The organism is Haloferax marinum (assembly GCF_009674625.1).
Classification (GTDB): domain Archaea; phylum Halobacteriota; class Halobacteria; order Halobacteriales; family Haloferacaceae; genus Haloferax; species Haloferax marinum.
Map to the genome: position 1 here is coordinate 2638101 of NZ_WKJQ01000001.1, position 56381 is coordinate 2694481.

General features: G+C 60.8%; 55 protein-coding genes and 2 tRNA genes (2 of these 57 cut by a window edge). 30 read left to right on the plus strand and 27 right to left on the minus strand.

Translation table 11 applies throughout. From position 1 onward, the window contains the following. Positions 1-201: the 3' end of a metal-dependent hydrolase family protein gene (locus tag GJR99_RS13250; RefSeq protein WP_151112920.1), read on the plus strand. The gene continues 972 nt to the left of window position 1, outside the view; only the last 201 of its 1173 coding nucleotides appear in the window; its start codon lies off the left edge, out of view; its stop codon occupies positions 199-201. 9 nt (positions 202-210) lie between these two features. Here GJR99_RS13250 and GJR99_RS13255 read toward each other — a convergent pair whose 3' ends face one another. The 3 genes from GJR99_RS13255 to GJR99_RS13265 all read right to left on the minus strand — a co-directional run bounded on the left by GJR99_RS13255 (position 211) and on the right by GJR99_RS13265 (position 2906). Continuing rightward, positions 211-852 carry a GNAT family N-acetyltransferase gene (locus GJR99_RS13255; RefSeq protein ID WP_151112922.1) on the minus strand — a complete coding sequence of 214 codons (642 nt, stop codon included), beginning with the start codon at positions 850-852 and terminating at the stop codon, positions 211-213. Continuing rightward, positions 845-1504, minus strand: coding sequence for a GNAT family N-acetyltransferase (locus tag GJR99_RS13260; protein ID WP_151112924.1), 660 nt, complete (start codon positions 1502-1504; stop codon positions 845-847). The genes GJR99_RS13255 and GJR99_RS13260 overlap by 8 nt, the downstream gene beginning before the upstream one ends. A 100-nt stretch (positions 1505-1604) precedes the next feature. Then, the gene (locus tag GJR99_RS13265; protein WP_151112926.1) at positions 1605-2906 is read right to left on the minus strand and encodes an MFS transporter; all 1302 of its coding nucleotides are present in this window, start codon (positions 2904-2906) and stop codon (positions 1605-1607) included. Positions 2907-3310: 404 nt separating this feature from the next. On the opposite strand from GJR99_RS13265, the gene GJR99_RS13270 reads away from it, so the two are divergent. Both GJR99_RS13270 and GJR99_RS13275 read left to right on the plus strand, forming a co-directional pair. Beyond that, entirely contained in the window at positions 3311-3703 is a 393-nt protein-coding gene (locus GJR99_RS13270) for a hypothetical protein (RefSeq protein ID WP_151112928.1), read from the plus strand. Between the two features lie 503 nt (positions 3704-4206). Beyond that, positions 4207-5370 (plus strand): hypothetical protein, encoded by a 1164-nt coding sequence (locus tag GJR99_RS13275; protein WP_151112930.1) that lies wholly within the window; start codon positions 4207-4209, stop codon positions 5368-5370. Between the two features lies 1 nt (position 5371). Here GJR99_RS13275 and GJR99_RS13280 read toward each other — a convergent pair whose 3' ends face one another. Continuing rightward, on the minus strand, positions 5372-6520 hold the full coding sequence (locus GJR99_RS13280; protein ID WP_151112932.1) for a DNA cytosine methyltransferase: 1149 nt from the start codon (positions 6518-6520) through the stop codon (positions 5372-5374). 799 nt (positions 6521-7319) lie between these two features. Between GJR99_RS13280 and GJR99_RS13290 the strand changes: the two genes are divergently transcribed. Together GJR99_RS13290 and GJR99_RS13295 are read left to right on the plus strand one after the other, a co-directional pair. Continuing rightward, positions 7320-8768, plus strand: a complete 1449-nt coding sequence (locus GJR99_RS13290; protein WP_151112934.1) for a replication factor C large subunit — start codon at positions 7320-7322, stop codon at positions 8766-8768. A gap of 80 nt (positions 8769-8848) precedes the next feature. After that, on the plus strand, positions 8849-9910 hold the full coding sequence (locus GJR99_RS13295; RefSeq protein ID WP_151112936.1) for a zinc-dependent alcohol dehydrogenase family protein: 1062 nt from the start codon (positions 8849-8851) through the stop codon (positions 9908-9910). 31 nt (positions 9911-9941) lie between these two features. On the opposite strand, the gene GJR99_RS13300 is transcribed toward GJR99_RS13295, so the two are convergent. The 6 genes from GJR99_RS13300 to GJR99_RS13325 all read right to left on the minus strand — a co-directional run bounded on the left by GJR99_RS13300 (position 9942) and on the right by GJR99_RS13325 (position 14036). Then, positions 9942-10175, minus strand: coding sequence for a hypothetical protein (locus tag GJR99_RS13300; RefSeq protein WP_151112938.1), 234 nt, complete (start codon positions 10173-10175; stop codon positions 9942-9944). A 97-nt stretch (positions 10176-10272) separates the two neighbouring features. Continuing rightward, positions 10273-11001 (minus strand): amino acid ABC transporter ATP-binding protein, encoded by a 729-nt coding sequence (locus GJR99_RS13305; protein ID WP_151112940.1) that lies wholly within the window; start codon positions 10999-11001, stop codon positions 10273-10275. Beyond that, a complete protein-coding gene (locus GJR99_RS13310) occupies positions 11001-11831 on the minus strand; it encodes an amino acid ABC transporter permease (protein WP_151112942.1) in 831 nt (276 codons plus the stop codon). Before GJR99_RS13310 ends, GJR99_RS13305 begins: the two co-directional genes overlap by 1 nt. A gap of 48 nt (positions 11832-11879) precedes the next feature. Further along, the gene (locus GJR99_RS13315) at positions 11880-12689 is read right to left on the minus strand and encodes a basic amino acid ABC transporter substrate-binding protein (RefSeq protein ID WP_151112944.1); all 810 of its coding nucleotides are present in this window, start codon (positions 12687-12689) and stop codon (positions 11880-11882) included. 309 nt (positions 12690-12998) lie between these two features. Further along, entirely contained in the window at positions 12999-13790 is a 792-nt protein-coding gene (locus GJR99_RS13320; protein WP_191967153.1) for a COX15/CtaA family protein, read from the minus strand. Positions 13791-13898: 108 nt separating this feature from the next. After that, positions 13899-14036 carry a hypothetical protein gene (locus tag GJR99_RS13325; RefSeq protein WP_154325999.1) on the minus strand — a complete coding sequence of 46 codons (138 nt, stop codon included), beginning with the start codon at positions 14034-14036 and terminating at the stop codon, positions 13899-13901. Between the two features lie 95 nt (positions 14037-14131). On the opposite strand from GJR99_RS13325, the gene GJR99_RS13330 reads away from it, so the two are divergent. The 4 genes from GJR99_RS13330 to GJR99_RS13345 all read left to right on the plus strand — a co-directional run bounded on the left by GJR99_RS13330 (position 14132) and on the right by GJR99_RS13345 (position 18939). After that, positions 14132-14422: a hypothetical protein gene (locus tag GJR99_RS13330; RefSeq protein WP_151112948.1), complete on the plus strand. Its 291-nt coding sequence runs from the start codon at positions 14132-14134 to the stop codon at positions 14420-14422. Positions 14423-14505: 83 nt separating this feature from the next. After that, the gene (locus GJR99_RS13335) at positions 14506-15612 is read left to right on the plus strand and encodes a M24 family metallopeptidase (protein WP_151112950.1); all 1107 of its coding nucleotides are present in this window, start codon (positions 14506-14508) and stop codon (positions 15610-15612) included. Between the two features lie 120 nt (positions 15613-15732). After that, complete coding sequence (locus GJR99_RS13340) at positions 15733-17988, plus strand: NADP-dependent malic enzyme (RefSeq protein WP_151112952.1); 2256 nt, start codon at positions 15733-15735, stop codon at positions 17986-17988. A gap of 174 nt (positions 17989-18162) precedes the next feature. Next, positions 18163-18939, plus strand: a complete 777-nt coding sequence (locus GJR99_RS13345; protein WP_151112954.1) for a sulfite exporter TauE/SafE family protein — start codon at positions 18163-18165, stop codon at positions 18937-18939. 6 nt (positions 18940-18945) lie between these two features. Here the strand turns inward: GJR99_RS13345 and GJR99_RS13350 are convergent, their stop codons facing one another. Then, positions 18946-19584 carry a ribonuclease H gene (locus GJR99_RS13350; RefSeq protein ID WP_151112956.1) on the minus strand — a complete coding sequence of 213 codons (639 nt, stop codon included), beginning with the start codon at positions 19582-19584 and terminating at the stop codon, positions 18946-18948. A 151-nt stretch (positions 19585-19735) separates the two neighbouring features. On the opposite strand from GJR99_RS13350, the gene GJR99_RS13355 reads away from it, so the two are divergent. The 6 genes from GJR99_RS13355 to GJR99_RS13380 all read left to right on the plus strand — a co-directional run bounded on the left by GJR99_RS13355 (position 19736) and on the right by GJR99_RS13380 (position 27068). Next, entirely contained in the window at positions 19736-21373 is a 1638-nt protein-coding gene (locus GJR99_RS13355; RefSeq protein WP_151112958.1) for an ABC transporter substrate-binding protein, read from the plus strand. A gap of 3 nt (positions 21374-21376) precedes the next feature. Then, positions 21377-22375 carry an ABC transporter permease gene (locus tag GJR99_RS13360; RefSeq protein ID WP_151112960.1) on the plus strand — a complete coding sequence of 333 codons (999 nt, stop codon included), beginning with the start codon at positions 21377-21379 and terminating at the stop codon, positions 22373-22375. A 16-nt stretch (positions 22376-22391) separates the two neighbouring features. After that, positions 22392-23456 carry an ABC transporter permease gene (locus GJR99_RS13365; protein ID WP_151112962.1) on the plus strand — a complete coding sequence of 355 codons (1065 nt, stop codon included), beginning with the start codon at positions 22392-22394 and terminating at the stop codon, positions 23454-23456. Between the two features lies 1 nt (position 23457). Continuing rightward, positions 23458-24624 (plus strand): ABC transporter ATP-binding protein, encoded by a 1167-nt coding sequence (locus GJR99_RS13370; RefSeq protein ID WP_151112964.1) that lies wholly within the window; start codon positions 23458-23460, stop codon positions 24622-24624. A 54-nt stretch (positions 24625-24678) separates the two neighbouring features. Continuing rightward, positions 24679-26010: an ABC transporter ATP-binding protein gene (locus tag GJR99_RS13375; RefSeq protein ID WP_151112966.1), complete on the plus strand. Its 1332-nt coding sequence runs from the start codon at positions 24679-24681 to the stop codon at positions 26008-26010. 116 nt (positions 26011-26126) lie between these two features. Continuing rightward, the gene (locus tag GJR99_RS13380) at positions 26127-27068 is read left to right on the plus strand and encodes a DMT family transporter (RefSeq protein ID WP_151112968.1); all 942 of its coding nucleotides are present in this window, start codon (positions 26127-26129) and stop codon (positions 27066-27068) included. A gap of 104 nt (positions 27069-27172) precedes the next feature. On the opposite strand, the gene GJR99_RS13385 is transcribed toward GJR99_RS13380, so the two are convergent. Next, positions 27173-27454 carry a transcriptional regulator gene (locus tag GJR99_RS13385; protein WP_151112970.1) on the minus strand — a complete coding sequence of 94 codons (282 nt, stop codon included), beginning with the start codon at positions 27452-27454 and terminating at the stop codon, positions 27173-27175. Between the two features lie 414 nt (positions 27455-27868). Here GJR99_RS13385 and GJR99_RS13390 point away from each other — a divergent pair, with 414 nt between their 5' ends. The 4 genes from GJR99_RS13390 (at position 27869) to GJR99_RS13405 (ending at position 30104) form a co-directional block, all read left to right on the plus strand. Next, complete coding sequence (locus tag GJR99_RS13390; protein ID WP_151112972.1) at positions 27869-28135, plus strand: hypothetical protein; 267 nt, start codon at positions 27869-27871, stop codon at positions 28133-28135. 132 nt (positions 28136-28267) lie between these two features. Then, positions 28268-29251: an aldo/keto reductase gene (locus GJR99_RS13395; protein ID WP_151112974.1), complete on the plus strand. Its 984-nt coding sequence runs from the start codon at positions 28268-28270 to the stop codon at positions 29249-29251. Between the two features lie 48 nt (positions 29252-29299). Next, positions 29300-29866, plus strand: coding sequence for a DUF1684 domain-containing protein (locus tag GJR99_RS13400; RefSeq protein WP_151112976.1), 567 nt, complete (start codon positions 29300-29302; stop codon positions 29864-29866). Between the two features lie 49 nt (positions 29867-29915). After that, entirely contained in the window at positions 29916-30104 is a 189-nt protein-coding gene (locus tag GJR99_RS13405; RefSeq protein ID WP_151112978.1) for a hypothetical protein, read from the plus strand. 52 nt (positions 30105-30156) lie between these two features. Here GJR99_RS13405 and GJR99_RS13410 read toward each other — a convergent pair whose 3' ends face one another. The 4 genes from GJR99_RS13410 to GJR99_RS13425 all read right to left on the minus strand — a co-directional run bounded on the left by GJR99_RS13410 (position 30157) and on the right by GJR99_RS13425 (position 32212). Then, entirely contained in the window at positions 30157-30639 is a 483-nt protein-coding gene (locus GJR99_RS13410; RefSeq protein WP_151112981.1) for a type IV pilin, read from the minus strand. A gap of 99 nt (positions 30640-30738) precedes the next feature. After that, on the minus strand, positions 30739-31209 hold the full coding sequence (locus GJR99_RS13415) for a type IV pilin (protein WP_151112983.1): 471 nt from the start codon (positions 31207-31209) through the stop codon (positions 30739-30741). A 103-nt stretch (positions 31210-31312) separates the two neighbouring features. Continuing rightward, a complete protein-coding gene (locus GJR99_RS13420; protein ID WP_151112985.1) occupies positions 31313-31795 on the minus strand; it encodes a type IV pilin in 483 nt (160 codons plus the stop codon). Continuing rightward, positions 31796-32212: a type IV pilin gene (locus GJR99_RS13425; RefSeq protein ID WP_151112987.1), complete on the minus strand. Its 417-nt coding sequence runs from the start codon at positions 32210-32212 to the stop codon at positions 31796-31798. A gap of 791 nt (positions 32213-33003) precedes the next feature. Between GJR99_RS13425 and GJR99_RS13430 the strand changes: the two genes are divergently transcribed. Further along, a complete protein-coding gene (locus tag GJR99_RS13430) occupies positions 33004-35793 on the plus strand; it encodes a DUF7827 domain-containing protein (RefSeq protein ID WP_151112989.1) in 2790 nt (929 codons plus the stop codon). 535 nt (positions 35794-36328) lie between these two features. On the opposite strand, the gene GJR99_RS13435 is transcribed toward GJR99_RS13430, so the two are convergent. Next, complete coding sequence (locus tag GJR99_RS13435) at positions 36329-39430, minus strand: adenosylcobalamin-dependent ribonucleoside-diphosphate reductase (protein ID WP_151112991.1); 3102 nt, start codon at positions 39428-39430, stop codon at positions 36329-36331. 534 nt (positions 39431-39964) lie between these two features. On the opposite strand from GJR99_RS13435, the gene GJR99_RS13440 reads away from it, so the two are divergent. Then, positions 39965-40177, plus strand: coding sequence for a hypothetical protein (locus GJR99_RS13440; protein WP_151112993.1), 213 nt, complete (start codon positions 39965-39967; stop codon positions 40175-40177). Between the two features lie 40 nt (positions 40178-40217). On the opposite strand, the gene trpG is transcribed toward GJR99_RS13440, so the two are convergent. The 4 genes from trpG to trpD are packed head-to-tail and all read right to left on the minus strand — an operon-like array spanning position 40218 to position 44080. Further along, positions 40218-40832 (minus strand): anthranilate synthase component II, encoded by a 615-nt coding sequence (gene trpG, locus GJR99_RS13445; RefSeq protein WP_151112995.1) that lies wholly within the window; start codon positions 40830-40832, stop codon positions 40218-40220. Then, on the minus strand, positions 40829-42424 hold the full coding sequence (gene trpE, locus GJR99_RS13450) for an anthranilate synthase component I (protein WP_151112997.1): 1596 nt from the start codon (positions 42422-42424) through the stop codon (positions 40829-40831). Before trpE ends, trpG begins: the two co-directional genes overlap by 4 nt. Further along, positions 42421-43083, minus strand: a complete 663-nt coding sequence (locus GJR99_RS13455; RefSeq protein WP_151112999.1) for a phosphoribosylanthranilate isomerase — start codon at positions 43081-43083, stop codon at positions 42421-42423. The genes trpE and GJR99_RS13455 overlap by 4 nt, the downstream gene beginning before the upstream one ends. A gap of 1 nt (position 43084) precedes the next feature. Beyond that, a complete protein-coding gene (gene trpD / locus GJR99_RS13460) occupies positions 43085-44080 on the minus strand; it encodes an anthranilate phosphoribosyltransferase (protein ID WP_151113001.1) in 996 nt (331 codons plus the stop codon). Positions 44081-44320: 240 nt separating this feature from the next. Between trpD and GJR99_RS13465 the strand changes: the two genes are divergently transcribed. Further along, a tRNA-Val gene (locus tag GJR99_RS13465) sits at positions 44321-44395 on the plus strand. A 45-nt stretch (positions 44396-44440) separates the two neighbouring features. After that, positions 44441-44515: transfer RNA gene (locus tag GJR99_RS13470), tRNA-Val, on the plus strand. Positions 44516-44731: 216 nt separating this feature from the next. Here the strand turns inward: GJR99_RS13470 and GJR99_RS13475 are convergent. The 3 genes from GJR99_RS13475 to GJR99_RS13485 all read right to left on the minus strand — a co-directional run bounded on the left by GJR99_RS13475 (position 44732) and on the right by GJR99_RS13485 (position 46268). Continuing rightward, positions 44732-45181: a hypothetical protein gene (locus GJR99_RS13475; RefSeq protein ID WP_154326000.1), complete on the minus strand. Its 450-nt coding sequence runs from the start codon at positions 45179-45181 to the stop codon at positions 44732-44734. Positions 45182-45274: 93 nt separating this feature from the next. Beyond that, positions 45275-45751 (minus strand): DUF2062 domain-containing protein, encoded by a 477-nt coding sequence (locus GJR99_RS13480; protein ID WP_151113003.1) that lies wholly within the window; start codon positions 45749-45751, stop codon positions 45275-45277. 79 nt (positions 45752-45830) lie between these two features. Next, positions 45831-46268, minus strand: coding sequence for a CBS domain-containing protein (locus GJR99_RS13485; RefSeq protein ID WP_151113005.1), 438 nt, complete (start codon positions 46266-46268; stop codon positions 45831-45833). Between the two features lie 372 nt (positions 46269-46640). Between GJR99_RS13485 and GJR99_RS13490 the strand changes: the two genes are divergently transcribed. After that, complete coding sequence (locus GJR99_RS13490; RefSeq protein ID WP_151113007.1) at positions 46641-46937, plus strand: zinc ribbon domain-containing protein; 297 nt, start codon at positions 46641-46643, stop codon at positions 46935-46937. A 28-nt stretch (positions 46938-46965) separates the two neighbouring features. Here the strand turns inward: GJR99_RS13490 and GJR99_RS13495 are convergent, their stop codons facing one another. The 3 genes from GJR99_RS13495 to sucC form a co-directional block, all read right to left on the minus strand. Continuing rightward, on the minus strand, positions 46966-47340 hold the full coding sequence (locus tag GJR99_RS13495; protein WP_151113009.1) for a DUF6176 family protein: 375 nt from the start codon (positions 47338-47340) through the stop codon (positions 46966-46968). 116 nt (positions 47341-47456) lie between these two features. Continuing rightward, positions 47457-48326: a succinate--CoA ligase subunit alpha gene (gene sucD / locus GJR99_RS13500; RefSeq protein WP_151113011.1), complete on the minus strand. Its 870-nt coding sequence runs from the start codon at positions 48324-48326 to the stop codon at positions 47457-47459. After that, the gene (gene sucC / locus GJR99_RS13505; protein ID WP_151113013.1) at positions 48323-49468 is read right to left on the minus strand and encodes an ADP-forming succinate--CoA ligase subunit beta; all 1146 of its coding nucleotides are present in this window, start codon (positions 49466-49468) and stop codon (positions 48323-48325) included. The genes sucD and sucC overlap by 4 nt, the downstream gene beginning before the upstream one ends. 218 nt (positions 49469-49686) lie before the next feature. Between sucC and GJR99_RS13510 the strand changes: the two genes are divergently transcribed. The 6 genes from GJR99_RS13510 to GJR99_RS13535 all read left to right on the plus strand — a co-directional run. Continuing rightward, the gene (locus GJR99_RS13510; protein ID WP_151113015.1) at positions 49687-49971 is read left to right on the plus strand and encodes a hypothetical protein; all 285 of its coding nucleotides are present in this window, start codon (positions 49687-49689) and stop codon (positions 49969-49971) included. Positions 49972-50049: 78 nt separating this feature from the next. Next, positions 50050-51018, plus strand: a complete 969-nt coding sequence (locus GJR99_RS13515) for an NADPH:quinone reductase (protein ID WP_151113017.1) — start codon at positions 50050-50052, stop codon at positions 51016-51018. Positions 51019-51138: 120 nt separating this feature from the next. Further along, positions 51139-51846 (plus strand): SDR family oxidoreductase, encoded by a 708-nt coding sequence (locus tag GJR99_RS13520; RefSeq protein ID WP_151113019.1) that lies wholly within the window; start codon positions 51139-51141, stop codon positions 51844-51846. 246 nt (positions 51847-52092) lie between these two features. Further along, positions 52093-53430: a sodium-dependent transporter gene (locus tag GJR99_RS13525; RefSeq protein WP_151113021.1), complete on the plus strand. Its 1338-nt coding sequence runs from the start codon at positions 52093-52095 to the stop codon at positions 53428-53430. A 192-nt stretch (positions 53431-53622) separates the two neighbouring features. After that, on the plus strand, positions 53623-55041 hold the full coding sequence (locus tag GJR99_RS13530; protein WP_151113023.1) for a sodium-dependent transporter: 1419 nt from the start codon (positions 53623-53625) through the stop codon (positions 55039-55041). Positions 55042-55217: 176 nt separating this feature from the next. After that, on the plus strand, positions 55218-56381 hold the 5' portion of the coding sequence (locus GJR99_RS13535) for an acyl-CoA carboxylase subunit beta (RefSeq protein WP_151113967.1). 381 nt of this gene lie beyond the right edge of the window; only the first 1164 of its 1545 coding nucleotides appear in the window; it begins with the start codon at positions 55218-55220; its stop codon lies beyond the right edge, outside the window.

A 56381-nucleotide genomic window follows, 5' to 3' on the forward strand; every position in this document is an offset into this window, starting at 1 on the left:
CCCATCGACGCCATCCGCGCGATGACCGAGACGGCCGCAGAAGCCATCGGGTTAGCAGACTGTGGCGTCGTCGAATCCGGTGCCTACGCCGACTTGCTCGTCTTCGACGACGACCCCCTCTCCGACCTCACCGTCCTCAACGACCCCGAAGCCGTGGTGAAAGGCGGACGGGTCGTCGCCGGGTCGTTGCCGGCGAACTGAGGCCCATTCTCAGAGTCCGTCGCTGGCGTCCCAGGTGAACTCGGCGTCGTACTCGCCGCCAGTCGCGTCTCGCCACTCCTCTCGGGAGACGCTGTAGACGTACTGGTCTGCAATCTCGTCGCCAGTCGGCAGACTGTTCGGCTTTCGCCCATCTCGCCTGCCGCCGAGTGCGCCCACGTACTTCTCGATTGCACGCTGTGAGTTCTCGTTCGCCACTGCGTGTTTGACTTCGACGAGTTCCAGGTCGAGTACGTCGAAGGCCAACGCGACGAGCGCGCTCGCTCGTTCGCCGGAGTAACCTCGGCCCCAGAACTTCGGCTGTAACCAGACACCGAGCGTCGCGACTCGACGGTCCCACTCCGTGTGGATGCCGCCGAATCCGGCGAGTTCACCTGCACCGTCTTCACCCTCGCGCGGGAACAACCCGAACTGGGCACTCTCGGCCTCACTCCACGACGAGGCACATCGTTCGAGGAAGTCGCTCGTCACCTTCGGCGTCTCGTGGCGCGACCACGGCATGAACTCTGTCACCTCGTCCATGTACGGTTGCGAGCAGAGTTCGTAGGCGTCGAACGTGTCGATGTAGTCGGGTGTGGCCGCAACGAGTCGAAGACGTTCGGTTTCGACGACGTCCGGGAAGAGGTCACTCATCGCCACTCTCCAATCGGCCGTCGCCTTCCCAGGAGAACTCGGCGTCGTACTCGCCGCCAGTGGCTTCGAGCCATTGCTCACGGGTCACAGACCAGCCTCGAACGTCCCGAGGAGTGCCATCGGCATCGACGGCGTCGTTGCGGAACAGTCCGTCTTCTTGCCCGCCGAATCGCTCGGTGTACTTCGAGATTGCCCGACAGGAGGGTTCGTTCTCGGGCATGGCGTACGCGAGTGCGACTTCGAGGTCCAGGACGTCGAAGATAGTCGCGAAGAACGCGGCGGCGCGTTCACCGGAGTAGCCTCGGCCCCAGTACTTCTTTCTGAGCCACATACCGAAGACGGCGCGGCGGAGGTCCCACTCGGGTTTGAACCCGGCCGTGCCGACGAACTCGCCAGCACCGGGTTCGCCCTCGCGCGGAAAAATCGCGTAGATGGCGTTTTCGCCCTTCTCGTGAGCCTCTTCGGCGTCACGGAAGAAGTCGAACGCCTCCTTCGGCGTCTGGTGCGGATTCCACGTGACGAACTTCGTCTCCTCTTCGATGGTGTCCGACCGCGACGCGGCGAAGTAGTCGTACGCCTCCAACGGGTCGACTCCCTCCCGCGACAACGCACGAAGGCGGAGTCGCGGGGTGACTATTTCGTCGGGAAACATAGGACGAAACGAACTCGGAGTGGGTTAATAAGTTTTCTGAACGCTGACACATGTGAACACAGCACATTTGGGCACGAAACGGTGTTTGGCCGTGCTTCTATTAGTCGTCTATCAGTAGGTTGTCCCGTTCGATTCCACCTGTCGACTGGTAGTCTCCGAACTCGGGGTGTGTCTCACGCATCCAGACGAGTGCGACGCCGCCGGAGACGAACATCGCCGCGGCGGTGACGTAGAACGCCATCTGGACCGAGACGAAGTCGGCCGCGAGGCCGATGAGAATCGCACCGAATCCGTAGCCAGCGTCTCGCCACATCCGGTACACACCGAGTCCGGTCGCGCGCCACGTCGGGTGGGCGGCGTCGCCGACGACGGTGATGAGGTTCGGATACAACAGCGCCATCCCGACGCCAGTGACACCGGCAGTGACCATCCACGGGAGATATCCGGAGACGAACGTCGTCGCGAGGACGCCCGCGCCCGCGACGAACATGCCGACGACGACTGGCGGCCGGCGGCCGATGTCGTCGGCGAGTTTTCCAGTGTAGAGTTGGAAGACGCCCCAGACACCGCCGTAGACGCCGACGACACCGCCGACTTCGACGACGGAGAGTCCCGACGAGGTGAGATACAACGGATAGGCAATCCAGACGAGGGCGTCTACGAACTTCTCGACGCTGCCGGCCTGTGCGGCCGCGAACAGTGTCTTGTCGCCCCACGTCGCTCGCTTCAACACGGCGACGAACGGGAGATTCGCTTCCGAGTCGTCGTCGCTGTTCGACGCGTCGGCTTCCGCTTCGGCCTCTGCTTCGGCGTACGGCAACGTCTCCTCGACGAAGAAGACGGCGACGAGGAGGCCGAGGAGGACGACACCGACGAGGAAGACGAACGGTGCGGGTCGAAGGCCGTACTGCCCGGCGATGATGCCAGTCACCCACGACCCGACGGCGACGCCGCCGTATCCGAAGGCTTCGTCGAGGCCGACGGCGAGTCCTCGGCGCTCACCCCCAGCGAGATCTATCTTGGCGTTGACGCTCATGCTCCACGCGAGGCCCTGATTGACGCCAAGGAGGACGTTTCCAATCGTGACCCACCACCAGTTAGGGGCGTAGATGAGGACGACCGGAATCGGAAGGGCGACCAACCATCCCGCGACGAGAATCGGCTTTCGACCGTACGTCTCGGCCCACTTCCCGCCGTAGAGGTTGAGGAGTGCCTTGACGAACCCGAAACTGACGACGAACGACCCGATGACGAGGACGGATTCGACCCCGAGGACGTCGCGTCCGAGGATGGGAACGACGTTTCGTTCCGACCCGATAGTCAACCCGACGGCGAACACCGTCAGTAACTGGAGCACGAACTGTTGCCAGTTCTCGCGAATCCCTTGCGTGTAGCTGACCATTCAGTGTGAACGACTCCGGGATTCGAGTATTAATAGTGCTCGGTATTCACATTACTCTGTACAGGTGGACCAGCGTTGGGGCACTGACTCAGGATAGCACCGACTGACGCGGTTCGATTTGTGCTCGGAGTGCGATTATGCGGGCTTTTGTGGCGAAGTTAGGCGACTTGAGGGATGTGACGATGGTCGTCTCTGTGTGTGAGACGACGCCCACACATCCGCTATGCCCGTGGATCGAGTGGGATGTGAGCTCAGACAGAATTGTATCGCCGAAACTAAATCGACGATGTCGTCCGTCGGTGGGTGTGTCGGGCGTGGCTCAGATACTGCGAGACACTCTCACGCTCTGAGAATGGCGTGTGGAGTATTTGTCTATTCGTCGCGTCTTACTACGGAGTAGGACGATGAACTGGCATAGGGTCGTCGCAGTGTACGCACTCGCCGCCGGGGCAGCGATACTGGGACTGTGGACGGTGCTCGTGATGACAGAACAAGTGACCGAGTTGCGGACAGAACCATTTTCGATGTTCACTCACCTGGTCGCAGAGGGATTCACAGCGGTGACGCTTCTCAGTGCAGGTCTCGGACTGCTCCGGCGAAAAGAGTGGGCGCAACCGCTCTGTCTCGTCGGGTTCGGGATGTTGCTCTACTCGGTCATCAACAGTGCAGGTTACTACGCACAGTTGGGTCAAGTCGGCGCGATGGCGGTGTTTTCGGCGTTGGCGCTCACGACGGTCGTCGCCCTCGGTTGGGTGTTGGTAGACGCCCGGCAGCGTCGGAGACGGGCGTCGTGGTGAGCGTCTACACCGAGTAGTGTCCGTGTAGTCGAGTACTCACGCGGTGCTGAATCAGTCAGCGCAGTATCTGTTCGGCCGAGCAGTGAGGGCGGTAATTGAGTGAGGAACCCTCCACGACAGCCACGTCGACCGAAACACCAGACGCGATTCGAGACCTCGAATCTGAGGTGTGCGAAGTTTACAAAGAGTATTTTAAAATCCACTAGACAATTTCCGCCATTTCCAATGTACTCTGACAGTTGGACGACGGATTTGATGGACTCGAAGACGACTTGTACGAGTGGTGGACACGACGCTGAGAGGCGATTCGTACTCCTGGGTCGAACGAGATTAGAACCCACCGTGCATGGGGCCACGCAGAGACACGTCTGAAAGTCACTGATTTGGAACTAGTATCGTCGTGTGGCGTCTAGTCGAGTTCTTCGTTTAATAGCACTATTTTCATCTACTAGTTTAATTAGTCTGGCAGTTTTTATCCGACGGTCCAGCAAAATATTCGCCAGATGGAACCGGTTTGGAGTCGTTCCGATTTAGGGAGGTATTTGGAATCGATTGTCAACGAAGACGACATCGAAGAACAACTCATTCAGGAGTCGAGATGGAAAATCTCCTACCGCGAGTCGCAACTGGAACGGCGAGGGCTTCTCAGGATGCACCGAGAGGCCATGTCGCTGGAGGAAAAGAAGTTGGACTGGGCCGACTTGGGATTGACCGACCAAGCGAAAGAAACACTCGACAAAAGCGGTGTCGAGGAGACAGAATTACATCGGTTCTTTGCCCACCCCGGAGTTCTCGTCGAGTCCCCAGGACTGTTCCACTATTACCGCACTCTAGCTGGCGTGTCAGAAAACCGTCTGCGAGATATGAAAACCGTGAGACCAGCGGTTCGAAATCTGACCGGTTCGACTAAATCGCCAGAAGTCGACGACCCGACGAGGCGACTCTGTCGGTATTTCAACTCACTAATTAGTACGTGGGCGTCTGGTATTACAGACGGAGAGCCGAAACAGCGTGCTCTAACTAGTGCACTCCTCACCGAGGGTGCCGCCATAGAAGGTTCCTCACGGAATGCTGGAGGGAAAAAAGCGGTCGTCAACGTTGCCTCTGTGATCGTAGCGGACCTACACGAACACGACCGCCTGGATGCGTTCGTAGTGAAGCAGACCTCGAGTGATGATTTCGACCGAGTCTCTGCAGCAGAGCTTGGCGAGTCGTATCCATTGTCAGACCTCTCGGGTGCGTACGATGTCGATGCCATCTACGCCAAAAATGGAGGGAAGGTGAGCTTCTCTGAACCGGATATGATCGTAGAATCACCGAGTGGTGTAACCGGCTATGGGGAGATCAAAGACCGCAAAGACATCAGTAATCAGTGGGAAGGCTGGTTACCTCTCATAAGGAGTAAACTGGTCGATTTCAAATCACGGAACTCCTCAGCCAAGCGCATGGTTCTCCAACCTGTGTTCACTGAGCGAATGATTGATGGTGAGCGTGGGAGCGACGCAGAAGACGTAGGTGTGAGAGGCTTCATCGACGAAGACTTGCTTGACGTCCCATTTAACATCAGCAAAATTCTCGCTGATGAGGATTCTCGTGAGTTCTTCGGCGACTATATCAGGTCACTTCTGGGCTACTCAGTCGAGGTTCTAACTGTACCAAGCACGTAGCCTATAGCGACTCAAACGTCATTTGACGTGTTCCTTTCTCGCGGTTTGGGGCGAGTTCACGGAGTTTACTCGCGATAGCCTCGGCCAATTTTGGGGGCACTGCATTTCCGTTTTGTTCGTACCAGCTCACGAATGGACCCTCAAAGTTCCACCAATCCGGGAACGATTGAAGACGTGCAGCCTCTCGAACGGTGATATTCCGGTCCTGTTCGGGGTGAACGTACCTACCACACGACGGAGTACTGGACTTCCTCGTGATTGTGCCAGATGGTCGGTCCCAATGCATTCGACCATAGGTGTCACAGAAGGAACCCATATTGTCGTTTCTCGCTCGCTTCTTCATCGAATCGAGCCAATACTCTTCTTGATGGGGTTCAGGAATGTCCATCCACGACCCACCGTCGTTAGGGATATGGCCTAACATATTGATGATTCTTTGAGTGTGGTTTGGTGCGCGGTGCATCGGGTCTGACGGGTGAGTCTCGCCTGCCTCCACCGGCGGAAGGTCGACGATCGCGTCACGAACGGTTTGGTGGTTCTCGACCGTTGGAGCGGGAAGTTCGACTTTTCGTCCTTCTTTTCTCGCAACGATAATCGCCCGATTCCGTCGCTGGGGAACCCCGAAATCTGCGGCGTTGAGAACGTCGAACCTCACTAAGTATCCCGCACGCTTCAAAATCTCGTATGTGCGGTCCCAGTATTTCTCCTTGGAGCCACGAACCAACTCTGGAACGTTTTCCATGACGAAAAACTCCGGTTCCATCTCCACCATCAACTCCGCACTTAGCGACACCAACGTGTTTCGCTCATCGTGTTCGATGTTGTGCTTGTTACGGTGCTGACTGAACCCTTGGCAAGGGGCACAAGAAATCAGTACGTCGAGTTCACCCCGTTCGACACCGAACTCGTCGAGCAGATCTTCGGCATCGAATTCAGTGATGTCACCAACGACCGGTTCGATACCGATGTTACTCTCGTATGTCTTGGCCGCTTTCTTATTCTTGTCTAGCGCACCGACGCACTGGAAACCCGCCTCTTCGAATCCCAAACTCATCCCTCCTGCACCCGAGAAGAGGTCTGCGTACAACAAGTCTTCAGTAGATTCGGTGTCCCGTTCCATCGTATCCTTGGCAGAATCTACGTGCGTCATCGCTTATAAGACTCGGTAACGTTTCTTCCCGGTCGTTTTGAAGCCATGGTACTTTTCAAACGCATTAGTCTACAAAGACTTTCAAGTTCTTCAACTGTAGAATCACGTCGTATAAACCATATCCTATCGCAGAGTCCATCATGAGCAAATACGTCCTGAACGTGACTACTGTCCAACAGGGACACAAAATGCAACTAGTAAAAGAAGTACGAGAGATATGGGGTGAAGAGCGGACTAAACCGGGGGAGAAAATTGTGTTTTACGAAGATGACGATGGCAATATCATTATCGAGCCAGCAGGTAGACCGGAAGACTAGGTATCTCCTGTCTCCCCCACTCACGAGTACGATTACTATCGAACGTCTCGGGACGTCTAAGATGAATACAGAGCACGTCTGGCTCGATCAACGCGGCTCTGGAGGAGGGTACAATATGACTGTCGCGCACGAACTCGACCGAGATATTTCGAGACAGTTTCTCAACATCAAGCGGTGGCGGAGAGTTTCGAACGAAACATTCGAGAAGTTCAACTGAGCCTCCAAGCGTTCAAATGGACCTCCACACCCGCAAGACGCTCTTCGAGTCGTTCAGGGGGAGTTCGGCGCCAGAACCAACATCCGCGATGCATCTTTTCGACGACTGTACGCACTAAATCTGAGCGGTCGTCGATTTCGGGTCTTCTCTGCAAAGCCATCCCAATCTTCTTTTTGTCCCTCAGAAACTACGACGTGTATGCGCACAATCGTCGAACAGTCGTTGAACAAGTACGATAATCCCATCCACATGGTATGCACACGATATGACTGATTGGACGGAGAAGTACCGCCCATCGACGCTCTCGGAGGTGCGCGGGAACGACAAGGCCCGTGACGCCCTCGCAAAGTGGGCCAAGACGTGGGACGACCACCGCGAGGCAGTCGTCGTCTACGGGAGTCCGGGCATCGGAAAGACCTCCGCCGCCCACGCACTCGCCGCAGACATGGGGTGGGAGACGGTCGAGTTGAACGCCTCGGACCAGCGGACCGGTGACGTCATCGAGCGGTTCGCCGGCCGCGCGGCGAAGAACGCCACGCTTTCTGGGTCTTCGACTGGAACCTCGACCCGGCAGTTGGTCATCCTCGACGAAGCGGACAACATCCACGGCAACTACGACCGCGGCGGGTCGAGCGCCGTGACGAAACTCGTCAAGTCGTCGAGCCAACCCATCGTCCTCATCGCCAACGACTTCTACGACATGAGCCGTGGCCTGCGGAACGCCTGCCGCGAAATCGAGTTCAGAGACGTCTCCTCACGCTCTATCGTACCCGTCCTCCGCGACATCTGTCGGAAGGAGGGACTGGAGTTCGAATCGGACGCGCTCAAACAGATCGCCGACATGAACAGCGGCGACCTTCGGTCGGCCGTCAACGACCTGCAGGCCATCGCCGAAGGCCGAGACCGTATCACCAAAGAAGACGTGGTCATGGGCGACCGCGACCGCTCTGTCGGGCTCTTCGAGTTCCTCGACGCCGTCCTCAAAGAGAAGTCGGCCCAGGAGTCGCTCTACACCGCCTACGACGTCGACGAGACACCCGACGACCTCACCAAGTGGATAGAGGACAAGGTGTCGCTCGTCTACGAACCGGACGAACTCGCTCGTGCCTACGAGTTCCTCGCCAACGCCGACAAGTGGCTCGGTCGGGTTCGCGCCACGCAGAACTACTCCTACTGGCGCTACGCGACAGACAACCTCGCTGCCGGTGTCGCTGCCTCCCGTGACCGGACACGCGGCGGTTGGACACGCTACGGTGGCGCACCGTACCGGTCGACGCGGAACAAGACGCGCGACACCGTGGTTCGAAAGATTGCAGAGAACGGCGGGTTCAGCATGGCGACGGCCCGGCGCGAAGTCCTCCCGTATCTCTCGGCGCTGACGCACCACTGTAAACCGCGCGAACTGACCGTCGCGATGACGGCCTACTACGAGTTCGACGAATCGCACGTCTCCTTCGTCACCGGAAGCGGCGAGACGACGAACAAGGTCCAGTCTATCGTCGAAGACGCGGACGAACTTCGCGAGGAACTCGTCGAAGAACACGCTGGCGGCGCGTTCGCCGGGATGGAGAACGTCGAGATGGCCGACGGCGACGTGAGCGACGGCGCGTCCGACGACGTTCTCGACAGAGACACCGACGCCGACGACGCCACTCCGACCGAAGACGAGTCGGAGACCGACGACGGGCAAGCCGGGCTGTCTGACTTCTTCTGAACGACGACCGAGTTTCACATCCGGTTTCGACTTCTGCGTCCGGGTGAGGTTTTTATACGATACCGACCCCACCCCTGCGTATGCGTGCCGCAGTCCTCCGCGAACACGGTGAACCACTCGACGTAACTGACGTGCCTGCACCGACACTCGACAGCGAGGGCGTCGTCGTCGACGTCGAGGCATGTGGCATCTGTCGGAGCGACTGGCACGCGTGGATGGGCCACGGCGAGTGGGCGGACGACAATGTGGAACCGGGCCAGATTCTCGGCCACGAACCCGCCGGCCGCGTCGTCGAAGTCGGCGACCGCGTCGAGACGATTCGAGAAGGTGACCGAGTCGCGCTCCCGTTCAACCTCGCGTGCGGGTCGTGTGGCTACTGCCGAACTGGTCACGGGAACGTCTGTACTGGTGCCCATCCGCACGCGCTCGGCTTCGAGCAGACGGCACAGGGCGCATTCGCCGAACAGGTCCACCTCCCGTCGGCGGATTACAACGCCATCCGACTACCAGCGGGTGTGACCTCCCGCGACGTCGCCGCACTCGGCTGTCGGTTCATGACCGCATACAACGCACTGGAGGCACGGGCCGGCCTCCGCGCTGGCGAGTGGGTCGCCATCCACGGATGCGGTGGGGTCGGGCTCTCGGCGATACAGGTGGCGAACGCTCTCGGTGCCCGTGTCGTCGCCGTGGACGTCCGCGAGTCGGCGCTCGACGTAGCCGACGAACTCGGCGCGGACGTGCTCGTCGACGCGGCCGACGCAGACGTCGTCGAGTCGGTTCGCGACGCGACAGACGGCGGTGCACACGTCTCGGTGGACGCACTCGGCGTCGCCGAGACCTGTCGGAACTCGGTGCGGTGTGTCAGACCCCGTGGGACCCACGTACAGGTCGGACTCACGACAGCGGCGGAGCGCGGCGAGGTGTCGCTTCCAACCGACTGGATGACTCGCCACGAAGTGTCGTTCGTCGGTGCGCGTGGAATGCCGCCGACGAGCGCTCCCGACCTGCTGTCGCTCCTCGCGTCCGACACAGTCGACCCTGGGTCACTCGTGACGAAGGAAGTGTCTCTCGACGAGGTTCCCGAGCGATTGGCGGCGATGACCGACTACGACACCGTCGGCGTGGAAGTCATGACGATGTAAAAACCTGGGTAGAGGGGGGACCGGTGTCGCGTCAGGCAGTCGGCGTGAGAACGCGCTTCTGTTCGTCCGAGTCGTCTGCGTCGAGTCCGCTCCAGACGGTGGTTCCGCAGTCGGGGCAGTCGATGCGGTGGACGCGTTCACCGTCCATCTGTGTCGGCCAGTCGTCGATACCAGCGGCGCGACCGCAGGTCTGGCAGAACAGGACTGTCTTCAGTCTCGTGGTGTCGGGCGGGTCGGCGCTGAACGTGTGTGGAGGGCAGTTCATGCCGCAGAAAGCGGTGCTCCGGGGTATAAGGCTGTTGGATAGCTGTCGGGTGTGTGCCCGACTAACCCGTCTCAGAGAGGGGAGCGAGACGACTCCCTCAGAGGAGTTTCGAGAGGAACTGCTTGCCGCGGTCGGTCGTCGGGTTCTCGAAGAACACTTCCGGTGGCGAGTCCTCGACGACACGGCCGTCGGCCATGAGGACGATACGGTCACCGACTTCGCGGGCGAAGCCCATCTCGTGGGTGACGACGAGCATCGTCATCCCTTCCTCGGCGAGTCCTTGCATGACGTCGAGCACTTCCCCGACGAGTTCGGGGTCGAGTGCGCTCGTCACTTCGTCGAAGAGCATCACGCGTGGGTCCATCGCGAGTGCGCGGGCGATGGCGACACGCTGTTGTTGTCCACCCGAGAGTTGGTTCGGGTAGGAGTTGGACTGCGCGCTGAGACCGACACGGTCCAAGAGCGACTCTGCCCGCTTTTCGGCGGTCGATTCGTCGAGGCCCTTGACCTTCGTCGGAGCGAGCGTCACGTTCTCCAACGCCGTCTTGTGCGGGAAGAGGTTGAAGCTCTGGAACACCATCCCGATGCGCTGTCGCAGTCGGTTGATGTCCGCGTTCGGGTCCGAGATAGATTGGTTGTCGAGACGAATCTCTCCGTCTTGAATCTCTTCGAGACGGTTCGCACAGCGAAGGAGCGTCGACTTCCCCGACCCGGATGGGCCGATGATGACGCACACTTCGCCTTCTTCGACGTTCAGGTCGACGTCCTTGAGGACGTGCGTGTCGCCGAAGAACTTGTCCACCTTGTCGAACTCGAGGAGACTCATCAGCGGTCACCTCCCCAGTCGGAGCGGGCTTCGAGGTAGCGAACCACCTTGCCGAGCGGCAACGTGATACCGAGGTACGCGATTGCGACGAGCAGAATCGGCGTCCACGGGTCGAACGTCGCGGAGTTGATCTGGCGGAACGCGCTGATGAGTTCGGGGACGGCGATGACCGTCAGGAGCGAGGTGTCCTTCACGAGGATGACCTGGTCGTTCCCGATGGCGGCGAGTGCGTTACGCCACGCTTGTGGGAGGACGACTTCGCGCATCGACTGCACGTAGGACATTCCGAGCGACCGAGCGGCCTCCATCTGGCCTTCCGGGACGGCGTTGATACCGCCACGGACGGCCTCACCGACGTACGCAGCGTGGTTGAGGGTTAGCCCGATGATGGCTGCTGGAATCGCCCAGTTCTGAATCGGGAACTCACCCGGTGGCCAGAACGCTGGAATCCCGAAGAAGATGACGATGAGCTGGAACAAAAGCGGCGTCCCACGGAAGAATTCGACGTACCCACTTGCCACCGTGTTGGTGACGCGGGTCTTCGAGACACGCCCGAGGCCGACGAAGATGCCGGCGATGATAGAGAGGACGCTCCCGGCGAGGAAGATGCCGAGGACGAGTAGGTAGGCGTTGACGAACTGCGGATAGATGATCTCGACGAACAGGCCGAAATCCACTTGCGTGAAAATGATCGCCCCGATGAACAGCCCCACGACGAGTGTGAACAGTGTGGCGACAGCAGCGCCTGCAAACTTGAGCGTCTTGTCGTTCAAAAACTGCTCTTGGAACTCGTCGTCGGCGGTTCGTCCGTCTGAGTATGATTCAGCCATTGATAATGGTTAACACAGTGTTTGTATAAAAACGGGTGGTGCGTCGGTTCAGCCCGAGAAGTAGTTCGAGTAGATCTCGTCGTACGTCCCGTTGTCTTTGATGGTCGCGAGGGCGCCGTTGACCTCTTCGCGGAGGTCGTCGTCGTCCTGGCGGAAGCCGATACCGTACTCTTCGACGGTGAGAGTGAGGTACGGCGGTGCCTCTTTACCGGCCTCTGATGCAGCGCCTTCGCCTTCGAGGAACACAGCGCTCTCGCTCTGGTTGACGAACTCGGCGTTGACGGTGTTGTCGTTGACGACTGCGACGACCTGGTTGTTTCTGAGCGCGTCGAACGCGCCGGTAATCTGGTCGTAGCGCTGGATAGTCAGGTCGCCACCGAACTCTTCTTTGAGTTGGTCGGCGGCACCTGCGCCGGTGGTCCCCTTCTGGACACCGACTGTCTTGCCTTTGAGGTCCTCTTTCGCGGAGATGTCGCCGTTCTCGAGGACGACGATGGTCTGGTACGCGGTGAAGTACGGGTCGGAGAAGTCGATCTTCTCTGCGCGTTCTTCGGTGATGGTCATCGCGGACATGATGACACGGAAGTTCCCGTTGTTGAGCGACGGGATGATACCGTCGAAGCTGGTCTTCTGGAACTCGTGCTCGTAGCCTAGTTCGTCGCTGAAGACTGCCTGTGCGATGTCGACGTCGAAGCCGGTGAGTTCGCCATCGGTGGTCTCCCACTCGAATGGACGGTACGGAATGTCCGAACCGATGGTAATCGTCTCACTGCCGCCACCGCCGCCGCCGAGACAGCCAGCCAACGTAAACGCGGCCGCTGCCCCTGCAGAGCCCTTCAGATAGGTACGACGTTTCATAACAAACCACGGTAGCACACCCCCATATAACACTTCTTCGGTCTGAGACTCGATTCACGTCGATTTTGGTGAAAATTGCCAACAAACGAGCTGAATGAATAGAAATACCCCCCATACTCAGAAGATATCCAATATTTAGAATTAGTCTGGTATAATTCTCTAATCATCTCTCCAATTTCTGATTCCTATAAAATTGTGTTGTCACTAGTGGCTAGAAGTCAGATACCGAGTCAGTGTTCGACGGTCGTGCTCCAGTCGGCGTCGTTGGTGATGTGGTGAGTCAGTCGGCGTCGTTGATGATGTGGCGAGTCAGTCGGCGTCGTTGGTGATGGTATCTCGCGGACGGGGGAGACCACCGCGGACCAAGAACGCGGCGGCGACGACGAGTACGAGGGCGACGACAGTCCCACCGAGGTGGGCCAGTTGGAGCGCCGGGCCGTACACCTGTCTTCCGACGATGAGTAAGGTGACGACGACGACACTCGCGGGAGCAGTGACCAGTCGGAGTCGGCCGTAGACGTCCGCGCGAGACCCGTGGGCGGCGTTCGCCCAGAGCGTCGCGGCGACGAGTGCGGCGTAGGTCGTGAGGCCGACGACGTAGTACGTCGCTTGCGTCAGCGGGCCGAACGAGACGAACGCGTGCGGTGCGAGGATGAGCATGATGGGTGCGCCGACGAGCGCAACTCGGATGGCGTCTGCGACACGTGGAATCCCACGCTCAGAGAGCCCCCACGCGGCGGCGGCGACGACGGCGGTGAAGATGGAGGTTGCGACGACGTAGTGCGCGGTGAGGATGACCCACTCGTACTCGGTGACGGTGAGCGCACCGAGGACGATTTGGAACGGGAGAATCGCGGTGGCGACGACGAGCGCCCAGCGAACGCGTGCTGCGACGCCTTCGCGCCACGCTTTCACCGTCGTTCCGAGGATGAGGAAGCCAGTGAGCATGGCGACGAGGCGGTGGAACCACTCGATGAAGCTGCCCCAGTTGGCGGGGAACAGTCCGAGGAATCCGTCACAGAACGGCCAGCGACCGTCACACGTCAGTCCGGCACCCGAGGCGGCGGTGTAGACCCCGAGAACCATCAGGATGCCAGTCATCGCGGCGGCACCCGCGAGGAGGCGGCGAAGCCGAGGTGTCATACGCGGGGGTCAGGCCTGCGCAAACTTATATCACTCAGGTTCGGGCGTCGAAGCTGCCTCGGGTGGTCACGCACGCTCGACGTCCACGAATCGTCCATCTCCGTCGAGCGTCTCGGTCTCGACTCTGTGCCAGTCGTATCTCCGCAACTCGTAGCCGTGTTCGTGGGAGAACGCGGTGGCAGTCGGGGCAGACGTGACACCCACCGGACGTATATCGATTTCAGTCCGAAATCCAATAGAAATGTATTTCAGCGAACATATTTTGGCTCAGAGCGCCTCCTCGATATCGGGGGAGAAAGATGAACCAACTGTGGCCCAAGCGGGGGTTTGTGGCACTCTGTGTGCTGCTGGGACTCCTCGTCACTGGTGTCGGAGCGGTGGCGGCAGACGAACTGTTCGACGAACACGACACCGACGGTGAAGAGTGTGACCTTCTGTACGCCGACGCGTACGCAGAAATCGACACGCTCGCGGAGCGACTTCCGGTCGACCACGTGTTAGAAGCGGACGTGCTCGGACCGATTCAGGCAGTCGTCTCGCAACTCGACTACGACGTGAAGACGCGTGGCTGTGCGGTCGAATCGGCCTGAGCGGCTATCTTTTTTGGGTGTCCTTCGACCGAGTCCGAGAGACGAGTCGTCCCATTCAAGTCAATTCAGTTGGACGCCGGGATATGAACGAGCGACTCGCATCTCGGGCCGACCGTCTCGACGCGTACCTCGACGAGACCGGCCTCGAGGCAGTCTGGTTCGCCCGCCCGAACTCGTTTGCGTGGCTCCTCGGCGGCGACAACGTCGTCGACCGCGACTCGTCCGTCGGCGTCGCGGCCGCCGGGTACGACGGCGACGAGTTCCACGTCGTGACCGACAACATCGAAGCGACTCGACTTCTCCACGAGGAAGTGCCGCACGAAGACGTGCGAATCCACCAGTACCAGTGGTACGAAGGCTCCCTCGAATCCGGCGTCGCAGCGGTCTCACCCACGCCAGCGGCCGCCGACTTCGACGTCCCCGAGTTCGACGCTGTCGACGCGGGGGAACTCCGCCAACCACTCACCGAAGACGACGTCGACGCGTTCCGAGAACTCGGCCGTGACGTGGCGAGCGCCGTCGAACGCGTCTGCCGACAACTCGAACCGCAGGACATGGAGACCGAAGTCGCCTCGGGACTCCGGGTCACCCTCGGTGCGATGGGCATCGAGACGCCCGTCGTCCTCGTCGGTGGAAGCCGACGCGCCCAAAAATATCGTCACTACACACCGACCCAAGAGCGTATCGGCGACTACACACTCGTCTCTGTGACGGCACAACGAGACGGCCTCTACGCGAGTTGTACGCGCACCGTCGCCTTCGACGCTCCCGATTGGCTCGAGTCGCGTCACCAAAAGACGATGCAGGTCGAGACGAACGCGCTGGCGGCGACGCAACGAGTGGCCGCAGACGGTGGAACTGCTGGTGACGTGTTCGACGTCATCCGCGACTCGTACGACGAGGTTGGCAACTCCGACGAGTGGTTGAACCACCACCAGGGAGGGGCCGCAGGCTACGCCGGACGCGAGTGGTTCGCACGTCCCGGTGGTGACGACCCAGTCTCCGTCCCGATGGCGTACGCCTACAACCCGACCATCGAGGGCGCAAAGAGCGAAGACACCGTCCTCGTCACCGACGAGACTATCGAGGTGTTGACGACGACCGGTCAGTGGCCGACGGAGACGGTCACAGATACCACTGGCGAGGTGGAACTCGAACGCCACGGAATTCTTCACATCAATTTAGAGTAATTTTTTGGCGGAGAATCGGCCCAACACTGGCCGACGCCCGTCGGCGGTTCGACTATCGTCGAAGTTCTCGTTCGACGGCGTTGGATAGTTTTTTGCCTCCAGCGCGTGCAGGTCTAAATCATGGGACTGGACGACGATTCACGGGAATATCACCGGCGTGACCCGCCTGGTAAAATCGAGATTGCGACGACAAAGCCGACGAACACACAACGGGACCTGAGTCTCGCGTACTCACCGGGCGTGGCGGCACCGTGCCGTGACATCGCCGACGACGAGGACGCGGCCTACGAGTACACCTCGAAGGGGAACCTCGTGGGTGTCGTCTCGAACGGGACGGCCGTCCTCGGACTCGGAGACATCGGCGCATCGGCGTCGAAACCCGTCATGGAGGGGAAGGGCGTCTTGTTCAAGCGCTTCGCCGACATCGACGTGTTCGACATCGAACTCGACATCACCGACGTCGACGACTTCGTCGCCGCGACGAAGGCGATGGAACCGACGTTCGGTGGCATCAATCTGGAGGACATCAAGGCTCCGGAGTGTTTCGAGATCGAACAACAACTCCGCGAGCAGATGGACATCCCCGTCTTCCACGACGACCAGCACGGGACGGCCATCATCTCCGGTGCGGCCCTCCTCAACGCGGCAGACATCCTCGACAAGGAACTCGACGAACTCGACATCGTCTTCTCCGGTGCGGGTGCGTCCGCACTCGCCACGGCACGGTTCTACGTCTCGCTCGGCGCGAAGAAAGAGAACATCACGATGTGCGACTCCTCTGGCATCATCACCGAGTCGCGCGTCGAAGCAGGCGACGTCAACAAGTACAAAGCCGAGTTCGCCCAGCCAGTCGAAGAGGGCGACCTCGCCGACGCCATGGCGGGTGCGGACGTCTTCGCCGGCCTGTCTATCGGCGGTATCGTCTCCCAAGAGATGGTCCAGTCGATGGCCGAAGACCCCATCATCTTCGCGATGGCGAACCCGGACCCCGAAATCACCTACGAGGACGCCAAGAGCGCCCGTGACGACACGGTCATCATGGCCACGGGGCGCTCCGACTACCCGAACCAGGTGAACAACGTCCTCGGATTCCCGTTCATCTTCCGCGGCGCACTCGACGTGCGGGCGACCGAAATCAACGAGGCGATGAAGCGCGCGGCCGCCGAGGCACTCGCAGAACTCGCCCGACAGGACGTGCCCGACGCCGTCGTCAAAGCCTACGGCGACCACCCGCTGCAGTTCGGTCCCGACTACCTCATCCCCAAGCCGCTCGACCCCCGCGTGCTGTTCGAAGTCGCGCCGGCGGTCGCACAGGCGGCACAGACCTCTGGTGCGGCCCGCAAGCGTCTCGACATGAACGAGTACCGCGAGCGCCTCGAGGCACGCCTCGGGAAATCTCGCGAGATGATGCGCGTCGTCCTCAACAAGGCGAAGTCCAATCCGAAGCGGGTCGCACTCGCCGAGGGAACCAACGAGAAGATGATTCGGGCGGCCTACCAGATGCAAGAAGAAGGCATCGCCCAGCCCATCCTCATCGGCAACACCAAACGCATCCTCCGGAAGGCCGAAGAGTTGGGCCTCGATTTCGACCCCACCATCGCCAACCCGCGTGACGGCGAGTGGGACCACTACGCCGACCGACTGTACGAACTCCGCCAGCGAAAGGGCATCACGGAGTCCGAGGCGAGCGAACTCATCCGCCGCGACTCCAACTACTTCGCCAGCATCATGGTCGAGACGGGCGACGCCGACGCGATGCTCACGGGGCTTACCCACCACTATCCCGCTGGGCTTCGGCCACCGCTGCAGGTCGTCGGCACTGCCGAGGACGCGAACTACGCGGCCGGTGTCTACATGATGACGTTCAAGAACCGCGTGGTCTTCTGTGCCGACACGACGGTCAACCTCGACCCCGACGAGGAGATTCTCGCGGAGATTACGAAACACACCGCGAAACTCGCCCGCCGGTTCAACATCGAACCGCGTGCGGCGCTCCTCTCGTACTCTAACTTCGGCAGCGTCAACAACGAAGGGACGGCAAAGCCCCGTAACGCGGCCAAGTTGCTGCAGGACGACCCAGAAGTCGACTTCCCCGTCGACGGCGAGATGCAGGCCGACACGGCACTCGTCGAGGACATCCTCGAAGGGACCTACGACTTCGCAGAACTCGAAGAACCGGCGAACGTGCTCATCTTCCCGAACCTCGAAGCGGGGAACATCGGTTACAAACTCCTCCAGCGCCTCGGCGGTGCAGAGGCCATCGGCCCGATGCTCGTCGGCATGGACAAACCGGTCCACGTCCTCCAGCGCGGCGACGAAGTGAAAGACATCGTCAACCTCGCGGCGACGGCAGTCGTGGACGCGCAAGAAGAGTAAGGCGGTAACCGCACGGAACCGAACCGAGCGTAGCGAGGTTCGGATTTTTCCCTCCAGATTTTTGCGGTGACGGTGAGCGAAGCGAACCCGAACCGGAAAGAGGTGGTGCGACGCCCCTGCGCCGACAGCGCAATCGGGGCATGTGTTCAAGAACATACGTGCGAGAATCGTTCCATGGAGGTTACACTCGCCGCCGCGGCACTCGTCTTCGGTATCGTCGCGCTCGGCGGTTTCGTCACTGGCGTCAACGGATTCGGATTCTCTGTCGTCGGCACCGCGCTTCTCGCGGCCACGATTGGGCCGCAGACGGCCGTCGTCGTGATGATTCTCCCAATTCTCGCAGGAAACGTCTCGCTCGTCCGTGAACTCGACCGGACGAGTATGCAATCGTGTGTTCGTCGGTTCTGGCCCTACGTCGCCGGGGCACTCGTCGGGACCGTCGTCGGCATGCTTTTGTTGTCGGTGATTCCGACCCAACCACTGACGCTCGCACTCGGGGTGTTCGTCCTCGTCTACGTCGCCTTTTCCCAACCGTGGGTGTCGATTCCCGGTGAGCGACGACTCCGAACACTCTGTTTCACCGATGGAACCGGGATGAAAGCGGCCCTCGGCCTCGTCTCCGGTCTCGTCTTCGGCGCGAGTAACGTCGGCGTGCAGGTCATCGCCTACCTCCAGTCGCTGGAGTTAGACCGACAAACGTTCGTCGGCGTCGTCGCGATGATTTTCCTCGGTATCTCGACGGTCCGGGTCGTGATGGCGTCCGCTCTCGGCCTGTTCGGTGGGGGCGACGTCTTGCTGTTGTCTGCTGTCGCGGCCGTGCCTGGACTCCTCGGTGTGAGCGCTGGAAAGTGGGTCCGGCCACGACTACCTGTGTCGTACCAGCAGGTCGGCACGATGGGGCTCCTGTTCGTCATCGGTCTCCGACTAACGAGTCGGGGAATCGGATTTTGAGGAGGGTCAGTCGCCCGCCCGGCCTTCGAACCGAGACGGTGGGAGGTAACTCACGTCGGTGTCGCTCTCGGTGTCGAAGTCGAGCGGTTCGGGGAGGACACAGCGGTCGGCCTGCCTGTTGACGTGTTCGTACTCCGCGGGTGAGTTGGCGAGTGGGTGTGCCGGGTTGTCCCTGCTGTCGATGCGGGCGGCGCGCACCTCGTCGAAGCCGGCGATTCGGGCCTGAATCCCGCGCCAGTGGTGTTCGCTACCTGGTGGGACGACGATTCGCTTCGGTGACTTCCAGTCGGGGTGGTTGCCGGCGAGAACGGCGTTGTTCACGTTCGCGGCGAGGTCGTCGTGGTCGACGAGGACACCGACGCGGGAACCCGGCGGTGCACGGTGAGCGAGGACGTCCAATCCGAGGTGGAGCGCCCGATACTCCGAGATGTTGTTGTTCGGAGCAGCGTCGGAGAATGCGATACGGGCGACTCGCTCACCGTCACGGGTTTCTATTACGGCACCGAGTCCGCCGCCGTTCGGTCGGTACGACCCGTCTGTCGCCACGTAGAAGTGACGGTGATGGGTCCGCGGTGGGTGCGCGATGTGGGGCGTTGGCGAGTCGTCGAACAAGTCCCTGAGGGTGGGACGGCCGGTCACGGCCATACGAATCGTTCGGAGATGGTCGATAATAAACATACCCCGTCCCTGCGGGCGAATATTGCTATATTATATAACTAGAATATATATAGCCAAATCGGGGAAACGACTAGGGAAAGACAATGGATATAAGAACGGCCGACGCAATCTTTCTCCGATGACTGATAGCAATTCTCACATCGGACGTCGGTCCTACTTGAAGCTCGCTGGAGGCGCTGCGGCCTCCGCTGCACTCGCCGGTTGTACCGGTGGCGGTGACGAAGAGGAGACGACGACGGCAGCAGAAGAGACGACGACGGAAACTGGCGGCGAAGAGACGACGACCTCGACGCCAGAAGAATCGACCGAACCGTTCAACGTGACGATTACGCAAGGCCAGATGCCTTCGGGTCTCGACCCGCAGGACCACCGTGAGACGCCGACAGACATCGTCGTTCTGCACGCGTACGATGGTGTACTGACCCGTGACGCAACCGGTGCGATGCAGACTGCACTCGCGACGAACTACGAGCGAATCGAGGGCGAAAACGCCGTTCGGTTCGACATCCGTGAGGGCGTCACGTTCCACAACGGCGAGGAACTCACGCCCGAAGACGTCGCGTTCAGTATCAACCGCGTCGTCGACGAGGACGTCAGCTTCGCGAGCCCACAGTCCGACCAGCTCGCTGGCGTCGCCAGCGCAGAGGTCATCGAGGGCGAGAACGCCGTGAAGGTGAACAACTCGTCGCTCAACCCCATCGTCTTCTCCGAATTTGCGACCTATCTCGACGTGATGCAGCAGTCGTGGGTCGAAGGGAACAGCAAGGCGTTCATCAGCCAGAACATGAACGGAACGGGTCCGTTCAAACTCGACTCCTACACCGAAGACGAGGAAGTCGTCCTCTCGCGCTACGAGGATTACTGGAAGGAACCTGCAGCGGTCGAGACGCTCACCTTCCGCGCCGCATCCGAAGCGAGTACGCGTGTGAACCAACTCCTGCAGGGCGAGACGGACGTCATCGTCAACGTCCCGCCGCAGGAAGTCCAGCGTGTCAACAACAACGAGAACACCCGTGTCGCCGCGGCACCATCGACGCGTATCATCTACAACGCGATGCGCTACGACGTCGAACCGTTCGACTCCGTGAAGTTCCGCCAGGCGATGAACTACGCCATCGACCTCGAGAGCATCGTCCAGAACGTTCTCGGTGGCTTCGGTGCGCAGACGAGTCAACCGACGCTTCCCGAGTTCGTCGGCCACAACGAAGACCTCGACCCGTACCCGTACGACCCCGAGATGGCCGAACAACTCGTCGAAGAGTCCGGCTACGCCGGCGCAGAAATCGAACTCAACACGCCGGTCGGCCGCTACCTGAAAGACCTCGAAATCTCGCAGGCAGTCGCAGGATACATCGACGAACTCCCGAACGTGTCGGCGTCGGTCCGCCAGCGCGACTTCGGTTCGCTCGTCGACGAACTCCTCGCCGGGTCCATCGAAGAACGCCCGCACTGGTTCCTCATTGGCTGGGGCGAAGCGACGTTCGACGGCGGTCTCGTCATGACGGCACTGCTGTCGTCTGAGGGACTGCTCACGACGTGGCAGAACGAAGAGTTCGACTCGCTCCTCGAACAGGCTGGCAACCAGTCCGGAGACGAACGCGACGCGACGCTCCAGGAAGCAAACACGCTGGCACACGAAGAGTGTCCGTGGATCTTCCTGAACCAGCAGTTCAGTGTCTACGGCGTCAACGACTCCATCGCGTGGGAAGCCCGCTCCGACGAGCGTATCGATGCGTACGACATGAGCCTGAAGTAGTCGATGTCACTGTCGAGGTTCCTCATCAAACGCTCGCTCCAGGGGCTGTTCGTCATCTGGGGGGTCATCACGGTCGTCTTCGGTCTCCGGTTTATCTCACCGGGGGACCCGGCGAACGTGCTGTTACCGCCCGACGTCGACCCGGAGGTCAGAGCGCAGGTCATCGCGGAACTCGGGCTCAACGAACCCCTGTACGTCCAGTACTGGGAGTTCATCTCGGGCATCCCGTTCGGTGACCTCGGGCTCTCACTCGTGACGAGAACGCCAGTCGCGTCTCGCGTCGTCACGAAACTCCCGGCCACACTCGAACTGGCGATTGCAGCGACTATCGTCGCAGTCATCATCGCGATTCCGCTGGGCGTCGTCTCAGCGACGCGACGACACGAACCCGCCGACTACGGCGCGACGGTGTTCTCGCTGGTCGGCATCAGTACGCCGAACTTCTGGCTGGGCGTGATGCTCATCCTGGTGCTCGCGGTGCAACTGAACCTGTTTCCGACGAGTCAGCGTCCCATCGGTATCGATGGCATCCTCTTGCTCGTCCTCGATGGGGACCTCGGCGCGGCAGCAGATGGACTCGGCACGTGGTTGTGGCACATCACACTGCCCGCGATTACTCTGGGGACCTACTTCACCGCGCTCATCACGCGTCTCACTCGCAGCGGTATGCTCGACCAGTTAGGTCGAACGTACGTCAGAGCATCGCGAGCGAAGGGCCTTCCCGAGACACTCGTCCGCTACAAGCACGTGCTTCGAAACACACTCATCCCGGTTATCACCGTCATCGGCCTGCAACTCGGTACGCTCATCGGTGGTGCTGTCATCACCGAGGCCGTCTTCGCGTGGCCGGGACTGGGGACGTTAATCATCAACAGCATCAACGCACGCGACTGGCCGGTCCTTCAGGGGTCGCTCATCGTCGTCGCAGTTGGTTTCGTCCTCGTGAACATCCTCGTAGACGCGCTGTACGCCTACGTCAACCCACAGGTGGCCTACGATTGAACCAGGCCGTTAATCGATGATATCGGAACGAACAATCAGAAACCTTCGCCGGGAACTAAACCGAAGTTTTCTCGCGAAGATTGGCATCGCCGTCGTCGTCCTCATAGTAGCGATGGCCATCTTCGCGCCGTTTATCTCGCCGTATAGTCCGGGACAACAGAATCTCGAAAATGCACGCCAACCACCCCTCGGATTCAGCACGAAAGAGACCAAGGAGGTGACGAAGATGGACAACGGAAGTGTCGTCATCGAAGATGGCCAAGTCGTCACCGAAACACAAACGGTGTACACGAACGCCTCGGTGGCACACCCCCTCGGGACCGACGGTAACGGGCGAGACATCCTCTCCCGTATCATCTACGGTGCCAGAACGTCCATCCTCGTCGGTCTGTTCGGCACGTCGCTCGCTGCACTCATCGGTGTCCTCGTCGGTCTCTCGGCGGGGTTCTACCGTGGGCGCGTCGACGACTTGCTGATGCGCGGAGCGGACATCATGCTCGCGTTCCCGTCGCTCGTCCTCGCAATCGCCCTCGTGGGCGTCTGGGGGCAAGCACAGGCACCGATACCCGACCCGTTCGTCGTCTCCGGAATCGCACCAGCGTTCCGGTCCGCCATCGGGTTGTCGACAGGGATGCCCGACACAATCGTCCTTCCGGGGACGGTTATCGTGGTCGTCGCCCTCGTCAACTGGGTGTGGTTCGCCCGTGTCGCACGCGGCGAAGCGCTCTCTATCCGCGAAGAGGAGTACGTGAAAGCCGCGCGCGCACTCGGTGCGAGCGACGGTCGGACGGTGCTTCGGCACGTCCTCCCCAACGCAATCACGCCAATTCTCGTGCTCGCGACGATTCAGGTCGCCGCGATTATCTTGCTGGAATCCGCACTGTCGTTCCTCGGCTTTTCCGGGGCCGACGTGTCGTGGGGCTTCGACATCGCACTCGGCCGGCAGTATCAGTCCACTGCGTGGTGGATTTCGACGATGCCCGGTCTCGCCATCGTGGTGACGGTCATCGGATTGAACCTCGTCGGCGATTGGCTCAGAGACGCACTCGACCCCGGTATCGAAGGGGAGGGAGGTGTCTGAGATGGCAAATCCCATCCTCAAGATTCGGAACCTGACGACCCGCTTTTTCACCGAAGAAGGGCAGGTCAACGCAGTCGAATCCGTCTCGTTCGACGTCGAAGACGGGGAAATCTTCGGTATCGTCGGCGAATCCGGGTCCGGAAAGTCGGTCACCGCGTTGTCGGTCATCGACCTCATCGAGTCACCCGGCCGCGTGACCGAAGGCGAAATCTGGTATCGCAACGAAGCGCTCGCAGAGGAGTTCCGTGGGTCGCGTCCAGCGGCCGTCGACGGCGACTTCGTCGACGTCCGACAACTCCCCGAAGGCGTCCGTCGGTCGCTTCGCGGTCCGTCGTTCAGCATGGTGTTTCAGGACCCGATGAGCAGTTTCAACCCGTCTCTCACCGTCGGCGAGCAGATCGCCGAAGCGGTAGAGGTCCAACGCCGTGCCCGGTCGAACCCGCGCAGCACTCGCTCGCGGACGCAAGGCTACGGCCTCGGGTCGCTCATCGCCGATACACTGCTCCCCTCGCAGAGTTACGTCTCCGAAGAGAGCATGGAGCGAGCAGTCGAACTGCTCGACCAGGTCGGAATTCCAGACCCGGAAGACCGGGCCGACGAGTACCCACACCAGTTCTCTGGTGGGATGCTCCAGCGAGCGATGATTGCACAGGCGCTCGCCGGCGAACCCGACATCCTCGTCGCGGACGAACCGACGACGGCACTCGACGTGACGATTCAAGCGCAGATTCTCAACTTGCTCCGCGACCTGCAAGAACGCGAAGGCATGAGCATCCTGATGATTACTCACGACCTGGGCGTCATCGCTCGGATGTGTGACCGCGTCGGCGTCATGTACGCGGGAGAAATCGTCGAACGAGGCCCGCTCGGGGAGATATTCGACGCACCCGTTCACCCGTACACCCAAGGGTTGCTCGGGTCGATTCCGGACGTGGACGACCCTTCGACACGCCTCGAACCCATCTCGGGGAACGTCCCGAGTCTCATCGACTCGGAGATGCCAGACGCGTGTTACTTCGCAGACCGGTGTCCCAAAGCTATGAACGACTGTCTGACTCGCATTCCGGAGTACGAACTCGACGGCCGACACAGTGTCCGCTGTGTACTCGCAGAGCGCGAGTACGACCCGACGGAGGCTATCGACTCGGAGGTGTTGGCCGATGATTGAACGACGTGAATCGTCGGCGTGCTCACCGGAACGGAGTTCTGGAGGTGTTGGCCGATGACTGAGCCACTCCTCGAAGTCCGTGACCTCCAGAAGTACTACTTCGAACGGGACACGTTCATCGACACGCTGCTCGGCCGCGAGCGGCAGAGCGTCAAAGCAGTAGACGGAATCTCGTTCGAAATCGAACCCGGTGAGACCCTGGGACTCGTCGGCGAGTCCGGCTGTGGGAAGTCGACGACCGGTGAGACGCTGCTTCGCCTCCGAGAGGCGACCGGAGGGTCGGTCCGTTTCGACGGGCAAGACGTCTTCGAGATGGACTCAGAGGAACTCAAGGCGTTCCGCAAGGACGTCCAAATCGTCTTCCAGGACCCGTTCTCGAGTCTCGACCCGCGGATGACTATCGGAGACATCATCGTCGAACCGCTGAAGATACACGACATCCCCGAGGACCCTGGCGACCAGTCGAAGCGTGAGTGGCGGCGCACCAAAGCGGGCGAGTTACTGAAGCGCGTCGGCCTCTCGGCCACGCAACTCGACCGGTACCCACACGAGTTCTCCGGTGGGCAGCGCCAGCGTATCGGCATCGCCCGTGCACTCGCGCTCGAACCCGACTTCATCGTGCTCGACGAACCGGTGTCCGCGCTCGACGTGAGTGTCCAAGCACAGGTGCTGAACCTACTCGGCGACCTGCAAGAGGAGTTCGGTCTCACCTACCTCTTTATCGCTCACGACCTCTCGGTCGTCCGCCACATCTGTGACCGCGTCGCGGTGATGTATCTCGGCAACATCGTCGAGTTCGGGCCGACCGACGAACTGTTCGAGTCGCCGAAACACCCCTACACGAAGGCACTCTTGGAGAGCGTCCCACGACCATCGACGTCCGAACACGGCCGCCGCGTGGACGCACTCTCCGGCGACGTTCCGTCGCCGCGGAACCCACCGTCCGGATGTCGCTTCCGAACCCGTTGTCCGCAGGTCATCCCCCCGTCCGACCTCGACATCGACCAGGAGACGTACCGCGCCGTGATGGACCTCCGTGACGCACTCGTCGTCGGCGACGTCAACCCAGACCACATCTGGGACGCCGCCGACCCCGAACGCGTCGACGAAGAAGCGTTCATCGACGAAGCACGGTCCCGCCACGTCGACGCCGAACTTCGCGGTGAAGTCGCCGGCGTGGTCGACACTGCGCTCGGATATCTCGCAGAGGGCGACGACGCACGGGCCGAAGAGACGCTCCGAAACCGATTCGAGAGTCCGTGTGAGACGCGACGCCCAGGCGTTGGCGACGCTACGCACCCTGCTGCGTGCCACCTCTACGAGGGTTCAGACGAGGTGACCGTCATCGAGACGAACGCGAGCGAACCGCTCGAAGCGGACGACTGAGCGAACTTCAGTCGGTCGTTTTTCTCCACTGCTCTCCGTTCGGTGAGTCACACGTCTGTTCCGGCGAAACCGCCACACATCGAAACGTTCAGGCCCCCACCGAGCACATCACCGCTGTGACACGGTATCGCAACCTCGTGCTGTTCGTCGTCCTCGCCGCTGTCTGGGGGTCGGCGTTTATGGCTATCAAAGCCGGATTGGAGTTCTTCCCACCGGTGCTCTTCGCCGCCCTCCGTTACGACATCGCCGGGGTGATAATGCTCGTCTACGCACTCTACGTGACAGACTCGCCACTCCCCCGTGGTCGAACAGAGTGGACCGAAATCGCTATCGGCGCAATCTTCCTCATCGCGGCCTACCACGCGCTGTTGTTCATCGGTGAGACGGACCCGGCCGTCACGAGTGCCGCTGCGGCCGTCATCGTGAGTCTCAGTCCGGTTCTCACGTCTGGGTTCGCACGCGTGCTCCTCCCGAGCGAGCGACTGACCAAACTCGGTATCGTCGGACTCCTCCTCGGACTCGTCGGCGTGGCCGTCCTCTCGGAACTCGACCCGCAGAATCTACTCGCCGGTGGCACCGTCGCAAAGCTTCTCATCCTCGGTGCAGCGGCGTCGTTCGCTCTCGGGTCGGTCCTCACCCGCCGCCTCGAATCAGAGATGCCGATAGAGACGATGGAAGCGTGGTCGATGCTCGGCGGAGCGCTGTTGATGCACATCGTCTCGGTGGGACTCGGAGAGTCGTTCACCGAGGTCGTCGTGAACACGGAGTCGCTTCTCGCACTCGGCTATCTGTCCATCGCCGCGAGTGCAATCGGCTTCCTCATCTACTTCGACTTGCTCGAACAGTTGGGTCCCATCGAAATCAATCTCGTCTCCTACGTGGCACCGATATTCGCCGCACTCGCTGGGTGGGCGTTCTTGAGCGAAGTGCCGAACGTCGCTACTGCGAGCGGATTCGGCCTCATCTTCCTCGGCTTCGTCCTCCTGAAACGCGGGGCGATTCGGCGTGAACTCCGCCACCGGTTCGGCAGTGCGTCCTCACCGAGCGACTCAGACTGAGGTAGTGACCGAGGCCGAGGCGGAGACTGAGCGTCTGTTTTCAGTTCTATCGTCGGTTCTGCGTTCGGTTCTGCGTTCGGTTCGACCTTCGATTCTATCTTCAGTTACTCGTCGATTCGTTCGACTGCTGTGACCTCACCAACCATCGACCAGCCGTCTTCACCCGGTGCTCGACGACCGACGATGACCGACTCGTTGTCGTCAGTCGTCGCGAATCGATACAGTGCGTCGTCGCCGGTTCGTGTCCCTTCTGCCTGAAACTCCGTCTGGAAGAACTCTGCGCTCTTTAGCGAAAACGTGTCTTCGATGTCGTCGCCGACGACGAGACGCATCGCCTTCGGGTGGATGTTGTACATACGCTTGGCGACTCGGTTGAGATCCGACATGGTTCGCCAGTCGTTCCCCTGAAGTAAATCGATACGGGAACGCCGTCGGCTCCGACACCGGGTCTTGCAGGCACAACCCACCTTTTCCCTCCGTTAGGATGGCAGACTGTCTCACAGGGGGTCATATTTCGTTATTCCTAACTAGCAACTTGATGGGGGTCGTGTGTGTCGATTTGTGTGCGCATAACGTCACGTTCGGTCGGCATATTCAACTGACCGTTACAGTTCAATATTACAGATGGTAATTCAGAAGAAAAACGTTAGAAGCGTCTATAAACGGTTAAATGACTTCTCAGGCGCGCATGAAATTTCATATTTACCAGAATATCTCCGATAAATGAGGGTGAAACGAAGTGAATCCTCGCACGTAATTATGACCCCTCGTGTCGTTATAGAAGATGCAGGTTCCCCGCTATGTCGAATTCATCAACCAACCTCCCCCGCGAACGCATCTCCAGACTCCGGGAGATGGTCGCAGACGAACAGCAACTACCGACCGGTGTGAGACTCGTCGCAGCACCCCTCCGCTTCGTCGGGTTTTGGGCCGCAGTCGCCCTCCCCTTCCTGTACGTGCCACTCTTGTTCGGTGGCCTGCAGGCGAGCGAACTTACGGTCTTCGTGGCGCTCGTCGCCCTCAACGCTCTCGCACTCGTTATCGGTCACAACTACGCCCGTTCGTAATCACCGGGTCGCCCCTCCTCCACTCCGACTTTTTACGGATATCCCGACTGCGATAGTGTTCTGTTAATCCACGATATTCCGCTGTGAACGGAAATCGGGGTTCTTTATTCTCGGCCAGTCGTCGATTCGGGTATGTCGCTCGAGATGGTCCCGTTGGGACGAACCGGAACGAAGGTTTCGGAACTCGCGTTCGGTACGTGGCGATTTGGCCGACAGAACGACACCGGCGACGTCGAAGTCGGTGCCGCACAGGCACACTCACTTCTCGACGCCTACGCCGCTGCAGGTGGGAACTTCATCGACACTGCAGACATGTACGGAGACGGTGCGAGCGAGACGTACATCGGCGAGTGGCTTTCGAGTCGCGACCGAGAGGACTTCGTCGTCGCGTCGAAGATATTCTGGCCAACTCGCGACGACGCCAACGGCCGCGGCCTCAACCGCAAACATCTCCGCCGACAGATCGACCGCATCCTCGACCGACTCCGGACCGACTACGTGGACCTGCTGTACATCCACCGCTGGGACGACGACACCCCCGTCGAGGAGTTCATGCGCACGCTCGACCAGTTCGTCCGCGACGGGAAGGTGAACTACCTCGGAACCTCCACGCTCGACCCGAACGCCTGGAAGGTCGTCAAGGCGAACGAGTTAGCCGACCGCCGGGGGTACGAACCCTTCCGAATCGCACAACCGCGGTACAACGTCGTCAACCGAGAAGTCGAGGGCAACTATCTCGAGATGTGTGCGGACTACGACATCGGCGTCATCCCGTGGTCACCGCTCGCGGGTGGCTTTCTCACCGGCAAGTACGCTCGCGACGAGACCCCGCCGCCGGACTCCCGCGCCGCGAACGACCAGCGGTTCGCGGATTCGTATCTCACCTCGGAGAACTTCGACGCGCTCGACGCCGTCGAGTCAGTCGCTGCAGCGGTCGGTGCGTCGCCCGCACAGGTGAGTCTCGCGTGGCTCATGCACCACCCACAGGTGACGGCACCGGTCATCGGTGCGCGGACCGTTGACCAACTCCAAGAGAACGTCGTCGCCGCCAACATCGACCTCTCTGCCGACCAGTTCGAGCGTCTCTCGGCCGCCAAACGTCACCTCTCGGTGTAGAGCGTCCAAACCGTCAGGTGTAGGTGTCGCGGGCGGGAACTACCGACTATGACCGACGACTCGTTCGACTCCGAGGCGTACGTCGACGAACTCCGAGCGAAGCGGCGTGAGAAAGACGACTTCTTCGACACCCACCCGCAGTCGCCGATTCCACCGGCAGAGCGCGACGCGTTCGACGGCCTGGACTACTTCGACCCGGACCCGGAGTACCGCGTCTCTGCGACCGTCGAGACCCACGCCGACCCCGAACCCGTCGTGATGGACACCTCGGCCGGCCGCGAAGTTCGGTATCTTCGCGTCGCGACCTTCCACTTCGAACTGCGTGGCACCGACCTCGAACTCGGTGCGTACCAACAGGAACACGAAGACACGCCCACGCTCTTCGTCCCGTTCCGCGACAAGACCACCGGGCAGCAGACGTACGACGGTGGCCGGTACATGGAACTCACGCCGGACGTCCCGCTCGACGAACTCGACGACATCGTCGTGGACTTCAACATCGCCTACAACCCGTTTTGCGCCTTTACCGAGACGTTCGACTGTCCGCTTCCGCCGGAAGAAAACTGGCTCCCCGTCGTCGTCCCCGCGGGCGAGAAGAAATACGAGTCTCACTAGCGGCCGAAAGCGCAAGTTCCATATCAACTGCTTCCGGAGAAGATACCATATGGGACTCCTCAGTTCGCGCAACGCAGTCATCGGTATCGTCCTGATGGTCGTCGGGACGCTCGCGATGCTTCCGGCCACGCTTCCGAACGCTGACCAGTTCATGTCGTACGTGCTCGTCGTCGGCGCGGCGGCAGTCGTCGTCGGCACCTGGCTGGTCGGCACGTCTGAAAGCGGCCGCCCGGTCTAAGGCCCACGCTCTGCGAGGAATCGGCGTCGAAAAAAGCGGATTGTAGCGGATTTTAGGCGTCCGGTCCGGACCACTTCTGGAGCGTCGCCGAGGTGGACCCGGATTCGTCGGTCCAGACGAGGCGGACGGTTTGGTTGTTGAGGCTGCTTCCCGTAGTGTTTGGTCGGATTGTCACAGAGGTTCCTGCTTTGACATCGTTGCTGTTCCCTTGGAGTATCTCCCAAGAGACACTCTTACCGACGTTAGTTGGGTCGACCATGTCTGACTTGTTGTTCAGGTCGATTCCTGCGACCACATCTAGTTGACTGGAGCTAATCGCATCGCCGCTTTCGTGCGTAATCGTGAGGTTGCCGTCGAGACTCGAATTGTAGTCGAAGCTGAAACTCGCCTGCGGTGCGGTCGCCGTGTTTTCGCCGAGTCCGAGGACGAACGTCCCGATGACTGCCGCGAGGATGACCGTAATCGCGACCATCAGGATGACCCCGATGACCGGTGATACTGCGTCGTCGTCTGTGAATAGGTCAGTGAATTTCATAATTTCTGACAGTGTGTTCTGTTGAACATTATCGATATTTGAACCTAAAGCTGTCGGGGCGTCAGACGTTGAAGAAAACGATGAAAAGAACGTTACTGCTTAGGCGTTCGGTCCAGACCACTTCTGGAGCGTCGCCGAGGTGGAACCAGATTCGTCAGTCCAGACGATGCGGACAGTTTGGTCGTCGAGGGTTTCAGTGTCACCGAAAATTGTGATTTGTGATCCAGCCTTGACATCCACAGTCGATCCGCCTAAATCTGTCCACGTGTAACTCGACTCGGAACCTAGAGCAACATCTGTCGAACTAATATTCACACCGGTGGTCACCTCTAGCCGGTCAGAGTTTATCGCGTCACCACTCTCGTGGGTGATGTTCAGGTAGTCTGCTGAACTATCGTTGTAGTCGAAGCTGAAACTCGCCTGCGGTGCAGTGTTCCCGACTTGGTCGCCGAGCCCGAGGACGAATGTCCCGATGACGGCCGCGAGAATGACCGTAATTGCGACCATCAGGATGACTCCGATGACCGGCGATACCGCGTCGTCGTCTGTGAGTAGGTCAGTGAATTTCATAATTTCTGACTGTGTGTTCTGTTGAACAGTAACGACATTTGAACCTAAAGCTGTCGGGGCGTCAGACGCTGAAGAAAACGGAGGACGGAAAGTTGGTTACTGCTTAGGCGTCAGGTCCAGACCACTTCTGGAGCGTGGCCGAGTTGGAACCACTGTCAGAGGTCCAGACGATGCGGAACGTTGCGTCGTTGAAGTTGCTGCCACCAACTTTGATGGATGTTCCTGCAGAGACGTCTCCGCCGACGCCCATGTCGGCGAAGCTTCTGGAGTCGGTGGTACCAGCAAGCGAAAGTTCATCAGTACTGTTGTAGTGGTTGAACTGCCCGGTCGCAGTCAGGTTGATGCGGTCAGCACCAATTGCAGTCCCACTGTCGTGCGTCACAGTGAGGTTGTCGCTAGTATCGTCGACATCGGTGAAGTCGAAACTAAAGCTTGCCTGCGGAGCAGTGTCACCTACTTGGTCACCGAGACCAAGGACGAACGTCCCGATGACGGCAGCGAGGATGACGGTAATCGCGACCATCAGGATAACGCCGATAACCGGCGACACTGCGTCGTCGTCAGCGAGGAGGTCTTTGAAGTTCATCTATGCGTTGTAGGTCCACTTCTGGAGCGTAGACGAGGTGCTGCCACTTTCGGATGTCCAGACGATGCGGACGCTGTCGCCGTCACTGGGCGAAATAGTGAGGGTCGTACTGTCACCTGCACTGATTTTACCATCTGCTTCTACCCAGTTGTTCGATGCGCCGGCTGGGTTGATGACGCTAACACTGGAGTTCTCGATGGATTCGCCACTCTCGTGCGTGATGACCAAATTATCGCTCGTGCTGTTGTAGTCGAAACTAAAACTCGCCTGCGGTGCCGTTTCGCTCACTTGGTCACCGAGTCCGAGGACGAAGGTCCCGATGACGGCCGCCAAAATGACGGTAATCGCAACCATCAGGATGACCCCGATGACTGGGCTGACTGCGCGGTCTTCTGTGAAGAGATGTTTGAGTTGCATGGTATGTCCAACACCCGGACGGTGGTGTTGTTCCCGGACGACCTGGGTGCGCTGAACGCACGGGAGTGTGGGTGTCGCCCACGCTCCGTGCCCGGATTTCCGTCGCGGTGTGTGTAATCGTTGGTTACTCTCGGGTTACTTAAAGGTAGGTGCCAAATTAATGGTCGATTACCACCCTACAATCATCGTTTAATATACTATTTATAAGATGTTTAAATACTGAATGTCCTAGCTTCTTTCACAGTCAATCAATCAATTTGACATATACAGTGTATTTTTGCTGATATTCGTCGGTCGAGGCGGGGCGAGCGCGGTGTGCGACGTGGGAATTGGTGGGTCGAGCTGGTCCGTACGCTCGGGGGCCGCTCGCGCACACGTGAAAGTAATGTAAAAAATTCGAGTCACACAATTCGGCTGCCGAGAATCGGGGACGTCAGCAGAAGGCAGTCGCTCAGGAGTTAGTGTTCATCGAGAACGGTTCGTCCCCGGAGAACCGAGGACACCGTTCCTACCCAAGGTGCGTGCACACGCGTTACTGTTGATGTATTGAAGGCTTAAATGCTTTCTGGGCTACATTGCTTAGAGGGGCCCCCTGTCGCCCGATTATGGGAGGCTCAGAACGGGTCAATCACACAAAGTATTTACCGCGATAGGTCAAGTTGACAAACTGTACCCCTGCCCATGGAGGCATCTGTGAGTACCCCGCCTCGGCCCGGGTTCCCGCCCGGCTTGGTTATGCCCGAGGGTCGACGAAAACGATGTCCCCGACTGCAACACCCATCAAAACAACAATGACACGTAATAAACAAATTCGCGCTGTACTGCTCGCGGCGCTGATGGTCTTCTCGGTTTTCGCCGGGTCCATCGCGTTCTCGGGCAGTGCTGCCGCTGCCGCCGACGAAATCCTCACGGATGAAATTGGCGACACAAGCACGGAAACAATCGAAGTGAACGTCACTCCCGAATCTGTCGGGGATAGTGGCCAGGAAGACGCTGTCACCGTCTGGCTCGATACCGACGAAGACGGTCTTCTTGAAGACGGCGAACGGAACGTAACAACTTCCTTCACCGGCGATGTTGGCGACCAGCAGACCGTCTCGGTCACGTTCGACGCCGACGGCCTCACTGACGGCGAATACGAGTTCGCTGCCGCCGCTGTCGAAGGCGGACCTACGATCGGCACCACGACGGCTGAAACCAACAAGACGCTCACCCTCGCTACCGCACCGCAGGAAGCCGAGGACGTCGAAGGCGCACCTGAGCTCATCTCTGCTGTCCACTACTCGACGACCGCAGACGGCAACAGCCCAGTGCTCGAACTGTCCTTCGACGAAGCAATCGACAGCACCGACTACGAGAACATCACCGTCTACCGTGACGAAGAAGATGTGACCGAGGATGTTGTCGATTCGAGCGGAACGATTACCCAGACCCCGTCTGGTCAGGTTGTCATCCCGACGAACGACCTCTTCACGGGTGACCTCGAAGTCAACCTCGAAGGCGTCACCGACAACGGCGGTAACCAGGTCGACGAAGGCCTCGACAGCGACTTCAACGCGACCATCACCGTCGCGACGGTCACGATCGTGGACGGAAACACCGAGACGGTCAACGCCTACCGTGGTGAAGTCGTCGCACTGACCGACAATAGCCCAGACACCGCTATCGAAATCGAGTCTGACGACGACCAGGACGACAACGAGGCATTCTTCCGTGCCGGTAACACGGGAGACACCTCCTCTGTCTACACGTTCGACACCTCGAACCGCGAACTCGAGCGCTACAACGTCTCGATCGCTGGCGGCTCTGACGGCAAGATCCAGGTCCGTGACCTCGGCCTCGATGTCACCGTCGACGACCTCACCATCACCGACGAGGATACCCTCGAAGGGACGGTCTCCGCGAACGCGGGCGGCCGCCCCATCGACGTGAACCTCCTCGACGATGACGGAGACGAAGAGTTCGAAATCAACGACGTCACCCTCGACGGTCAGGGTGAGTACGACTTCGAAATCGACATCTCTGCTGAAGACATCGACACCGGCGACTACACGGTCGAAGCTGTCGACAAAGGCTCCGGTGTCAGCGTCGAATCCGACACGGTCACCATCTCGGAGGCCGCTGAAGGCGACGCAGACTTCGCACAGAACGTCGTCACCGACCAGCGTGGTGACGTCGTCGCGATCCCGATCACTCTCTCGAACACCGACGTGGCAACTGTCACGATCGGTTCGGAAGACCAGGGTTACGCCGCTAACGTCACCGTCGAAGACGGTAACGACGACGGCGAGGTCATCCTGCTCTGGGACAGTTCGAAATCGACCACCGACACCAACGTCGGAACTGCGGTCTTCGACGTCGACGATAGCGACGACGACATCCTGACCGGCTCTGACGGTCAGACCGAGGTCACGACGCCGACGAGCGATCTCATCGACGCCGGCGACTACGACCTCGAAGTCCGCACTGGTGACACTGCAACCGATGACAACGCCGACAACGTCGGCACGCTCGTCCTCGAAGAGGGCGGCGTCCAGACGGTTGCAACCTGGACCGCACCTAACAGTGAGAGCTTCGGTGACCTCGACGACGTCACCGAGGCACTCGAGGACGGTAACATCACCCAGGACGACCAGATCGCCTTCGGCGACAAGGTCGTCGTCCAGATCGTCGCGTCGGGCCTCGAAGGCTCGACCGGCGCACAGGGTGACGAGACGCCGAACTTCTTCGGCAGCAGCTACGGCGACTCCTACCAGCTCGTCATCAACCAGACCAACCCCGGTCCGAACCGCGACCCCAAGACGCTCAACGTGACGGACGCTGACGTCATCGCGGACGGAGACAACGACACCTACTTCGTCGTCTTCAACTCCGAAGACATCGACGCACAGCGTGAGGCCGACGATACTGGCGTCTACGACCTCGGCGACGGTGCCGACTCCGAAGCCGCGCCTGAGGACGACGACGCATACCAGATCGAGTTCAAGATGGTCGGTGAGGACGACGTCGACTCCGCAACCGCACTCGTCGAAGACAACTCGTCCATGACGGCCGAGTACTCGAACGTCGAGGCGACGCACGACTTCGACGCTGACCCGGCCAACGTCACGAACGCTGAGGCTCAAGCCATCTCGGGTTCGTCCACCGTTGCACCCGGTTCGGAACTCACCGTCCGTGTGAAGTCCGACGGCGACACCCAGCCGCGCTTCCTCAAGACGGGGACGGCCTACGTCCAGAACGACGGCACGTGGTCTGCTGAGTTCGACTTCTCCGAACAGAGCGTCGGCGACACGTTCACCGTGACCGTGTCCGGCGGCGTCGCTGACGAAGAGGAGATCGACGGTAACGTCGGCGAACCGGTCGAAGAGACGACCGAGACGACGACGACCGAAGAGACCACCACGACGACCGAGGAAACCACGACTGAGGAAACCACCACCGAAGAGACAACCACCGAAGAAACCACGACTGAAGCCACGACTGAGGAGACCACCACGGAATCCCAGACGCCCGGCTTCGGCGTTGTTGTCGCCCTCGTGGCCCTCGTCGCCGCGGCACTCCTCGCGATCCGTCGCGACTAACGACCGCTAACTAACCACCGGGACCACTCCCGGCCCGTTTCCATTCTTTCGACGCTCACACAGTGAGCGACTGCTCACGTCCGACAGACACCGCGCTCTGAACACGGACGGGTTGGACGCCGTCAGTCTCCTGTGACAGCGCATTGTCGCTCTGCACCTGTAGACGACAGCTACGACTTCGCAACTCCTGAGCGGACGGTCTACCCCGGAGAAATACGAAAGACGACCGTCGCGTCGATGACGTGGAGTAGAACGCTGTAGTTCACCTGAACTGAGTCAGTCGGGACACATTGCGCTCGAACGGCGATACGAGAGACGCAGGGAGATACAAGAGACGCAGTTCTCGTTGGTTTGTCGTCCGAAGAGCGACTCGTCGAGCCATCCGTCTGGTCAGGGCCGATAGTCGGGACCGATGTAACTACACGAAGTCGGCTGAGCCAGCCGCTCGACTCGACAGGACGTCGAACGGTCGAAACGAAAAGAGCGGAACGGTCGAACTGCCGGTCAGTAGACCGGCGTGCTGTTCACGTCGCGGTCAGCACTCGGACCAGCCACAGTTCTGGCAGGTCTTACAGCCCTCGGAGTAGTAGAGGTTCATCTCTCCACACTCGGGACACTCGGGGCTCTCACCGGCGGCCAGCAGGTCTGCCGTGGCGTCGGCCTTCTCACTGGCCCCATCGTCGACGGCGACGCCGCCGTCCGTGTCGGTTCCCTCGGACTCTGCGGCCTCGGCTTCGACTTCGGTCAGGTTCTTCTGCCGTGGGTAGCCCTTGTCGATGTCACCGTTGAGGTAGCGGCGCATCGCGGTGCCGATCGCGTCCGGGATGGAGTTGATCTGCTCGCCTTTGTCCCAGGCGACTTTCGGACTGCGGATGCCCTTCAGTTCGTTCGCGATCTCCTCTGGGTCGACGCCAGAGCGCAGCGACGTGGAGACGGTCTTCGCGAGTGCTTCGGTGAACGAGGCGGTGAAGCCACCGGAGTTGCCGATGTTGGCGAACAGTTCGAACGGTTCACCGTTCTCGTCTTCGTTGATGTTGACGTAGAGTTTCCCGTAGCCCGTGTCGATGCGCTGGGTGACGCCGTAGAGCACGTCGGGGCGGGGGCGCTTCTTGCCAACCTCGCTGGGCGACGTTGCGAAGGCGAGTTCGAGTTCGTCGCCGATGAGGTCGGCCGCTTCCTCGGATTCGAGGAAGGCTTCGACGTCGCCGAACACGTCGCGAATCTGCGAGACGATGGCCTCGGCGGCCTCCTCGTCGTCGGAGAACTCGGTGTTCTTCGCACGCGTGGTGAGGACCTGCTTCGAGCGCGTGCCGTCGCGATAGACGGTGACGCCCTTGCCGCCGTGGTCGTAGATGTAGCGGTAGACCTCGTCCATGTCCTCCTTACTGGCCGAGTTCGGGAAGTTACAGGTCTTCGAGATTGCGGAGTCGACACCCTCTTGCAGGGCGCACTGGACACCGGCGTGTTCGAGACCCGTCAGGTCCGCCGTGACGACGAACAGTTCGGAGATAGCGTCCGGAACCGACGAGAGCGAGGAGACGCCGTCGAACTCGTTGTTCGCCATCTGTTCTTGTGCCTCGCGCTTGACGGCCTCGACGTCGATGTCGTTGGCCTCCAGCACGCGGAGGAAGTAGTCGTCGAACTCGACGAGCATCTCGTCGCCCTGCACGTCGTCGGAGACGTTCTTGTAGTAGGCGACGTTGTAGATCGGCTCACAGCCACCCGTGGTGTTCGACACCATCGACGTCGTCCCCGTCGGGGCAATCGTCGTCGTGTTGTGGTTGCGGATGGGGAAGCCATCTTCCCAGTCGTCGGCGGATTCGCCGGTGTGGTGTTCGAACCACTCGCGGTATTCGAGCGGGTTCGCGTACTTGGAGTCGTCCCACGACTCGAACGACCCGCGTTCTTCGGCGAGTTCGTGCGAGGCCCACTTGGACTGGTGGTTGATGTGGGTCATGAGCTGGCGCGCCATCTCGTTGCCCTCGTCGGAGCCGTAGCGGACGCCGAGTTGGATGTAGAGTTGCGCGAGGCCCATGATGCCGAGGCCGATCTTCCGGAGTTCGCGGACCTTCTGTTCGATCTTCTCGACCGGGAAGTCCGACATCGTGACGACGTTCTCGAGGAAGCGCGTCCCGTTTTCGATACGGTAGTCGAACTCGTCCCAGTCGATGGCGTCTTCGAGGAAGGCGTCGATGGCGGCCGAGCGGTCGTCGTACTCGTCGCCGTGTTGGTCGTACCAGACGCGCCAGTCGGGTGCGTCCATGTCGACGAGCGTCGAGAGGTTGATGTGGCCGAGGTTACACGCCTCGTACTCTTCGAGTGGCTGTTCGCCACACGGGTTCGTCGCGAGAATCTGGTGGTCAGGGTGTTTCTCGACGTCGAAGGAGTGTTCCTTGTTCGCGCGCTCGAGGTAGACGACACCGGGTTCGCCGTTCTCCCACGCACCGTCGATAATCTGGCTCCAGATTTTGGCGGCAGGAATCGACAGAACCTCGCCGACTTCGACGTACTCGCCGAGACCGAACATGTCGTAAATCTCCTTGGTCTCTGGCGTGGCGACGTGCGGTTCTTCGGTCCGCGGGTTCGTGAAGACGAACTCTTCGTCGTTGTAGAGCGCCTCCATGAAGCCGTCGGTGATGCCGACGGAGATGTTGAAGTTCGAGAGGTGGCCTTCGACGGCGTTCCGGAGGTGCTTGGGGACGCGCCCGTCTTCGTCGATGAGTTCGCGTGCTTCTTCGAGTGCGTCGGCGAACTTCGTGTGGGTGAAGTCGTCAGGGTCGTTCAGGCGCAGCGTGTGGGCGAGCGAGACGTCCTTGTTCTTCGCGTGGAGGAACTGGATGATGTCGGGGTGCGAGACGCGCATGACGCCCATCTGCGCGCCACGGCGGGCACCACCCTGTGCGATGGTCTCGCACATCTGGTCGAACGTCCGCATGAACGTGATGGGGCCTGAGGCGATACCGCCGGTCGAACCGACGGCGTCGCCGTAGGGGCGGAGTTTCCAGAACGCGTAGCCCATGCCACCGCCGGACTGGAAGACCTCTGCGGCCTCCTTCGCCGTCTGGTGGATGTCGGTGATGTCGTCACCGGGCGAGTCGACGAAACAGGCGCTGAGCTGCTGGAGTTCGTCGCCAGCGTTCATCAGCGTCGGCGAGTTCGGCATGAAGGAGAGCTGTTCCATCATGTCCTGGAACGTCTCTCGCTTCTCGACGACGACGTCCTGAATCTCCGCGGGGAGTTCGGGAACGAGCGTGTCGTAGGCGAACTTGTTGACGTTGTAGATAGAGAGCGTCGCCTCGGCGTCCGTGTCGTCGGCGGTGACGCCTTTTCCGAAGACTTCTGCGGCGAGTTCGTCACGGCGCGGGTGGTCGGGCTTGAGAAGGTCCGGCGTGACGGTGATTTCGACGTCTCGCTTTTCGGCCTCGAAGACTGCCTCGGCGAGGGCGATGTTCTTCGCGACGCGGGGGAAGAGGTCGTCCTGCGTCTCGATTGGGTCGCCGTTGGCGTCTTTGCGGAGATACCGCGCAGGTAGGATGTTGTTGTAGGCGTTGCCAGTCATCCGCTCTGCGAGGGTCTCGCCTTCGGTCCGTTTGACCGGCAGGACGAGTTCGTCCGTCGAGAGTTCTGCGTCGCTCATCTTACTGTACCTCCCGCCCGAGGCGTGTTCGGGCGTGGTGTCGTAGGGTTCGTGAAAGTCCGCTCATTGTGACGATATTGGTGTGTGGGACGTGGTCGGTTAAGGCTTCGGACTCCCGGCCGTTTCATCCCCGAAACTATCACATTTTGTGCAGCTTTGGAAAGGGACGCAGCCCGGAGCCGAAACGCACAGTTTTCCTAGAGGTGAGCAGGCCACATAACGGTAGCCAGAGCGGAGTGGAAGTGAAATAATACGCGGTAAAATCACTAGACGGTGGCGGGATATGCAGTAGAATGTGAGGGGGGCTCAGAGGCCGCTGAGACTGTCGCATGGTGGAGTCTCTCGCATCGCACCCCGCAATATAAAGGAATCTGTGACAGACATAAATGCCATATATATCAAAATCTGTATATAATGGGAATCGGGGTTTTAGTGGGGGCTGAGAACACCCGAATTCGGGCATGTGAGCCACCCCAGACCGACCCTCGGTATCGTGCCGCAAACTTATTCGCCTCGCCGGTAACATATCTGGTCATGGTACTATCACCCCTCGCTGTCGTTCCGTTGCAACTCGGTGGACTCCTCTCGGGGCCACTCGGGCAGATTCTCCTGGTACTCGTCGCGATTGGGGTCGTCATCCTCGTCGGTCGCCTCGTGTTGAAGGTTGCGTGGCGTCTCGTCACTATCGCGGCGATTATCGTCGCGCTCCTGCTGTTGCTATCGTTCTTCGGTATCAACGTCGTCTGACCGACGAAAGCGAATCGGCCGACAGTCCGCTGGCGACTTCTTACGCGACGTCGAACCCGGCGACTGCCGAGAGGAAGTTTCTGACGACACCGTGTCCCGACCCCGTGAGGACGCTCTCTGGGTGGAACTGTACGCACTCGATGGGATACTCGTCGTGCCGCACACCCATCACGAGTGACGCTCCGTCGTGGTCTGTCGTCGCCGTCACCGAAAAGCAGTCAGGAACCTCGGTCGCGACGAGCGAGTGATATCGGCCGGCGGGGAACCCGTCTTCGAGCCCGGTGAACACGCCAGTGCCGTCGTGGTCGACGGGGAACGCCTTGCCGTGTATTGGCTCGGGTGCGTGCCCAATCGTTCCGCCGTAGGCGTAAACGGCTGCTTCGAGTCCGAGACAGACACCGAGCGTCGGAATCTCCGTCGAGAGCTCTGTGAGAACGGCAGTGGTCACGCCGACGTCGCGCTCGTTTTTCGGATGGCCCGGTCCCGGCGAGATGACGAGTGCGTCGGGGTCGAGGTCCCGAATCTCGTCGAGTGAGGCGGTGTTCTTCCGAACGACGATGTCGAGCGGTTCGCCGTCGACCGTCTGCTCGGAGAAGTACTCGACGAGGTTGTACGTGAACGAGTCGAAGTTGTCCACGACGACGACGCGCGTCATCGCGGTCCCTCCGTCTGTCCGGCGCCAGCGTCCACGGGTTCGTACTCGATTTTCTGGAGCGCGTCGAGGACGCCACCCATCTTCTGTTCGGTCTCGTCGTACTCCGAGGCTGGGTCGGAGTCTGCGACGATACCTGCGCCCGCGCGGACGGTGACGACGTCTTCGTGTCCGTCGGTTTCGACCGTCGCCGTCCGGATGACGATTGCCATGTCGGCGTCGCCAGTCCACGAGTAGTAACCGACACCGCCGCCGTAGACGCCGCGTGGTTCGTCTTCGAGGTCGTCGATAATCTCCATCGCACGGACCTTCGGCGCGCCGGTCAGAGTTCCGGCGGGGAACGTCGCACGTGTGGCGTCGAAGCTATCGAACTCGGTGTCGAGCGTCCCCGAGACGGTGGACTCGATGTGCTGGACGTGACTGTACTTGATGACGCTCATGAACTCTTCGACGCGGACGCTTCCGGGGACAGAGACGCGACGAACGTCGTTGCGTCCGAGGTCCACGAGCATCGTGTGTTCGGCACGTTCTTTCCCGTCTGCAAGGAGTTCGCCCGCGAGTCTGCGGTCTTCGACCGGGCCGGACCCACGGGGGCACGTCCCCGCGATGGGATTGACGACGACACGGTCACCACGAACCGAGACGAGCGTCTCCGGACTCGCGCCGACGACGCGGCGGTCACCGTGGCGAAGCAGATACATGTACGGTGATGGGTTGACCTCGCGGAGCGAGGCGTACAGCCCGACTGGGTCGATTTTCCCGCGGAGTTTTCGGGTGCGCGAGATGACGCCCTGATAGATGTCGCCGTCGCGGACGTGTTCTTTCGTCTTCCGGACGGCGGCCTCGTAGGACGTTCGCGAACCGGCCGTTGCTCCGGTTCGTTCGAACCCACCGGGCGTGGGGTCGTCAGCAGTTGCGAGGCGCTCACTGACTGCTTCGACCTCGGCGACGACGGCGTCGTAGACTGCTCCGGGGTCGTCGTCGGGCGTGACGACCGGCGTACAGACGAGTCGCACCGTGTCTTCGCGGTGGTCGAACGCGAGCGTCTTCGTCGTCAGGACGAACTCGGCGTCGGGGTCGTCCGTCTCGGGTCGGTCGTGGCCGACTTCGTCCAACCAGAGGTCGTAGACGGCCTCGTACGCCAAGAACCCGACGAGTCCGCCGGTGAGCGTCTGGCGGTCCATCTCGGGGAAGTTGACTCGTGGGAGGTCCGGGAGCGCACCACGGAGCGAATCGAGTACGTCGCCGTCGGTTTCGCTGACGAACGCCGCTGCAGGCCCGCCGAGGTCGGTCACGTCCACCCCATCTGGGCCGACTGTGACGACCGCTTCGGGGTCGTAGCCGACGAACGAGAAGCGCGCGTGTGAATCGGCGGTCGTCGCCGGCGACGAGAACGCACCCTGTGGGTTACTCGACGAGACTTTCTCGGCGCTCTCGAGGAGGAAGCCGTACTCACTCTGGTCTGCGAGTGCGGTGTAGGCCGCGAGCGGGTCGATGTCCACGTCGAGGTCGGTGACGAGATGTGTCACGACGGGTTCGTCGTAGTCGGCGACGGCGGAGACGAACGCGTCGCGGTCGGTCTCGGGTCGCGTCACGCGGGCACCTCCTCGTGATTCTCGTGGTCCTGTGCGTTCTGTGCTTCGGTGACGAACGCACGCACTGCGTCGTGGTCTTTGATTCCGCCTTCTTTCTCGACACCGCTGGCGACGTCGACGCTGTCCGGACCGACCGCTCGAATCGCCACTGCGACGTTGTCGGGGGTCAATCCACCAGCGAGAATCACGGGGACGTCTACTTCGTCGGCGAGTGCACGTGAGGCGTCCCAGTCGTGCGTCTGACCGGTTCCGCCGGCACCTGAGTCGGAGGGCGTGTCGACGAGGATGCCGTCTACGACGGGGGCGACAGCGCGCGCACGTGCCACGTCAGTTGCTTCGACGACAGGGACGACACGCACACCCTCGTCGCGGAGTGACGCGAGTTCCTCGGCCGAGAAGTCGGCGTGGAGTTGGAGGACGTCGGGTCTGACTTCGCGTGCGAGTTCGCGGGCGTGTTCGACCGACTCGGGCATCGTCACGAGTGTCGTCGTGAGGAACGGCGGGGCAGCAGCGAAGAGTTCGCGGGCGCGTTCGCGCGAGACTTCACGAGGTGTCTCGACGGGCACCTCACAGATAGCACCCACCGCGTCCGCACCAGCGGCGGCGACGACGCGAAGGTCGGTCTCACGGGTGACGCCACAGACTTTCACACGGACCATCTCACGCCTCCCGGAGCGCGTCGAGTTTGGCTTTCGCGGACCCGGAGTCGATAGCGTCGCGAGCGACCTCGACGCCGTCCTCCAGCGAGTCTGCGAGGTCGGCGACGTAGATGGCGGCCCCAGCGTTGGCGAGGATAAGGTCGCGTTTCGGGCCGGTGACGTCTCCCGTCAGGATACCTTCGAGGTCACGGGCGTTCTCCTGTGGTGACCCGCCGGCGACGGCACTGATTGGTGCTCGTTCGAGGCCGAGGTCTGCGGGCGTGAGCGTGTACTCGACGATATCGTCGCCGTCGACTTCTGCGACGGTGGTCGCGTCGTGGAGGGCGATTTCGTCCATGCCAGCGCCGTGGACGACGAGGGCGCGTTCGACGGGCATGTGTGCGAGTGCGCGGGCGACAATCGGCACGAGGTCGGGGTCGTAGACGCCGAGTACCTGTGCGTCGGCCCCGGCGGGGTTCGTCAGCGGGCCGAGGACGTTGAAGATGGTGCGCATGCCGAGTTCCTTCCGTGGGCCGATGACGGCCTTCATCGCGGGGTGGAACACGGGGGCGAGCATGAAGCCCACGCCGTTGTCGTCGATACATCGTTCGACAGATTCGGGGTCGGCCTCGACGTCGACGCCGGCGACTTCGAGCACGTCGGCACTCCCAGAAGACGAAGAGACGGAGTAGTTGCCGTGCTTGGCGACTGCCGCGCCCGCACCGGCGGCGACGAGTGCGCTCGTGGTGGAGACGTTGATAGTGTCGTAGTCGTCGCCACCGGTTCCACAGGTGTCGACGAGTGGGTCGCGGGAGGGTTCGATGGTGAGCGCCGCGTCGCGCATGCCCTGCGCGAACCCGGCGATTTCGGCTTCCGTCTCGCCTTTCGCCCGGAGACCGGTCAGCAGTGCGCCGATTTGTGCTTCGGTCGCATCTTCGAAGACCGCACGCGCGGCGTCCCGCGCCTCCTCGACAGTCAGATCAGAACCAGCCGTGACGCGTTCGATATAATCTTGCATTGGTAATCACCAGTGTACGTGTTCGGGTTACAATGTACAAATTCGTACATCGACTTAAGGATGTCGGGCTGGCGAAACTCGCCACAACCGAATCACCTCTTCGTGTCCTCGAATCGCCTGCGTACGCCGCAGAGGTGTACCACGGGAGGAATCGCCGCACGTGGTCCGATTCGAAAGCTTAAATTGTAACCCCGGATAACGGAGAGATGCGTCCGAACGGGCGTGGGAAGCACCGTAACCGGGTTGGTGGTCTAGTCTGGTTATGACACCTCCTTGACATGGAGGAGGCCGGCAGTTCAAATCTGCCCCAACCCACTACACTTCCCACGCTCTCGGAGTTCGGTCGATGTTCGCAACTCCGGGTTGGTGGTCTAGTCTGGTTATGACACCTCCTTGACATGGAGGAGGCCGGCAGTTCAAATCTGCCCCAACCCACTTCTCTTCGACGCCACGACCGCGAGAGACCTCCGTGTCTCTCGCGTCGGCGTCGTGTGTCGTGGTGACGGCAGATTTGAACCAGCGAGCAACGCGAAGCGTTGCGAGTGAGGTTCAAATCTCCGACCCGAACGAGTTCCTCAGTCGAAGTGGCGACTTTTCCAAGCCGCACTGCAGGAGCGTATTCGGTAGTCGATGGGTATTCCGTGGAGTTCGCTATCGGATAGTGTGTGAGCGGACGTCGACAGTGCCGTTTTCGAGGATGGTGAGTTCGAACGACTCGGTGGTGCCGATATGACGTTCCCATTGCACCGTCCCGTTCACCGCGATAGTGACGGTCTGGCGGGTTGGCTGGAACCGATTGGTCAGGTCGAGGTCAGCGCTGCCATCGTAGTCGGAGGACGTCTCGTCGAAGACCTCCTCACCGTCTACCGCGACAGTGATACGTCCTGTAAACCCGGTTTCTGGGTGGAGTGAAAGTCGGGTCTCGGCTGTCCGGTCAGTGGGTTGCGCCGTCGTTTCGGGTGTCGAGGTGGTCGGTGATTGCGTGGTCGTCGTGGTGATGGGCGTCGTTTCGGATGCCGTCGTGTCAGGATTCCCAATTCCCGAACACCCCGCGAGAATTACCAGGAGGACCGTTAGCACCACGGGTGCGGAATTATTCATGCGAGACCAATTTCAAAATTATAACTTCTTGTCAAACCTTTTGTGGTGGTTACTGCAGTTCGGACCCGAATACCTGCTCGCGTTCCACCGACACTAATCGTCCGCCGGCACCAACTCAGACGCCGAAAACTCCCGATATTTGTACATCCGCGTCAGTTGCAGCACGACGACGTACCCGACGACGGCCATGACGACGGCGAGAATCGTGTTCCCGAGCAGTTGCCGAAAGAGGATGTCGAATCCGGAGTCGAGTGAGACGTCGGAGACGGAGACACCGGGAACTGGGCCGAGGATGTACGACCCAAGCCAGAAACTGGCCCCGTAGACGCCCCACTTGACGGGTGGGTTGAAGATGACGATGGTCGAGACGAGCGCGAGTTTGCTCGCTCTCTCGACGAAGTAGGCGACGAGCGCGAACAGCGCGAGTGCAGTCCCAGCGGTGGGCATCGCCACGACGAACACACCGAAGGCGAAACTCAGGGCAATCTCGTGGGGCGTGTGTTCCGCTGCGAAGGCTCGTTCGATTCCCGACCACACTCGGGTCCGAATCGACGCTACTCTCTCGCGCACAGGTACCGGCTAGATGGGGGAGAGTACTATCAACTCTTCGCCGTGCGAGACTCCCTCTATCGAATTCAGGGGTTTGAGACTATCTGAACCGGCGGTCAGACTCCCACTTGCTCTTGAGTTCCATCATCTCACCGACGCCCCGAGCGACGTCGGAGACGTGGAACGCGATGTCGGTGGCCGTCACGATTCCGACCATGTCCGCGCCATCGACGACGACGAGTTTCTTCACACGTCCGTCGCGCATCTTCTGGGCGGCCATTCGAGTCGTCGAGTCCGGGCGAACCCACTTGATCGGGTGTGACATAATCGCACGTGTCGGAATCGACGAGAACGGGGTGTCGCTCGACACACCGGCGCGGAGGATATCGGACTCCGTGACGATGCCGACTGGGCGACGGTCGCTGGTCACGACGACACTCCCCGCGCCCTTTCGGAGCATCACTCTCGCGCACGCGGCCACGCTCGATTTCACACCGACCGTCGCCACGTCTTCGGTCATGATTTCGTCGACGCGCATGGTCAGTCGACAACGCGTATCCGTCCGAACGTCCCCGAGTACGACACTCGTCTGCGACCTCGTTCGACGAGGGTGTTCCCACCCACTTTGAATGGTAGAATTTGATATTTAGAATTTGTGAGGGGCGTGAAGAACGAAGAGACCAGCGAACTTTCGGTGTCGATACGTCGAGGTCGATTCGGTAGAATCGCGTCGAAGCGGCGACGTTTACCTCCCGTATCGATAGACTCAGCCATTAGTTCGAGTAATCAGAATATCTCGCATAAATCCGTCTGTCTAAATATCGATGTCGATAATTCACGTTCAACTCCCCGTGAGATTCCGAGCGAGTGGCGACGGCAACGATACAGTCTTGGAGCGCTAGCGTACCACATGGATGTTGGTCTCCGACTCCTCGTGGCGGGCTTTTGCATCGTCGCCCCTTCGCTGTTGTTCGTCGGATTCGTGCGTCTCCTCGACAGGATGCGCGAAGACGCCCTCGTCGAACGAGTCCTCGACAGACTCGACGAGCGTACTCACGAGACGGGAACGACGGTCGACCCGACGACGTTCCTCCGAACCGCACAGGAGAAGTCACACCGACGGATGACCGTCTGCAGTGAGTGTGGTGCGCCGAATACGGTCGGAAGTCGCCGGTGTGGGTTGTGTGGAACGCGGTCGAGTTGGTGACCGCAGTCACAGAGTGACACTCGAACTGTTACTGGACGATGAACTCGGCCGGTCGGTTGGGATTGACACCGTGAAACAGCGGTTCGAACGACCCCAACTCTTCCGGGTCTTCGAGCATCAGCTCCATCATCGCGTCTTCGAGTTCGTGGAGTCTGTGAGTCGAGTTCGCCCGCACTTCGACTAGTTGTTCGAAGTCGTCGGCTTCGACGTACCACACCAGATAGTCGTACTCGTCGCCGTGTTCGATGAACAGTGAGAGCGTGTGGAGCGACTCGTCGTTCCAGATATCGAGGACACCGTCTCGGTACTCTCGGGCTTCAGTGCGCAACTCGCCGACCAACTCGCGGAGGGCGTCGGTCTTCCCCGGCGTGATACGCTGTTTTCTGACGAACGTTTCGGGCATGTATAAATTCGACGCAGTATGGTGGTAAGCCTTTTGATATGTTATTTGAGTGAACAGCGGCGGTGAACCCTCTGGGTAGGCGTGTCGCAGTAAAAATCGAAAGAGCGGTGGGCTCTTTAGAGGAAGTCTTCGATGTGGTCGGCGACTTCGTTCGGGGTGTCACCGACGGGGACGCCCGCGTCGTTGAGGGCGTTGATCTTGGACTCTGCGGTGCCCGTTCCGGACCCGGAGACGATAGCGCCGGCGTGGCCCATGCGCTTGCCCGGCGGTGCCGTACGGCCAGCGATGAAGCCAGCGACGGGCGTGTCCATGTTCTCTGCGATGAACTGCGCGGCCTGTTCTTCGTCTTCGCCACCGATCTCACCGCACATGACGACGGCGTGCGTGTCGGGGTCGTTCTCGAACGCTTCGAGGGCGTCGACGAACGACGTGCCGATGATTGGGTCGCCACCGATGCCGATTGCGGTAGTCTGGCCGATACCGCGCTCGGTCAGGTTCGAGACGACCTGGTAGGTGAGCGTGCCGGAACGCGAGACGAGGCCGACGTTCCCCTCCTCGAAGATGTTGCCGGGGAGGATACCGAGTTTGGCCTCGCCGGGCGTGATGATGCCCGGACAGTTGGGGCCGATGAGACGGGTGTCGACTTCGGAGAGTCGCTTGTTCACCTTGGCCATGTCCTGCGTCGGGACACCTTCGGTGATGGCGACGACGAGGTCTAAGTCCGTGTCGAGTGCCTCGAAGATAGCGTCACCAGCGAACGCCGGTGGAACGAAGACGACAGACGCGTTGGCGTCTTCCTCTTCGACGGCCTCGGAGACGGTGTCGTAGACGGGGACGCCTTCGACTTCCTGACCGCCCTTGCCGGGGACCGCACCGGCAACGACGTTCGTTCCGTACTCCATCATCTGCTGGGTGTGGAAGCGACCTTCCCCACCGGTGATACCCTGTACAACTACGCGCGTGTCGTCGTCGACGAAAATACTCATTGGGACACCTCCTGTGCGTTCTCGACGGCACGCTGGACCGCATCCTCCAGCGTCCCTTCGACCTGTACGAGGTCCGTGTTCAGAATCTCCATCCCTTCTTCGGCGTTCGTGCCTGCGAGGCGGACGACGACGGGTTTCGGAATCTCGTCGAACTGCTCCAGTGCCTCGTTGATACCTTTGGCAACCTCGTCACCGCGGGTGATGCCACCGAAGATGTTGAACACGACGGAGTCGACGTTCTCGTCGGAGAAGACCATGTCCAGCGCGTTCGCGACACGGGACGCCTTCGCACCGCCACCGATGTCGAGGAAGTTGGCTGGTTTGCCACCGAAGTAGTCGACGAGGTCGAGCGTCGTCATGACGAGCCCGGCACCGTTGCCGATGATACCGACGTTGCCCGACAGACGGACGTAGTCGAAGCCGTACTCGCCGGCCTTGGCCTCGAGTTCGTCCTCGTAGGAGTCTTCTTCCATCGCCGCGAGGTCTTCGTGGCGGAAGAGCGCGTCGTCGTCGATGTTCATGACGGCGTCCGCGGCGACGACGTCGCGGTCGGACGTAATCATGACGGGGTTGATTTCGATGTCGGACGCGTCGTTGGCCTCGTAGAGGTCGTAGAGCGTCGAGAGGAACGATGCGACGTCGAACGCCACGTCACGTGGGATGCCGGCGTCGAAGACGATTTTCCGGGCCTGGTACGGGTGCAGACCGAACGCGGGGTCGATGTGTTCGCGTGCGATGGCGTCGGGGTTCTCCTCTGCGACTTCCTCGATGTTGACGCCACCTTCCGTCGAGACCATCGCGACGGGTTTGCCCTCGCCGCGGTCCATCGTGATACCGACGTACAGTTCGTTCTCGAAGTCGACACCGGCCTCGACGAGCACACGGTCGACCGTGTAGCCCTTGAGGTCCATCCCGAGGATGTCCTCTGCGGCCTGTCGGGCCTCGTCCTCGTCCATCGCGATTTTGATACCGCCAGCCTTGCCACGCCCACCGACGTGAACCTGTGCCTTGATGGCTGCGGGGTATCCGATGTCCTCCACCGCGTCCATAACCTCGTCTACAGACGACGCGAGACGGGACTCTGGGACCGGAATCCCTGCCTCTGCGAAGATATTCTTCGCTTGATATTCGTGAAGCTTCATTACCATCCGTGGGAGGGAAAGGCACGCGCTTAAATCCCATCCATCTCGGCCCGATTATCCGGCGAAAATCACCGACTGGAGAGTACTCGTGGGAAAATTAATATTTTCAACTTGTCCGGGCGAACGGTGACGACGAAGCCCAACGGTACCGAGGGATTCCGTTCTCAGCGAGTGGGGCTTACCGGCGTACGTTAGGTTCTAGGCGACGTACGCTCTGTATGGCGACGCAAACGACAGCCCGCCGCCTTCCTGCGGGAACTGGATGGTTCATCGGAATGGCGCTCGGCCTCTTATTCGGTGCGGTCGGGTGGTGGCTCACTCGCGAGATAACGACGCTCCTCGTCATCTTCGTCGCGACTGGGACTGCGTTGGGGTACTCGTTGGAGAGCACCCTGAATCCGACGCCACTCACGCCGCGACAGCGGAGAGTCTTGCTCGTCCTTCTGGTGCTGGGTGTCGCCGTCGGTGGCGTCGTGTTCCTCTCTGCGTCGATTTTCTGGTAACTGTTGACCCAAACGGGGTCTGCTTCGTGACTGGCCGCGGTGTCCGAATTTATCAGTGATGAAGACCCACATCCCGCTATGCGCGCTGTCAGATTCCACGAACACGGTGGACGCGACGTACTGCAGGTAGACGACATCGACACACCCGAACCGCAGGCCGACGAGGTACTCGTCGAGGTCGCCGCGGCGGGCGTCAACCCGGTCGATACCTACTTCCGAACCGGAGAGTACCCGCCACTCGGACTCCCGATGATTCCCGGCGTCGACGTCGCCGGCACGGTCGCAGCGGTCGGGCCGAACGTGACCGACTTCGAGGAAGGTGACGCCGTCCTGGGGACGGGAATCGGCAACCAGCAGTATTACGGCGGCTACGCCGAGTTCGTCGCAGTCCCGACCGACCGCCTCGCAGTGCTCCCAGAGAATGCCGACCTCGTCGCCGCCGGTGGTGCAGGCGTCGCTGGCGTCACCGCGTGGCGCGCGCTCGTCGACCACGGCGGGATGCAACTCGGTGAGACGGTCCTGATTCACGGCGGGTCCGGCGGCGTCGGCCACGCCGCAGTCCAACTCGCCGCAGCAGCAGGCGCACACGTCATCGCGACTGCCGCACCCGACTATCACGACCGAGTGTCGGAACTCGGTGCCGACGTGGTCCTCGACTACAACCGCGACGACCTCGCTGAGGCCGTCACTGACGCGTCGAAGGGCGACGGTGTCGACCTGACGCTCGACCACCGCCTCGACGACTATCTCCAGTTCGACGCCGACGTCGCGACGACCGGTGGCCGCGTCGTCGGTATCGGCGAGAACGACCCTGCGGTCGGGTTCGACCTCTCGTCGTCCGCCCGCGGGAAGGACCTCCAGATTACGATGATGAGCATGTTCAACACGCCAGAACTCGCCGCCCCACTGCGCGAACTCGCCGGCATGATAGACGCGGGAGCGTTCGAAATCGACGTGGCGCGCACCTACGACCTCGACGACGCGGCCGAGGCCCACCGCGCCGTGATGGAAGATAGCTTCCTCGGCAAACTCGTCGTCACGCCCTGAGGCTGGCCGCCGCTGTCTCGTCACGCCCTGAGGCCGGCCGCCGCTGTCTTCGGAGTCGGCGCGCGCGACGACCACACCTCCGCGACCGAATTATGAGTCGTGCTCACGTAGTACACGGGTGTGAACGTGAACTACGATTTCGGTGGGACAGTCGCACTCGTCACCGGCGCGAGCGGTGCGCTCGGTGGGGCGATTGCGCGAGCGTTTCACGACGCGGGCGCGAACGTCGCCGCTGCAGACCTCGTCGAACCCGACGACGAAGACGGATTCTTCGACGCCGAGGGAGTCCAGTTCTACGAGGGTGACCTCACCGACGAAGCAGACGTCGCCCGCGTCGTCGACGCCGTCGTCTCCGACTTCGGCCGAATCGACTACCTCGCTAACATCGCCGGCACGTGGCGCGGAGGGACATCCATCGACGAGACCGACGTCGGGACGTTCGACTTCCTGTTCGACGTGAACCTGAAGACGATGTTCCTCGCGTCGAAACACGCCATTCCGCACCTCGAAGAGACCGAAGGCGCCATCGTGAGCGTCTCCGCTCGGTCGTCGCTCGAAGGCGGGACTGGAGACGGCATCTATCGCGCGTCGAAGGCCGGTGTGCGTCTCCTCACCGAGACGATTGCGAAAGAGAACACGGGCGTCGTGCGTGCGAACGCGGTGATGCCGAGCGTCATCGACACGGCGATGAACCGCGAGATGATGCCCGACGCCGACTTCGACGCGTGGGTCACACCCGAAGCAATCGCACAGACGGTTCTGTTCCTCTGTTCGGACGCGTCGTCTGCAACGAGTGGGGCCGCCGTTCCAGTGTACGGCGAGGCGTGATACCACCCGCCGTGGGACCATCCACCGCGACACATATTTGCACACTGGCGCGCGCAGATTATTACACGGTGCGTGAGCGATTCACGAACACGACACACGTTAGAAAGTAGAGGTGAATTAGGGGAGAAATTCGGACAAACGTCCCATCATATACATTCGGTTAGAGAATTGTGTCGATTTTTTCTCCGTTATGCGACTGCATACCGCGTCATTTATCACACTTACATCGGCAACACGGTGATAGAAATGAGTGAACGAGAAACATGGGCGACGAGGGCAGGATTCATCCTCGCTGCCGTCGGCAGTGCAGTCGGCCTCGGGAACATCTGGCAGTTCCCGTTCAAGACTGCGCAGTTCGGTGGCGCGTCCTTCCTTATCGTCTATCTGATTGCCGCACTCGGCATCGGTCTGCCGACCATCCTCGCCGAGTTCGTCATCGGACGGAAGAGTAACCTCAACACCATCAGCGCCTTCGAGAAACTCGGCTACAAGAACTGGCGTATCGTCGGCGCACTCGGCCTGTTCACCGGGTTCTGGATTCTCTCGTACTACAGCGTCGTCGGCGGGTGGGTCCTTCGATACCTCGGTGGCAGCGTGACGGGTGCGTACTTCGGCGCGCCAGCAGAGTACTTCGGCCAGATTTCGGCGGGCATGGACGCACTCGTCCTCCACGCCGTCTTCATGGCGCTCGTCATCGGTATCGTCGCCGCAGGTATCGAAGACGGCATCGAGAAAGCGACGAAACTGATGGTCCCGAGTATCGTGGTCATCCTCGGCGCACTCGCCGTCTTCGCCTTCACGCTCCCCGGCGCGTCCGAAGGCTACGCGTACTTCCTGTCGCCCGACTTCGGCGCACTCGCCACCAACTTCGGCGACATCGTTCCGTTCGCTGTCGGTCAGGCGTTCTTCTCGCTGTCGCTCGGGATGGGCGCGATGATTACCTACGCGTCCTACATCGACGGCGACCAGAGCCTGTTCGGTGACGGTATCACCATCGTCTTCCTGAACAGTTTCGTCGGCATCCTCGCCGGTCTCGTCGTCATTCCACTGCTGTTCGCGCAGGGTATCGACCCCAACACGAGCGGTGCCGGTGCGGTGTTCATCAGCGTCGCCGGCGCGTTCGGGAACCTCCCTGCCGGACGCATCATCGGCGTCGTCTTCTTCGCTGTCGTCCTCATCGCGGCGCTCTCGTCGGCGATTAGCCTCCTCGAAGTCGTCGTCGCGTGGGCCATCGACAACTACGACGTGTCGCGTCCGCAGGTTGCCACCCTCCTCGGTGGTATCATCTTCACCCTCGGCGTGCCGTCGGCACTCGACACGGCGTGGCTCGGCTGGTTCGACACGCTCGCCTACAAGTTCTTCCTGCCGATCGGTGTCCTCGGCATCCTCATCTTCGCGGCGTGGGTCTACGGCGCACCCGCCATCGACGAACTGATGAAAGGGAGCGGGCTCGGCGACGGCGTCGGCCTGACGTGGCTCTGGCTCGCCCGCACGCTCGTCATCGTGGCCGTCGTCGCCACGCTGGCACTGGGTCTCCAGACCCTGTTCCTCGGCGAGAACCCGGCTATCATCCCACCCCTCTGAAGCGACGAACACTCGTCGCGTCGGGGGAGAGACGACCCACTTTTGAGCAGTTACGAATCGTCAGCAGTATCGCTTATTTTTCGTCCATTTGATGGCGATAATTGCGTATAGGTTGGGCACAACCGTTAAATTTCTGCGATGACGGTTTTTAGTTCGAAAGCCATTTTAGGGGGAGAGGGGGAATGAGAACCAATGGCACGAGAAACGTGGGCAACACGGCTTGGGTTCATCCTCGCCGCCGTCGGCAGCGCCGTCGGGCTCGGGAACATCTGGCGATTCCCGTGGCAGACCGCCGAAAACGGCGGAAGCGCATTCCTCGTCGTATATCTCGCAATCGTACTGCTCGTCGGCGTTCCCGGACTCCTCGGAGAGTTCGTCATCGGCCGGCGTTCGAAGAAATCACCAGTCGGCGCACTCCGTGAGCTCTCCGGGTCGAAAAAGTGGGGCTACGTCGGTGCGTTCTCCGTCATCACCGGCATCTCTCTGTTGTCGTTCTACAGTGTCGTCGGCGGATGGATTCTCCGCTACTTGCTCGAAAGCGGTGCCTCCGTCGTCGGCGGCAACCCCGCGTACTTCACCAATCCGGGACAGTACTTCGGTGGCGTCTCCGCCGGTGCCGACGCGGCGCTCTACCACCTCTTGTTCCTCGGACTGACCGCACTCATCGTCTTCGCTGGCGTCCGCAAGGGAATCGAACTCGGAACCAAAGTCATGATGCCCGCGATTCTCGTCCTCCTCGTCGCTCTCGCGGGGTGGGCCGCGACGCAACCCAACGCCGCCGCAGGGTACGCGTTCTTCCTCCGGTTCGACCCGTCGGTCCTCTCCGAGAACTTCTTCGCCATCCTCGGCCCTGCCGCAGGACAGGCACTCTTTACGCTCTCACTCGGTGCGGGAACGATGATTACCTACTCCTCCTACCTCGACGAGGACCGGTCGCTTCCCTTCGACGGAGCGGCTATCGCCGTCCTCAACACGAGCGTCGGCGTCATCACCGGCCTCGTCGTCTTCCCACTGCTGTTCTCGCAGGGAATCAACCCGACAGAGACTGGAACCGGTCCCGGTGCGCTGTTCGTCGGCCTCGCGGGCGCGTTCTCGCAACTCCCCGCCGGGACGCTCATCGCGACGGCGTTCTTCGGCGTCGTGACGCTCGCCGCACTGTCGAGTTCCATCAGCATGCTCGAGATTCCTGTCGCGTTCCTCGTCGACGAGTACGACATCTCACGAAAACAGGCAGTCGTCGGCACGACCGGATTCGTCGCCGTCACCGGGACCGTCTGCGCGTTCAACCCCGCTATCTTCGGATTCGTCGCGGGGACGCTCGTCAACATCCTCCTGACCGCTGGCCTCGCGGCCTTCCTGCTGTTCGTCGGTTGGGTCATGGGACGTGAGGCGCTCGACGAGTTCACCACGGGTGCCGGGTCGTTCGGCCGCGCACTCGGCACGCCGTGGCTCTTGAGCGTCGGCGTCGTCCTTCCGTTGTTCCTCGTCTTCACGCTCCTGACGCACTTCGGCGTCGACGGGACGATTGGCTTCTGGCCGACTGTCGGTGTCTCGGTTCTCGCGAGCGCCGCCGCGTTCCTCGGCCTGCGCCGACCCACATCGGTCGTCTAACCCACCCCAGATTTTTCGCGCTGTTTCGTCGCAATCTCTCGATTACACGGCGATACTGGTCTCTGATTGACATATAATTCGACACCTGTCGAAGTAAGGGTTGCCGGATTGCGGAACTCCTTTGACCCCAGAATACGCACCGACTGTTCAATGAGCGACGGTGGTCTGGCATGACGATGGAGGACCGCATAGACGAACTTCGAGAGAAGCGCGAACGCGCACTGAAAGGCGGCGGTGAGGACCGAATCGCCTCTCAGCACGACAAGGGCAAGATGACTGCCCGCGAGCGAATCGACTACTTGCTCGACGATGGAACCTTCCAGGAGTTCGACCAGTTCCGAACGCACCACAACCACAAGTTCGGGATGGAAGAAAAGAAACTCCCCGGCGACGGCGTCGTCACGGGGTACGGAGAGGTCGACGGACGGACCGTCTTCGTCTTCGCCCACGACTTCACCGTCTTCGGTGGGTCGCTCGGCGAAGTCTTCGCGGAGAAAGTCTGTAAGGTGATGGACAAGGCGATGGAAGTCGGCGCACCCGTCGTCGGCCTGAACGACTCTGCCGGCGCACGAATCCAAGAGGGTGTCCAATCGCTCGGTGGGTTCGGTGAAATCTTCCGCCGAAACACCGAGGCGTCCGGCGTCATCCCACAGATCTCTGCGATCATGGGCCCCTGTGCCGGCGGTGCGGTCTACTCCCCTGCACTGACAGACTTCACGTTCATGGTCCGCGACACCAGTCACATGTTCATCACCGGCCCGGACGTCATCAAGACGGTCACCGGTGAAGAGGTCACCTTCGACGAACTCGGCGGCGCGACGACGCACACCGCCACGAGTGGTGTCGCCCACTTCGCCACCGACACCGAAGAACAGGCGCTCGACGATATCCGACACCTCCTCTCGTATCTCCCCCAGAACAACGTCGAAGACCCACCGACGGTCGAACCGTGGGACGACCCCGAGCGCGTCGACGACCAGCTCGCCGAAGTCGTCCCCGACCAACCGCGCAAACCGTACGACATCCACGACGTCATCGGCGGCGTCGTCGACGAGGGGTCGTTCTTCGAGGTCCAGGCGGACTTCGCGAAGAACATCGTCGTCGGATTCGGCCGTCTCGACGGCCACTCCATCGGTCTCGTCGCGAACCAACCACGAGTGAACGCCGGCACGCTCGACATCGAGTCGTCGGAGAAGGCCGCGCGATTCATCCGGATGTGCGACTCGTTCAACGTCCCAATCTTGACGTTCGTGGACGTCCCCGGATTCCTCCCCGGAACCGACCAGGAACACAACGGCATCATCCGCCACGGCGCGAAACTCCTCTACGCCTACTCCGAA

What these genes read in the sequence shown, in the direction of transcription:
- GJR99_RS13255 (WP_151112922.1), bottom strand. Translation starts at nt 852, where the DNA reads ATGAGTGACCTCTTCCCGGACGTCGTCGAAACCGAACGTCTTCGACTC.
- GJR99_RS13260 (WP_151112924.1), bottom strand. Translation starts at nt 1,504, where the DNA reads ATGTTTCCCGACGAAATAGTCACCCCGCGACTCCGCCTTCGTGCGTTG.
- GJR99_RS13265 (WP_151112926.1), bottom strand. Translation starts at nt 2,906, where the DNA reads ATGGTCAGCTACACGCAAGGGATTCGCGAGAACTGGCAACAGTTCGTG.
- GJR99_RS13270 (WP_151112928.1), top strand. Translation starts at nt 3,311, where the DNA reads ATGAACTGGCATAGGGTCGTCGCAGTGTACGCACTCGCCGCCGGGGCA.
- GJR99_RS13275 (WP_151112930.1), top strand. Translation starts at nt 4,207, where the DNA reads ATGGAACCGGTTTGGAGTCGTTCCGATTTAGGGAGGTATTTGGAATCG.
- GJR99_RS13280 (WP_151112932.1), bottom strand. Translation starts at nt 6,520, where the DNA reads ATGACGCACGTAGATTCTGCCAAGGATACGATGGAACGGGACACCGAA.
- GJR99_RS13290 (WP_151112934.1), top strand. Translation starts at nt 7,320, where the DNA reads ATGACTGATTGGACGGAGAAGTACCGCCCATCGACGCTCTCGGAGGTG.
- GJR99_RS13295 (WP_151112936.1), top strand. Translation starts at nt 8,849, where the DNA reads ATGCGTGCCGCAGTCCTCCGCGAACACGGTGAACCACTCGACGTAACT.
- GJR99_RS13300 (WP_151112938.1), bottom strand. Translation starts at nt 10,175, where the DNA reads ATGAACTGCCCTCCACACACGTTCAGCGCCGACCCGCCCGACACCACG.
- GJR99_RS13305 (WP_151112940.1), bottom strand. Translation starts at nt 11,001, where the DNA reads ATGAGTCTCCTCGAGTTCGACAAGGTGGACAAGTTCTTCGGCGACACG.
- GJR99_RS13310 (WP_151112942.1), bottom strand. Translation starts at nt 11,831, where the DNA reads ATGGCTGAATCATACTCAGACGGACGAACCGCCGACGACGAGTTCCAA.
- GJR99_RS13315 (WP_151112944.1), bottom strand. Translation starts at nt 12,689, where the DNA reads ATGAAACGTCGTACCTATCTGAAGGGCTCTGCAGGGGCAGCGGCCGCG.
- GJR99_RS13320 (WP_191967153.1), bottom strand. Translation starts at nt 13,790, where the DNA reads ATGACTGGCATCCTGATGGTTCTCGGGGTCTACACCGCCGCCTCGGGT.
- GJR99_RS13330 (WP_151112948.1), top strand. Translation starts at nt 14,132, where the DNA reads ATGAACCAACTGTGGCCCAAGCGGGGGTTTGTGGCACTCTGTGTGCTG.
- GJR99_RS13335 (WP_151112950.1), top strand. Translation starts at nt 14,506, where the DNA reads ATGAACGAGCGACTCGCATCTCGGGCCGACCGTCTCGACGCGTACCTC.
- GJR99_RS13340 (WP_151112952.1), top strand. Translation starts at nt 15,733, where the DNA reads ATGGGACTGGACGACGATTCACGGGAATATCACCGGCGTGACCCGCCT.
- GJR99_RS13345 (WP_151112954.1), top strand. Translation starts at nt 18,163, where the DNA reads ATGGAGGTTACACTCGCCGCCGCGGCACTCGTCTTCGGTATCGTCGCG.
- GJR99_RS13350 (WP_151112956.1), bottom strand. Translation starts at nt 19,584, where the DNA reads ATGGCCGTGACCGGCCGTCCCACCCTCAGGGACTTGTTCGACGACTCG.
- GJR99_RS13355 (WP_151112958.1), top strand. Translation starts at nt 19,736, where the DNA reads ATGACTGATAGCAATTCTCACATCGGACGTCGGTCCTACTTGAAGCTC.
- GJR99_RS13360 (WP_151112960.1), top strand. Translation starts at nt 21,377, where the DNA reads ATGTCACTGTCGAGGTTCCTCATCAAACGCTCGCTCCAGGGGCTGTTC.
- GJR99_RS13365 (WP_151112962.1), top strand. Translation starts at nt 22,392, where the DNA reads ATGATATCGGAACGAACAATCAGAAACCTTCGCCGGGAACTAAACCGA.
- GJR99_RS13370 (WP_151112964.1), top strand. Translation starts at nt 23,458, where the DNA reads ATGGCAAATCCCATCCTCAAGATTCGGAACCTGACGACCCGCTTTTTC.
- GJR99_RS13375 (WP_151112966.1), top strand. Translation starts at nt 24,679, where the DNA reads ATGACTGAGCCACTCCTCGAAGTCCGTGACCTCCAGAAGTACTACTTC.
- GJR99_RS13385 (WP_151112970.1), bottom strand. Translation starts at nt 27,454, where the DNA reads ATGTCGGATCTCAACCGAGTCGCCAAGCGTATGTACAACATCCACCCG.
- GJR99_RS13390 (WP_151112972.1), top strand. Translation starts at nt 27,869, where the DNA reads ATGTCGAATTCATCAACCAACCTCCCCCGCGAACGCATCTCCAGACTC.
- GJR99_RS13395 (WP_151112974.1), top strand. Translation starts at nt 28,268, where the DNA reads ATGTCGCTCGAGATGGTCCCGTTGGGACGAACCGGAACGAAGGTTTCG.
- GJR99_RS13400 (WP_151112976.1), top strand. Translation starts at nt 29,300, where the DNA reads ATGACCGACGACTCGTTCGACTCCGAGGCGTACGTCGACGAACTCCGA.
- GJR99_RS13405 (WP_151112978.1), top strand. Translation starts at nt 29,916, where the DNA reads ATGGGACTCCTCAGTTCGCGCAACGCAGTCATCGGTATCGTCCTGATG.
- GJR99_RS13410 (WP_151112981.1), bottom strand. Translation starts at nt 30,639, where the DNA reads ATGAAATTCACTGACCTATTCACAGACGACGACGCAGTATCACCGGTC.
- GJR99_RS13415 (WP_151112983.1), bottom strand. Translation starts at nt 31,209, where the DNA reads ATGAAATTCACTGACCTACTCACAGACGACGACGCGGTATCGCCGGTC.
- GJR99_RS13420 (WP_151112985.1), bottom strand. Translation starts at nt 31,795, where the DNA reads ATGAACTTCAAAGACCTCCTCGCTGACGACGACGCAGTGTCGCCGGTT.
- GJR99_RS13425 (WP_151112987.1), bottom strand. Translation starts at nt 32,212, where the DNA reads ATGCAACTCAAACATCTCTTCACAGAAGACCGCGCAGTCAGCCCAGTC.
- GJR99_RS13430 (WP_151112989.1), top strand. Translation starts at nt 33,004, where the DNA reads ATGACACGTAATAAACAAATTCGCGCTGTACTGCTCGCGGCGCTGATG.
- GJR99_RS13435 (WP_151112991.1), bottom strand. Translation starts at nt 39,430, where the DNA reads ATGAGCGACGCAGAACTCTCGACGGACGAACTCGTCCTGCCGGTCAAA.
- GJR99_RS13440 (WP_151112993.1), top strand. Translation starts at nt 39,965, where the DNA reads ATGGTACTATCACCCCTCGCTGTCGTTCCGTTGCAACTCGGTGGACTC.
- trpG (WP_151112995.1), bottom strand. Translation starts at nt 40,832, where the DNA reads ATGACGCGCGTCGTCGTCGTGGACAACTTCGACTCGTTCACGTACAAC.
- GJR99_RS13455 (WP_151112999.1), bottom strand. Translation starts at nt 43,083, where the DNA reads ATGGTCCGTGTGAAAGTCTGTGGCGTCACCCGTGAGACCGACCTTCGC.
- trpD (WP_151113001.1), bottom strand. Translation starts at nt 44,080, where the DNA reads ATGCAAGATTATATCGAACGCGTCACGGCTGGTTCTGATCTGACTGTC.
- GJR99_RS13475 (WP_154326000.1), bottom strand. Translation starts at nt 45,181, where the DNA reads ATGAATAATTCCGCACCCGTGGTGCTAACGGTCCTCCTGGTAATTCTC.
- GJR99_RS13485 (WP_151113005.1), bottom strand. Translation starts at nt 46,268, where the DNA reads ATGCGCGTCGACGAAATCATGACCGAAGACGTGGCGACGGTCGGTGTG.
- GJR99_RS13490 (WP_151113007.1), top strand. Translation starts at nt 46,641, where the DNA reads ATGGATGTTGGTCTCCGACTCCTCGTGGCGGGCTTTTGCATCGTCGCC.
- GJR99_RS13495 (WP_151113009.1), bottom strand. Translation starts at nt 47,340, where the DNA reads ATGCCCGAAACGTTCGTCAGAAAACAGCGTATCACGCCGGGGAAGACC.
- sucD (WP_151113011.1), bottom strand. Translation starts at nt 48,326, where the DNA reads ATGAGTATTTTCGTCGACGACGACACGCGCGTAGTTGTACAGGGTATC.
- sucC (WP_151113013.1), bottom strand. Translation starts at nt 49,468, where the DNA reads ATGAAGCTTCACGAATATCAAGCGAAGAATATCTTCGCAGAGGCAGGG.
- GJR99_RS13510 (WP_151113015.1), top strand. Translation starts at nt 49,687, where the DNA reads ATGGCGACGCAAACGACAGCCCGCCGCCTTCCTGCGGGAACTGGATGG.
- GJR99_RS13515 (WP_151113017.1), top strand. Translation starts at nt 50,050, where the DNA reads ATGCGCGCTGTCAGATTCCACGAACACGGTGGACGCGACGTACTGCAG.
- GJR99_RS13525 (WP_151113021.1), top strand. Translation starts at nt 52,093, where the DNA reads ATGAGTGAACGAGAAACATGGGCGACGAGGGCAGGATTCATCCTCGCT.
- GJR99_RS13530 (WP_151113023.1), top strand. Translation starts at nt 53,623, where the DNA reads ATGGCACGAGAAACGTGGGCAACACGGCTTGGGTTCATCCTCGCCGCC.